At 74.7% G+C, this 55,841-nt stretch carries 49 protein-coding genes (2 of these 49 cut by a window edge); 17 read left to right on the top strand and 32 right to left on the bottom strand.

Features of this window, described 5'->3' with window-relative positions:
* On the bottom strand, window positions 1-639 hold the 5' portion of the coding sequence (locus tag ACFP3U_RS10500; RefSeq protein WP_380225062.1) for a hypothetical protein. It extends 129 nt beyond the left edge of the window; only the first 639 of its 768 coding nucleotides appear in the window; its start codon is at window positions 637-639; its stop codon lies beyond the left edge, outside the window.
* Window positions 636-1,544, bottom strand: coding sequence for an ABC transporter ATP-binding protein (locus ACFP3U_RS10495; protein ID WP_380225061.1), 909 nt, complete (start codon window positions 1,542-1,544; stop codon window positions 636-638). Before ACFP3U_RS10495 ends, ACFP3U_RS10500 begins: the two co-directional genes overlap by 4 nt.
* 163 nt (window positions 1,545-1,707) lie before the next feature.
* On the opposite strand from ACFP3U_RS10495, the gene ACFP3U_RS10490 reads away from it, so the two are divergent.
* On the top strand, window positions 1,708-2,958 hold the full coding sequence (locus tag ACFP3U_RS10490) for a sensor histidine kinase (protein ID WP_380225060.1): 1,251 nt from the start codon (window positions 1,708-1,710) through the stop codon (window positions 2,956-2,958).
* The gene (locus tag ACFP3U_RS10485; RefSeq protein ID WP_380225077.1) at window positions 2,958-3,620 is read left to right on the top strand and encodes a response regulator transcription factor; all 663 of its coding nucleotides are present in this window, start codon (window positions 2,958-2,960) and stop codon (window positions 3,618-3,620) included. Before ACFP3U_RS10490 ends, ACFP3U_RS10485 begins: the two co-directional genes overlap by 1 nt.
* 63 nt (window positions 3,621-3,683) lie before the next feature.
* Here the strand turns inward: ACFP3U_RS10485 and ACFP3U_RS10480 are convergent, their stop codons facing one another.
* From ACFP3U_RS10480 to modA, 3 genes are all read right to left on the bottom strand, one after another.
* Complete coding sequence (locus ACFP3U_RS10480) at window positions 3,684-4,781, bottom strand: ABC transporter ATP-binding protein (RefSeq protein WP_380225059.1); 1,098 nt, start codon at window positions 4,779-4,781, stop codon at window positions 3,684-3,686.
* Between the two features lie 55 nt (window positions 4,782-4,836).
* A complete protein-coding gene (locus tag ACFP3U_RS10475) occupies window positions 4,837-5,661 on the bottom strand; it encodes an ABC transporter permease (RefSeq protein ID WP_380225076.1) in 825 nt (274 codons plus the stop codon).
* 74 nt (window positions 5,662-5,735) lie between these two features.
* Entirely contained in the window at window positions 5,736-6,563 is an 828-nt protein-coding gene (gene modA, locus ACFP3U_RS10470) for a molybdate ABC transporter substrate-binding protein (protein WP_380225058.1), read from the bottom strand.
* 419 nt (window positions 6,564-6,982) lie between these two features.
* On the opposite strand from modA, the gene ACFP3U_RS10465 reads away from it, so the two are divergent.
* Window positions 6,983-8,464, top strand: coding sequence for a cytochrome P450 (locus tag ACFP3U_RS10465; RefSeq protein ID WP_380225057.1), 1,482 nt, complete (start codon window positions 6,983-6,985; stop codon window positions 8,462-8,464).
* A 305-nt stretch (window positions 8,465-8,769) separates the two neighbouring features.
* Here ACFP3U_RS10465 and ACFP3U_RS10460 read toward each other — a convergent pair whose 3' ends face one another.
* Window positions 8,770-9,159 carry a hypothetical protein gene (locus tag ACFP3U_RS10460; protein WP_380225056.1) on the bottom strand — a complete coding sequence of 130 codons (390 nt, stop codon included), beginning with the start codon at window positions 9,157-9,159 and terminating at the stop codon, window positions 8,770-8,772.
* Window positions 9,160-9,449: 290 nt separating this feature from the next.
* Between ACFP3U_RS10460 and ACFP3U_RS10455 the strand changes: the two genes are divergently transcribed.
* Together ACFP3U_RS10455 and ACFP3U_RS10450 are read left to right on the top strand one after the other, a co-directional pair.
* Window positions 9,450-10,094, top strand: a complete 645-nt coding sequence (locus ACFP3U_RS10455; RefSeq protein ID WP_380225055.1) for an RNA polymerase sigma factor — start codon at window positions 9,450-9,452, stop codon at window positions 10,092-10,094.
* A 45-nt stretch (window positions 10,095-10,139) separates the two neighbouring features.
* Complete coding sequence (locus ACFP3U_RS10450; RefSeq protein WP_380225054.1) at window positions 10,140-11,135, top strand: hypothetical protein; 996 nt, start codon at window positions 10,140-10,142, stop codon at window positions 11,133-11,135.
* A gap of 186 nt (window positions 11,136-11,321) precedes the next feature.
* Here ACFP3U_RS10450 and ACFP3U_RS10445 read toward each other — a convergent pair whose 3' ends face one another.
* Entirely contained in the window at window positions 11,322-12,740 is a 1,419-nt protein-coding gene (locus ACFP3U_RS10445) for a cation:dicarboxylate symporter family transporter (RefSeq protein WP_380225053.1), read from the bottom strand.
* 293 nt (window positions 12,741-13,033) lie between these two features.
* Between ACFP3U_RS10445 and ACFP3U_RS10440 the strand changes: the two genes are divergently transcribed.
* A complete protein-coding gene (locus ACFP3U_RS10440; protein ID WP_380225052.1) occupies window positions 13,034-14,731 on the top strand; it encodes a sensor histidine kinase in 1,698 nt (565 codons plus the stop codon).
* Window positions 14,728-15,495, top strand: coding sequence for a response regulator (locus tag ACFP3U_RS10435; RefSeq protein WP_380225051.1), 768 nt, complete (start codon window positions 14,728-14,730; stop codon window positions 15,493-15,495). Before ACFP3U_RS10440 ends, ACFP3U_RS10435 begins: the two co-directional genes overlap by 4 nt.
* A gap of 78 nt (window positions 15,496-15,573) precedes the next feature.
* Here ACFP3U_RS10435 and ACFP3U_RS10430 read toward each other — a convergent pair whose 3' ends face one another.
* Complete coding sequence (locus ACFP3U_RS10430; protein ID WP_380225050.1) at window positions 15,574-16,242, bottom strand: class I SAM-dependent methyltransferase; 669 nt, start codon at window positions 16,240-16,242, stop codon at window positions 15,574-15,576.
* A 171-nt stretch (window positions 16,243-16,413) separates the two neighbouring features.
* On the opposite strand from ACFP3U_RS10430, the gene ACFP3U_RS10425 reads away from it, so the two are divergent.
* Window positions 16,414-17,883, top strand: coding sequence for a diaminobutyrate--2-oxoglutarate transaminase family protein (locus ACFP3U_RS10425; RefSeq protein WP_380225049.1), 1,470 nt, complete (start codon window positions 16,414-16,416; stop codon window positions 17,881-17,883).
* Window positions 17,880-19,406 (top strand): pyridoxal phosphate-dependent decarboxylase family protein, encoded by a 1,527-nt coding sequence (locus ACFP3U_RS10420; RefSeq protein WP_380225048.1) that lies wholly within the window; start codon window positions 17,880-17,882, stop codon window positions 19,404-19,406. The genes ACFP3U_RS10425 and ACFP3U_RS10420 overlap by 4 nt, the downstream gene beginning before the upstream one ends.
* 28 nt (window positions 19,407-19,434) lie before the next feature.
* On the opposite strand, the gene ACFP3U_RS10415 is transcribed toward ACFP3U_RS10420, so the two are convergent.
* The 11 genes from ACFP3U_RS10415 to ACFP3U_RS10365 all read right to left on the bottom strand — a co-directional run bounded on the left by ACFP3U_RS10415 (window position 19,435) and on the right by ACFP3U_RS10365 (window position 32,990).
* The gene (locus tag ACFP3U_RS10415) at window positions 19,435-20,142 is read right to left on the bottom strand and encodes a signal protein (RefSeq protein WP_380225047.1); all 708 of its coding nucleotides are present in this window, start codon (window positions 20,140-20,142) and stop codon (window positions 19,435-19,437) included.
* Between the two features lie 52 nt (window positions 20,143-20,194).
* Entirely contained in the window at window positions 20,195-20,995 is an 801-nt protein-coding gene (locus ACFP3U_RS10410) for an inositol monophosphatase family protein (RefSeq protein ID WP_380225075.1), read from the bottom strand.
* Window positions 20,996-21,205: 210 nt separating this feature from the next.
* Window positions 21,206-22,480 carry a type III PLP-dependent enzyme gene (locus ACFP3U_RS10405; protein WP_380225046.1) on the bottom strand — a complete coding sequence of 425 codons (1,275 nt, stop codon included), beginning with the start codon at window positions 22,478-22,480 and terminating at the stop codon, window positions 21,206-21,208.
* Window positions 22,477-24,225 (bottom strand): IucA/IucC family protein, encoded by a 1,749-nt coding sequence (locus tag ACFP3U_RS10400; protein ID WP_380225045.1) that lies wholly within the window; start codon window positions 24,223-24,225, stop codon window positions 22,477-22,479. The genes ACFP3U_RS10405 and ACFP3U_RS10400 overlap by 4 nt, the downstream gene beginning before the upstream one ends.
* A complete protein-coding gene (locus tag ACFP3U_RS10395; protein ID WP_380225044.1) occupies window positions 24,222-25,508 on the bottom strand; it encodes an MFS transporter in 1,287 nt (428 codons plus the stop codon). The genes ACFP3U_RS10400 and ACFP3U_RS10395 overlap by 4 nt, the downstream gene beginning before the upstream one ends.
* Entirely contained in the window at window positions 25,505-27,340 is a 1,836-nt protein-coding gene (locus ACFP3U_RS10390) for an IucA/IucC family protein (protein WP_380225043.1), read from the bottom strand. The genes ACFP3U_RS10395 and ACFP3U_RS10390 overlap by 4 nt, the downstream gene beginning before the upstream one ends.
* Entirely contained in the window at window positions 27,337-28,569 is a 1,233-nt protein-coding gene (locus ACFP3U_RS10385; protein WP_380225042.1) for an ATP-grasp domain-containing protein, read from the bottom strand. Before ACFP3U_RS10385 ends, ACFP3U_RS10390 begins: the two co-directional genes overlap by 4 nt.
* Before the next feature lie 236 nt (window positions 28,570-28,805).
* Window positions 28,806-29,825, bottom strand: a complete 1,020-nt coding sequence (locus ACFP3U_RS10380) for an ABC transporter substrate-binding protein (protein WP_380225041.1) — start codon at window positions 29,823-29,825, stop codon at window positions 28,806-28,808.
* Window positions 29,826-29,953: 128 nt separating this feature from the next.
* Window positions 29,954-30,820: an ABC transporter ATP-binding protein gene (locus tag ACFP3U_RS10375; RefSeq protein ID WP_380225040.1), complete on the bottom strand. Its 867-nt coding sequence runs from the start codon at window positions 30,818-30,820 to the stop codon at window positions 29,954-29,956.
* Complete coding sequence (locus ACFP3U_RS10370; RefSeq protein ID WP_380225039.1) at window positions 30,820-31,959, bottom strand: FecCD family ABC transporter permease; 1,140 nt, start codon at window positions 31,957-31,959, stop codon at window positions 30,820-30,822. Before ACFP3U_RS10370 ends, ACFP3U_RS10375 begins: the two co-directional genes overlap by 1 nt.
* Window positions 31,956-32,990: a FecCD family ABC transporter permease gene (locus tag ACFP3U_RS10365; RefSeq protein WP_380225038.1), complete on the bottom strand. Its 1,035-nt coding sequence runs from the start codon at window positions 32,988-32,990 to the stop codon at window positions 31,956-31,958. Before ACFP3U_RS10365 ends, ACFP3U_RS10370 begins: the two co-directional genes overlap by 4 nt.
* 157 nt (window positions 32,991-33,147) lie before the next feature.
* Here ACFP3U_RS10365 and ACFP3U_RS10360 point away from each other — a divergent pair, with 157 nt between their 5' ends.
* Entirely contained in the window at window positions 33,148-34,038 is an 891-nt protein-coding gene (locus tag ACFP3U_RS10360; protein ID WP_380225037.1) for a (2Fe-2S)-binding protein, read from the top strand.
* A 73-nt stretch (window positions 34,039-34,111) separates the two neighbouring features.
* Entirely contained in the window at window positions 34,112-34,513 is a 402-nt protein-coding gene (locus ACFP3U_RS10355) for a VOC family protein (protein ID WP_380225036.1), read from the top strand.
* Window positions 34,514-34,699: 186 nt separating this feature from the next.
* Here ACFP3U_RS10355 and ACFP3U_RS10350 read toward each other — a convergent pair whose 3' ends face one another.
* The gene (locus tag ACFP3U_RS10350) at window positions 34,700-35,407 is read right to left on the bottom strand and encodes a bleomycin resistance protein (protein ID WP_380225035.1); all 708 of its coding nucleotides are present in this window, start codon (window positions 35,405-35,407) and stop codon (window positions 34,700-34,702) included.
* A gap of 196 nt (window positions 35,408-35,603) precedes the next feature.
* Window positions 35,604-37,850, bottom strand: coding sequence for a serine/threonine-protein kinase (locus ACFP3U_RS10345; protein ID WP_380225034.1), 2,247 nt, complete (start codon window positions 37,848-37,850; stop codon window positions 35,604-35,606).
* A 214-nt stretch (window positions 37,851-38,064) separates the two neighbouring features.
* Here ACFP3U_RS10345 and ACFP3U_RS10340 point away from each other — a divergent pair, with 214 nt between their 5' ends.
* The gene (locus tag ACFP3U_RS10340; RefSeq protein ID WP_380225033.1) at window positions 38,065-40,047 is read left to right on the top strand and encodes an SMI1/KNR4 family protein; all 1,983 of its coding nucleotides are present in this window, start codon (window positions 38,065-38,067) and stop codon (window positions 40,045-40,047) included.
* Here ACFP3U_RS10340 and ACFP3U_RS10335 read toward each other — a convergent pair.
* The 7 genes from ACFP3U_RS10335 to ACFP3U_RS10305 form a co-directional block, all read right to left on the bottom strand.
* Window positions 40,026-40,634 (bottom strand): GNAT family N-acetyltransferase, encoded by a 609-nt coding sequence (locus ACFP3U_RS10335; RefSeq protein WP_380225032.1) that lies wholly within the window; start codon window positions 40,632-40,634, stop codon window positions 40,026-40,028. The genes ACFP3U_RS10340 and ACFP3U_RS10335 overlap by 22 nt on opposite strands.
* 117 nt (window positions 40,635-40,751) lie before the next feature.
* Window positions 40,752-41,243, bottom strand: coding sequence for a hypothetical protein (locus tag ACFP3U_RS10330; protein ID WP_380225031.1), 492 nt, complete (start codon window positions 41,241-41,243; stop codon window positions 40,752-40,754).
* Window positions 41,240-41,629 carry a hypothetical protein gene (locus ACFP3U_RS10325; RefSeq protein ID WP_380225030.1) on the bottom strand — a complete coding sequence of 130 codons (390 nt, stop codon included), beginning with the start codon at window positions 41,627-41,629 and terminating at the stop codon, window positions 41,240-41,242. The genes ACFP3U_RS10330 and ACFP3U_RS10325 overlap by 4 nt, the downstream gene beginning before the upstream one ends.
* The gene (locus ACFP3U_RS10320; protein ID WP_380225029.1) at window positions 41,626-43,185 is read right to left on the bottom strand and encodes a hypothetical protein; all 1,560 of its coding nucleotides are present in this window, start codon (window positions 43,183-43,185) and stop codon (window positions 41,626-41,628) included. The genes ACFP3U_RS10325 and ACFP3U_RS10320 overlap by 4 nt, the downstream gene beginning before the upstream one ends.
* A complete protein-coding gene (locus ACFP3U_RS10315) occupies window positions 43,182-43,562 on the bottom strand; it encodes a type VII secretion target (protein WP_380225028.1) in 381 nt (126 codons plus the stop codon). Before ACFP3U_RS10315 ends, ACFP3U_RS10320 begins: the two co-directional genes overlap by 4 nt.
* A gap of 259 nt (window positions 43,563-43,821) precedes the next feature.
* A complete protein-coding gene (locus tag ACFP3U_RS10310; RefSeq protein ID WP_380225027.1) occupies window positions 43,822-44,850 on the bottom strand; it encodes an ABC transporter substrate-binding protein in 1,029 nt (342 codons plus the stop codon).
* A 172-nt stretch (window positions 44,851-45,022) separates the two neighbouring features.
* Entirely contained in the window at window positions 45,023-45,811 is a 789-nt protein-coding gene (locus tag ACFP3U_RS10305) for a MerR family transcriptional regulator (protein ID WP_380225026.1), read from the bottom strand.
* 166 nt (window positions 45,812-45,977) lie between these two features.
* Between ACFP3U_RS10305 and ACFP3U_RS10300 the strand changes: the two genes are divergently transcribed.
* The 3 genes from ACFP3U_RS10300 to ACFP3U_RS10290 are packed head-to-tail and all read left to right on the top strand — an operon-like array spanning window position 45,978 to window position 49,521.
* Entirely contained in the window at window positions 45,978-47,660 is a 1,683-nt protein-coding gene (locus ACFP3U_RS10300; protein ID WP_380225025.1) for a flavin-containing monooxygenase, read from the top strand.
* Window positions 47,657-48,631 (top strand): alpha/beta fold hydrolase, encoded by a 975-nt coding sequence (locus tag ACFP3U_RS10295; RefSeq protein WP_380225024.1) that lies wholly within the window; start codon window positions 47,657-47,659, stop codon window positions 48,629-48,631. The genes ACFP3U_RS10300 and ACFP3U_RS10295 overlap by 4 nt, the downstream gene beginning before the upstream one ends.
* Window positions 48,628-49,521, top strand: a complete 894-nt coding sequence (locus ACFP3U_RS10290; RefSeq protein WP_380225023.1) for an SDR family oxidoreductase — start codon at window positions 48,628-48,630, stop codon at window positions 49,519-49,521. The genes ACFP3U_RS10295 and ACFP3U_RS10290 overlap by 4 nt, the downstream gene beginning before the upstream one ends.
* A 133-nt stretch (window positions 49,522-49,654) precedes the next feature.
* On the opposite strand, the gene ACFP3U_RS10285 is transcribed toward ACFP3U_RS10290, so the two are convergent.
* From ACFP3U_RS10285 to ACFP3U_RS10270, 4 genes are all read right to left on the bottom strand, one after another.
* The gene (locus ACFP3U_RS10285) at window positions 49,655-50,758 is read right to left on the bottom strand and encodes a serine hydrolase domain-containing protein (RefSeq protein WP_380225022.1); all 1,104 of its coding nucleotides are present in this window, start codon (window positions 50,756-50,758) and stop codon (window positions 49,655-49,657) included.
* 7 nt (window positions 50,759-50,765) lie between these two features.
* A complete protein-coding gene (locus ACFP3U_RS10280) occupies window positions 50,766-51,704 on the bottom strand; it encodes a DUF6895 family protein (RefSeq protein WP_380225021.1) in 939 nt (312 codons plus the stop codon).
* A complete protein-coding gene (locus ACFP3U_RS10275; RefSeq protein ID WP_380225020.1) occupies window positions 51,701-52,567 on the bottom strand; it encodes a hypothetical protein in 867 nt (288 codons plus the stop codon). The genes ACFP3U_RS10280 and ACFP3U_RS10275 overlap by 4 nt, the downstream gene beginning before the upstream one ends.
* Window positions 52,568-52,692: 125 nt before the next feature.
* Entirely contained in the window at window positions 52,693-52,890 is a 198-nt protein-coding gene (locus ACFP3U_RS10270; RefSeq protein ID WP_380225018.1) for a hypothetical protein, read from the bottom strand.
* Window positions 52,891-53,065: 175 nt separating this feature from the next.
* On the opposite strand from ACFP3U_RS10270, the gene ACFP3U_RS10265 reads away from it, so the two are divergent.
* Both ACFP3U_RS10265 and ACFP3U_RS10260 read left to right on the top strand, forming a co-directional pair.
* Window positions 53,066-53,839, top strand: coding sequence for an SDR family NAD(P)-dependent oxidoreductase (locus ACFP3U_RS10265; RefSeq protein WP_380225017.1), 774 nt, complete (start codon window positions 53,066-53,068; stop codon window positions 53,837-53,839).
* Window positions 53,840-54,055: 216 nt separating this feature from the next.
* Window positions 54,056-55,841, top strand: partial view of an ABC transporter ATP-binding protein gene (locus ACFP3U_RS10260; protein WP_380225016.1) — the 5' portion only. The gene runs 29 nt beyond the window's last position; only the first 1,786 of its 1,815 coding nucleotides appear in the window; the start codon lies at window positions 54,056-54,058; its stop codon lies off the right edge, out of view.

The raw sequence follows: 55,841 nt of genomic DNA, 5'->3' as shown, positions 1-55,841 counted from the left end.
GAGGCCGGCCCGGTCGGGCAGGAACCGGCACAGCTCGCGCACGCCGGGGATCGCGGTCAGGACGGTGGTGCCGAGGAAGACCATCGGGGTGATCAGCCCGATCGCGGCGCTGAAGTTGCGCAGCATCGTCGTCAGTCCGAGGCAGAGCACCACCAGCAGCGGGTGGTAGAGCACGGCGGCCAGGAGGCTGCGGCCGAGTCCGGGGGTGGCGAGGTCCAGGCCGACCGTGGCGGCGACCGCCAGGGCGGAGCCGGTCGTCGAGACCAGGCCGAGCAGGAGGCCGATCCCGCCGCCGAGTGCGAGCTTGGCGCCGTAGAGGCGGCCGCGCCTCGGGACGGCGGTGAGCGAGAGGCCGATCATGCGGGTGTTGAACTCCTGCCCGATCAGCAGGACTCCGAGCGCGGCCACCGCGACATGGCCGAACAGTAGGCCGTAGTAGAGGCCTTCCGCCGGGTCCTCGCCCAGGGAGTGGTCGGCCTGCCCGTAGGCGGCGTTGACGGCTGCGGTGATGCCCACGGTCAGGGCGACGGCGACCAGGGGGGCGATCCACTGGGAGCGGAGGGTGGTGAACTTGACGCGTTCGGCGCGGAGTGCGGCGCTGAAGGCTTCGGCGGTGGGGGTCGCGGTCGCGGTGCTCATGCGGCCACCGCCCGGTACTCGACGCTGTCGGTGGTCATCCGCATGAACGCCTCCTCCAGGGAGTCCTGTTGGACGGCGATCTCGTACAGCACCACCCCGTCGGCGGACGCCAGGGCGGCGATCTCCTCGGCCGCCGTGCCGGTGACCTCCCAGGCGCCGTCCGCCGCCGGTTGTGCGTCGAGGCCCGAACGGCCCATCAACGCGGCCAACTTGGCGGGATCGACGGCGCGCACCCGGATTCTGGTCCGGCCGTGGCGGTCGATGAAGGCGGCGGTCGCCGAGTCCGCCAGCAGCCGGCCCCGGCCGATCACCACCAAGTGGTCGGCGGTCAGCGCCATCTCCGTCATCAGGTGCGAGGAGACCAGCACCGCGCGGCCCTCGGCGGCAAGTCCGCGCAGCAGGGCGCGGATCCAGCGGATGCCTTCCGGGTCGAGGCCGTTCACGGGCTCGTCGAGCATCAGCGCCGGCGGGTCGCCGAGCAGCGCCGCGGCGACCCCGAGGCGTTGCCGCATGCCGAGCGAGAAGCCGCGGATCCGCCGGCCGGCCGCGTCGGTCAGTCCGACCTGGTCGAGCACCTCGTCGACGCGGCGGTCCGGCAGGCCGTTGGCGGCGGCCAGCCAGCGCAGGTGGCCGCGCGCCGTGCGGCCGCCGTGCAGGGCGTGGGCGTCGAGCAGCGCGCCGACCCGCCGTAGCGGGCGGTCCAGTTCGGCGTACGGGCGGCCGTCGACCAGCGTGCGGCCGGCGGTCGGGCGGTCGAGGCCGAGGACAAGCCGCATGGTGGTGCTCTTCCCGGCGCCGTTGGGCCCGAGGAAGCCGGTCACCACCCCGGGGCGGACCTCGAAGTCGAGACCGTCCACCACCCGCACCCCGCCGTACTCCTTGGTGAGGCCCTCCACCTTGATCACGACCGTTCTCCCTCTCTCCCGTACTTCGATGCTTCAGTGCTTCGGTGCTGCGATGCCTCCATGGGACCGGATCCGGGCGGTCCGGCGGATCCCGCCCGGGAGGGGGCCGGCCTCCCTCCCCGGAGGGAGGCCGCGCACCCCGCTGACCTGGCAGGATGGCGCGATGCCCCGAATCCTCGCGCCCCTGCTGAGCGCCGCCACCTACGCGCGGTGGCTGCACCTGGTGCTCGGTCCGGTCTTCGCCGGTGTCGTGCTGATGGTCTATCCCGGGATCGAGGGACGGACCTCCGGCGAGGTGCTGGTGCGGGCGGTGCCGGTGGACGTCGCGCTGCTGGTGCTCCTCGCGCTGGTGCCCGCGGTGCGGCGGGCGGAGGGCATGCAGGCGCGGCTGATGCTCGCCCCCGACCGGGAGCGGGACATCGCCGCCGAACCCGCCCGCGGCTGGGCCGACCGGCGGCGGACGGCCGCCTGGCTGATCGGCCGGGTCGCCCTCGGGTCGGTCGTCGTCGGCGCCTCGATGCTGGTGCCGGCCGCCGTCCTCGACCTCGTCCGGGGGCCGGACGCGGTGGTGTTGGGGTTGCGGATCGGTGGCGGGGACGGCTTGCGGGGGTGGACGCCGTTGCTGGCGCCGGTGTTGCTGTTCGGGCTCGGCTGGCTGGTCGTCTGGGCCGGTCGGCTCCAACTAGCCATGGCGATCCGCCTGTTGGGACCTTCTCCGGCGCAGCGGTTGGCCGCCGCCGAACTGCGCGCCGAACGCCTGCTGGAGCGCAACCTGTTGGCGCGTGAGCTGCACGACTCGATCGGCCACGCCCTGACGGTGACGGTCCTTCAGGCGGGCGCCGCGCGCGCGGTCGGCGACCCGGCGTTCGTCGCCAAGGCGCTCGAAGTCATCGAGGAGACAGGGCGGTTGGCGATGGACGACCTGGAACGAACCCTCGCGCTGCTCCGCGACCCGGGGGAGTCGGGCGGCCCGGGCACCGGAAGTGGCGAGGACGCGCGGGAACGGCCGGGGATCGAGCAGTTGCCCGCCCTGTTCGACACCGCGCGGGCGGCCGGCAGCCCCGTCGAGGCCCGGGTCGACGTCCCGTCGGGCGGCCTCCCCGGCGTGCTCTCCCGCGAGGGCTACCGGATCGTCCAGGAAGGCGTCACCAACGCCCTCAAGTACGCGCCCGGCGAACCGATCAGCGTCCGGATCGCCGTCCGGGACGGCCGCCTGGACCTGCGCTGCGCCACCGCCCTCCACCCGCGCGGCGGCGGCGCGCCCGTCCGCCCGGGCGGCTCACCGGGCCGCGGTGGCAAGGGACTTCGCGGCATCCGCGAACGGGCCGTGCTGCTCGGCGGCGAGGCCACCGCGGGCCCCGACTCCGGCGAGTGGGTGCTGGCCGTCCGGGTCCCCCTACGCTTGGGCGCGTGATGATCGACATTCTGCTGGCCGACGACGAGGAACTCGTCCGGGCCGGCCTGCGGGCGGTGCTGGAGGCGCAGGGCGACCTCCGGGTGGTGGGGGAGGCGTCCGACGGCGCGGAGGCGCTCGTGCTGGCCCGCCGACTGCGTCCGCACGTGGTGCTGATGGACGTCCGGATGCCCGGTCTCGACGGCCTCGCCGCCACCCGCGAACTGGTCCGCGACGGGGCCGCGCCCGGCGGGTGGGCGCCGAAGATCGTGGTCGTCACCACCTTCGAGGTCGACGACTACGTCTACCAGGCCCTGCGCGCCGGTGCCGCCGGCTTCCTGCTCAAGCGCACCCGGCCCGCCGAGATCGCCCAGGCCGTGCGGCTGGTGGCGGCCGGCGAGTCGCTGCTCTTCCCCGCCCAGATCCGCCGGCTCGCCGCCGGTCAGGGCAACGCGGCGGCGCGCGGCACGATGGCCCGCGCCGCCCTGACCGACCGCGAGGCCGAGGTGCTGCGCCACGTGGCGCGCGGGCTGACCAACGGGGAGATCGCCGGGGAGCTCTTCCTCGGCGTGCAGACGGTGAAGACGCACGTCAGCAGCGTGCTGGCGAAGCTCGGCGCGCGGGACCGGACCCAGGCGGTCATCCTCGCGTACGAGTCGGGCTTCGTGGCGCCCACCGAGTAGCGACCGGGGGCGCCCACCGCGTGGAGGCCGACGGCGTCGGCCGAGCGAAGGCCGGCGTGGGGCTCAGGCCGGATAGGCGTGGGTCTGCGCGGCCTTGACCGCGGCCCAGACCGTCGCGCCCGGCGCCAGGCGCAGTTCGGCGGCCGCCGCCGGGGTGAGGTCGGCGGCCATCGGGACGGCGCCCGTCAGATCGGCCCGCACCTGGTCGCCGTGGAGGTCCAGGCCGGCGACCGTCAGCTCCCAGACGTTGCGCGCGCTCCCCTCCGGCCGCGCGGGGTGCAGGGTCACCGCGGACGGCGGGAAGGCGACGAAGGCCGGCCCGGCGAGGTGCTCGTCGGTGGTCAGCACGGCGCCGTCCGGGAGGGTCACCCGGTGGCCGTCCGCCGTGCCCCGGTACAGGTTCAGTCCGACCAGCCGGGCGATGTAGTCGGTGCGCGGGCGCCGCGCGATCTCCGCCGGGAGGCCGGACTGCACCTCGCGCCCGTCCTCGATCACCACCAGCCGGTCGGCCAGCACCATCGCGTCCAGCGGGTCGTGCGTCACCAGTACCGCGACCGCCTCGAACTCGGCCAGGTGGCGCCGCAGTTGGGCCCGGACGTCGAGCCTGGTACGGGCGTCCAGGGCGGCCAGCGGTTCGTCCAGGAGCAGCAGCCGCGGCCGGACGGCCAGCGCCCGGGCCAGTGCCACCCGCTGGGCCTGGCCGCCGGAGAGCCGGCCCGGGCGGGCGCCGGCGTGTTCGGCCAGGCCCATCCGCTCCAGCCAGCCGGCCGCCTCGGCGCGCGCCTCGCGCCTGGACCGGCCCCGGCAGCGCGGGCCGAAGGCGACGTTGTCGAGGGCGCTCAGGTGGGGGAAGAGCAGGTAGTCCTGGAAGACCACGCCGACCGGGCGCTCCTCGGCGGGGGTGTGCAGCCGCCGGGCCGGGTCCTCCAGGACCTCGCCGTCCAACCGCAGGTGGCCGGCGCCGAGCGGGAGCAGACCGGCCAGCGCGCGCAGGGCGGTGGACTTGCCGGCGCCGTTCGGGCCGAGCAGCGCGACCACCTCGCCGGGGGCGGCGGTGAGGGCGAGGTCCAGGGTGAACGCGGCCCGGTCGACCCGCAGCCGGGCGTCCAGACCGGTGCCGCCGGGAACGCCGTGGGAGCCGGAGGCGGGGTGGGAGGTCATCGGCGGGGCGCTCCGGGAACGGGGAGGGGGACGGGGACCGGGGCCGGGGGCGGCGTCACGGCGTGGACATCCAGCGTTCGCGCAGGCCGGCCAGGACCGCGATCGACACCACCAGCAGCACCAGCGACAGCGCGATCGCCGCCTCCGGATCCGACTCCATCGCGAGGTAGACGGCGAGCGGCATGGTCTGCGTGCGGCCCGGGAAGTTGCCCGCGAAGGTGATCGTCGCGCCGAACTCGCCGAGCGCCCGCGCCCAGGCCAGCACGGCGCCCGCGCCGATGCCGGGGGCGATCAGCGGCAGCGTGACCCGGCGGAAGGTGGTCAGCCGGGAGGCACCCAGCGTCGCGGCGGCCTCCTCGTAGCGCGGGTCGGCGGCGCGCAGCGCGCCCTCGACGCTGATCACCAGGAACGGCATCGCGACGAACGCCTCCGCGATCACCACACCGGTGGTGGTGAACGGCAGGGTGAGGCCGAAGGCGGAGTCCAGCCAGGAGCCGACGATGCCGCGCCGGCCGAGCACCAGCAGCAGCGCCACGCCGCCGACCACCGGCGGCAGGACCAGCGGCAGCGTGACCAGGGCCCGGATCAGCCGCCGGCCCGGCAGGTCGGTCCGGGCCAGCAACCAGGCCAGCGGCACGCCCAGCACCAGCGACACCGCCGTGGCCGCCGTCGCGCAGACGAGCGAGAGCCGCAGCGCCTCCCACACCTGGGGGCTGGTGAGCTGCTCCGAGAGGCTGGTCCAGGGCGCCCGGACCAGCAGCCCGACCAGCGGGAGGACGAGGAACGCCAGGCCGAGCAGGGCGGGGAGCAGTAGGGCGACCGGGAGCCGGTGCGCCCGCCGCCGACCGCGGCGGCGCGGCCGGCCGGCGGGCGCGGGCACGGGCGCGTCTGAGCCCTCGCCCGCGCCCGAACCGCTGCCGGGTCCGACGCCGCCGACGCGGTCGGTGCGACGGATCACGGCGCCTGGAAGCCCGCCGCGGTCAGCACCTGCTGCGCCTCGGACGACTGGATGTAGGCGACGAAGGCGGCGGCGCCGCCCTTGTTCGGCGCCTTGGCGAGGGCGGCGATCGGGTAGTCGTTCACGGCCTTGGCGGCCTCGGGGAAGTCCACGCCGTCGATCTTCGCAGCATCGGCCTTCACATCGGTGCGGTACACCAGCGAGGCGTCGACCTCGCCCAGTTCGACCTTGGTGAGCGCGCCCTTGACGTCCTGCTCCAGGGTGACCGGGGTGAGGTTGACGCCGGCGGCCTTGAGCGCGGTCAGCGCGGCGGCGCCGCAGGGCACCTCCTTGGCGCAGAGCGCGACCTTCACCCCGGGCGCGGCCAGGTCGGCGAGGCCGGCGAGGTGCTTGGGGTTGCCCTTGGGGACGGCGATGGTGAGCGTGTTGCGTACGAAGGTCCTCGGCTCGCCCGTGGCGCCGCCCGCGTCGGTGACGGTCTTCATGGTGGCCGGGCTGGCGGCGGCGAAGACGTCGGCCGGGGCGCCGGAGTTGATGCTGGTGGCGAGTGCGGAGCTGCCGCCGAAGTTGAAGGTGACCTTGGCGCCGGGGTTGGCGGCCTCGAACTTCTTGCCGAGGTCCGTGAAGGTCTCCTTGAGCGAGGCGGCCGCGAAGACGGTGATCGACCCGGAGGCCTTCGGGGCGGCGGACGCGCCTGTACCGGGGGCGGTGCTGTTGCCGCCGGTGCTCTTGCCGTCCGCGCCGCCGTCGCTGCCGCAGGCGGTGGCGCCGAGGGCGAGGACGAGGGTCGCGGCCGCGGCGGCGGTGAGTCTGCGGATGGTCATTCCGTGGCTTCCCCTCCTGGGCGCGCCGGGAGGGGCGCGGGGCTCATGCCGCAGGTGCGGCCGTTACGCCGATCATAGTGCCGCATATGCGGGCTGATAATCGTCTGTCTCATCGCACAGGCAAGGGGGGCCACAAGGCCCGGCCCGGCTGTCGGAAGACGCAAGCGCCCCCCGTTCCCGACCTGGAGAGCCAGCCAGCAGAGGGCCGACAGGGGGCGCGGGACGGTTCGCCGGGCGCCGGGTGGTACGCGTCGGTACCGACCCGTACGCCCCTTCTGCTCCAATTCGCCGTCAGTTACGTTGGGGCGGCACGAGGGACCCGACCGACGAGACGCGCAGTCGTCGAGGAGCAGGACGTCGAGGAGCAGGACGTCCGGCGAGGCGCGCGCGGCCGGCCAGGCGCACGACCGAGGAGGGGCATGTCGCTGACCGGCGCCACCACGAGCACCACCGGCACCGCCGCCACCATCACCCGGATACCCGGGCCGCCCGGACTCCCGCTGGTGGGCTCGCTGTTCGACCTGACCCGGCGGCCGCTGCGGACCTACCTCGACGCCCGGCGCGACTACGGCGACGTCGTCCGGTTCGTCGCCGGGCCGCCCGGGCTGCGCGCCGAGTTCTACGCGGTGTTCTCCCCGACGGGCGCCCACCAGGTCCTCGGCAGCGAGGCGGCCAACTTCCGCAAGGACAACAGCTTCTACGAGGAGCTGCGGAGCAGCCTCGGCAACGGCCTGTTGACCAGCCAGGACGGCGACTACACGCGCCAACGGCGGTTGATCCAGCCGCTGTTCACCCGGCGCCGGGTGGACGGTTACGCGGCAGCGGTCGGGTTGGAGTGCGCGGCGCTCGCCGACCGGTGGCGGGCGGCGCCCGGCGGCGTGGTGGACGTCGCGGAGGAGATGTCGCGGTTCGCGCTGCGCACGGTGTCCCGGATCCTGTTCGGGGCGGACGTGGAGGCGGCGGTGGAGGTGGTGCACCGCAGTTTCCCGGTGCTCGGCGAGTTCGTCCTCGAACGCGGCTTCGCGCCGGTCCGGGTGCCCCGGGCCTGGCCGACGCCCGCCAACCGGCGGGGCGCCGCCGCGCAGCGCGACCTCTACGCGGTGTGTGACCGGATCATCGCCGAGCGGGCGCTCCGGCGGCTCGCGGGGCCGGGGTCGCGGGTGGGACGGAGCGGGGAGGCCGTCGAGGGATCCGGCGCGGCCGGCACGGCGGACGCGGTCGGCCACGCCGGTCCGGACGACCTGCTGGAGTTGCTGACCCGGGCCCGGGGCGAGGACGGCGAACGGCTCGACCCGGCCGAACTGCGCGACCAGGTGCTGATCTTCCTGCTCGCCGGGCACGAGACCACGGCGACCTCGCTGGCCTTCGCGCTCTTCCTGCTGGCCAAGCACCCGGAACAGCGGCGCAGGGCGCGCGAGGAGGTGGACGCGGTGCTGGCCGGGCGGGAGCCGACCGCCGCCGACCTGGAGGCGCTGCCGTACCTCACCCGGGTGCTGAAGGAGGCGATGCGGCTCTACCCGGCCGCCTCGCAGATGGGGCGCAGCTCGGTGGCCGAGTCGGTGATCGACGGGTACGTCGTCCCGGCCGGCGCGCAGGTCATCCTCGCGCCGTGGGTCACCCACCGGCACCCGGACCACTGGGAGCAGCCGGACCGCTTCGACCCGGACCGCTTCCTGCCCGAGCGCGAGAAGGAGCGGCACCGCTACGCCTGGTACCCGTTCGGGGGCGGGCCGCGGGCCTGCATCGGCCAGCAGTTCTCGATGCTGGAGTCGGTGCTGGCGCTGGGCGCGCTGCTGCGGGACTTCGACTTCGAGGCGGTGGATCGCGGCGTACGGCTGGGCCAGGCCATCACGCTCCGGGTGCTGAGCCCGATGCGGGTCCGGCTGACGCCGCGCGGGTGACGCCCTCGCGCCGTGACGGCGTCCGCGTGCCCGATGCCATGCGCCGTCCCGGTGGCCCGGTCGGGGCACACGACCGGGCCATTCGAACACAGCACCCCGGTGCCGCGGGCGGATTCCGAGTTCTTCGCCGATGCCGCGCCGGCCCGTCGGTAGCGTCCTGGACACCCCGGGCCGGAAGCGCACGTACGGACGGCACAAGAAGCACCGTCGCTCCACCATCTCGGCCTCCGCGCGGAGTCCGCCCGGCCCGGGGCGTTCCCCTGCCCCGGGCCGGGCGGGTGCCGGGACGCGGCCCGGTCGGTCGGTCAGCCGCGGCTCTCGAAGCGGATCCGGGTCCAGGAGGAGTTCGGGCAGTTGCCCCACACCGCCCACGGCTCCGGCCGGGCGCCGATCCACAGGCCGGTGCTGGAGGTGCCGTTGGCGCAGTAGGTGATGGTGCGCAGCTCGCCGGAGGCGATCCGGCAGTTGCCCTCCCAGCGCCAGCCGTAGTCGGCGGTGATCGTGCACTTGTAGTCGGCGGTGATCGCGACGGGGGCCGTGCCGGGGCGCACGGTGGTGACGGTCGGTTCGGTCGACGTGGCGGTGGTGTCGGTCGTATCGGCGGTGGCCGGGAGGGCGGTGGCACCGAGCACGCCGAGGGCGGCGACGGCCACCGTGCCGAGCTTGGCGAAGGTTCGGGCGATGCAACCGGTCATGGCGTTGTCTCCTCGCTCGTGGGGCGGACCGGCCGCGGGGGCGGGATTCCCGATCTCCTTTGCGACGTACGGCCGGTGACCTAAAGCACACGAATGGATGCAGACGGTGGGACGACGAACTATGATGTGATGTGCGCCACAAAGCCGTGCGCCCGGCGGGGCCGGTATTCGTCAACTGGGCCTTGGGGGTGCCGATTTCCGAGGGGGACCGGATGGGAATCACGGCAGGTTGTCGGGGCGGGCCGGATCCGCGCCCCCGCCCCGGCGTCGAATCGGCGGAATTCGACCGGGTGTTCACGGAATTGCTGCCCCGGCTCCAGCGCGCGGCCGTACGACTGGTCGGGGATCCGTTCGGCGCGGGGGACGTCGTCCACGAGGCGTATCTGCGGATCGCCCGCCGGCCCGCCCGCTTCCTCGGCCATCCACGGCCCTACGCCTACGCGTTCACCGCGATGGTCAACGTGGTGCGGGACGAGTGGCGCCGCGACCGCCGCCGGCTGCTCCCGTGCGACGTGCCGGAGGACGCCGAGGCGGTCGGCGGGGTCGCGGCGGTCCGCGGCCGGGGCGGTGGGCGGGCCGATCCGTCGGACGGCGGGATGGCCGAGTTGCAGGCGCACTGGGAGGTGGTGCGGCTGCTGCGCTGCCTGACGGTGAAGCAGGCCCGGGTGCTGCTGCTGGTCGACCTCGACGGGTACAGCCTGGAGGAGGCCGCGAACCTCCTCGGCGTGCACCGCTCCACCCTGGCCGTCACCCGCCGCCGGGCGCTGGAACGGCTGCGGACCGTCCTCGAACGGGAGCGCGAGGCGGCCGCCGCGCCCGGGCGGGCCTGGGCGCCCCGGGCGCCGTCGCCCCGGAGCGGCACCTCCCCGCGCGGCGCGCCGGGGAGGCCCGGTGGTGCGCCGGGGGCGCCCACCGGGTCCGACGCACCGGTCTGACGGCAAGTCAGCTCAGGCCCGGTCTCGCCCCGTACGCTGCAAATCGTGATCACGTACGAGGAGCATCGGCTCCGCTCGCTGGCCGACGAGGGCCGTTGGATCGAACTGCTGGGCGCCTACCGGCAGGCCCGAGCCGCCGCCGTCGCGCTCGACCTGGCGGACGGCGGTGGAGCGGTCGCGGCGGCGCGGAGCCGGGCCGGTGTCGCCACCGCGCCGCTCGGCCACCTGATCGCGTACGCCGCGCCGCCCGAGGTGGCCGCACGGCTGTTCGACACGGACGGCGGCCCCGGCACCGCCGCCGGTGTGACCGACCACGACGCCGGGCCGCTCTGGGAGGTGCTGGCGACCCGGCACACCTGGCGCCGGCTCGCCCCGCTGCTCGGTCCGCCGGCGGTGCGGCGGCTGGTCGCGCAGACCCGGGTGCTGCTCGGCGAGGACCTCTCCTGGGGCGCCGAACCGGATCCGGAGGGGGTCCCGCTGCTGCTGGAGCCCTGGGAGTCGGTCGGGCGGGGCGAAGGCACGCCGGTCCGCGAGTACCTGCGCCAGGGCGGTTCGCGCAGCGCCCTGCTGACGCTGCCGACCAGCCGCGAGGGCCTGGCCCCGGTGGAGCTGCCCGAACCCGGTTCCCGGCTGCCCGGGCAGCGGGCCACCCGGGCGCTCGCCGAGCTGGCCGGGTGGGCGCGGACGGTCTGCGTCCGAGGGCCGGCGCCGGGGGCCGCCGCGCAGCTCGCGCCGGGGCCGCTGGTCACCGGCGGGTACCTGCCGTTCGCGCTCGCCTGGCCGGCCCTGGTGCAGGCGGGCGTCGCGGACCGGGCCCACGGCGCGGCCCACGGGCGGCTGGCGCTGTGGCGGGTGCTGGCGGCGATGACCGGGGCGGAGCGGCCGGAGTGGGCGGACCGGGCGGAGGTCGGCGCGCTGGTCGCCCGGATGCGCTGCTTCACCTGGGACGACCCGGCGGACCGGCTGCGGCACCTGCATCTCGCGCTGGAGGACCCGGCGACTGGCCTGAGCTGGGCGATCAGCGGGTCGGAAGAGGTCTGAGGGGGCTGTCAGGAGGCCGCGCAGGGCCGCGCAGGGCCGCGCAGGCCGTGTGCGGCCCGGTCCTGGCCAGGCCGGGCCGCACACGTGCGGAACCCCCGGTCCGGCGCCGCTTCCGGGGGGTGGTGCGGGGCGCCGGACCAGGGGAGTCGAGGTGGTGCGGGAGGGTGGTGCGGGAGGGGCTGCGGCTCAGGCAGCGGCCATGGTGCTGGCGGCGGCCACCGGGACCGGCGCCTGATCCGGCACCGCCGCCCCGGAGTCGCTGCCGGCCGCCGGAGCGCCGTGGGCGTCCGAGTCCAGCAGGGTCCGCTCGTCGAACGGCACCGCGCCCGCCAGCACCTGCTTGACCCGCTCGCGGTCGAGCTCGCCGGTCCACTGCCCGATCAGCACCGTGGCGACGGCGTTCCCGGCGAAGTTGGTCATCGCCCGGGCCTCGGACATGAACCGGTCGATGCCGACGATCAGGCCGACGCCGTCCACCAGCGCCGGCTTGTGCGACTGCAGGCCGGCCGCGAGGGTCGCGAGGCCGGCACCGGTGACGCCGGCCGCGCCCTTGCTGGCGATCACCATGAAGACCAGCAGCGACAGCTGCTCGCCCACCGACATCGGCTTGTCCATCGCCTCGGAGATGAAGATCGAGGCCATGGTGAGGTAGATCGCCGTGCCGTCCAGGTTGAAGCTGTAGCCGGTCGGGACGGTGATGCCGACCACCGGGCGGCTGACGCCCAGGTGCTCCATCTTGGCGATCAGCCGGGGCAGCGCGCTCTCCGAGGAGGAGGTGGAGAGGATCAGCAGGAACTCGCGGCCCAGGTAGCGCAGCAGGGCGAAGATGTTGACGCCCGCGACCAGGCGCAGCAGGGTGCCGAGCACCACGAGCACGAACAGCGCGCAGGTCACGTAGAAGCCGATCATGATGACGGCGAGACTCTTCAGCGCGGCCGTACCGGTGGCGCCGACCACGGCGGCCATCGCGCCGAAGGCGCCGACCGGCGCGACCCACATGATCATCGCCATGACCCGGAAGACCAGCCGCTGCACGTGCTCGATGCCGCGCAGCACGGGCGCGCCGGCCGTGCCCATCGCCTGCAGGGCGAAGCCGGCCAGCAGTGCGATCAGCAGGGTCTGCAGCACCTTGCCCTCGGTGAGGGCGGAGAGCATCGTGGTCGGGATCATCCCGAGCAGGAAGTCGGCGGTGGACTGCGCGCCGCCGGCGGCCGCCTGGGCGTGGCCGGACTTGGCGAGCGCGGCGGTCAGGTGGAGGCCGTCACCGGGCTCCAGCAGGTTGCCGACCAGCAGGCCGATGGCGAGGGCGACGGTCGACATGGTGAGGAAGTAGCCGAGGGCCAGTCCGCCGACCTTGCCGACCTTGGCGGCCTTGGTGACCGAGCCGATGCCGAGCACGATGGTGCAGAAGATGACCGGGCTGATCATCATCTTGATGAGGTTGACGAAGCCCGTGCCGATGGGCTTGAGCTCCACCGCGAAGCCCGGTGCGGCCAGGCCGACCACGACGCCCGCGACGACCGCCGCGATCACGGCGAGGTAGAGGACGTGGGTGCGGTCCTTCGGTCTGGCGCCCGCGCGCGCCGTTGCGCCGGTGATCGTCATCTGTCGGCTCCTTCGCCGTGCTGTGCCCGGTTTCGCCTGTGCCCGGCCTCGCCTGCGTCCGTGGGGAGCAGTCGATGGGTGGGTGCGCGGGCCTGCGGTCCTGGGGGCCCGGGTGGTGGGCCGCTCCGACTATGGGGTCCGGGAGTGACGCGGGTCACGTTTGCGTTCATAGAGTTCACCACCCGGACGGCGCACGGCGGTTCGCGCGGGCCGCGCCGCCCGGTCCCGCCCGGTCCGATCCGGTCCGGTCCGCGCCGTTCGCGCGGCCGGGGCGGTGGTGCACACTGGCAGGCATGTCCGCCCGTACCCTCCTCCCGCCCCGCCGACTGGTGCGCAGCCTGGCCGGGCAGCTCTTCGTCGTCCAGGTGGTCATCGTCGCCGCCGTGGTGGCGGGCGGGGCGGTGCTCGCATACCTGTTCACCGCCGATCGCGCGGAGAACGCGGCCCGCCGCCAGGTCACCGCCGTCGCCCGCGCCGTCGCCGACTCGCCGACCGTCCGCGCCGCCGCGACCGCGCCCGACCCCACGGCCGTGCTCCAGCCGTACGCCGAGCAGGTGCGGGTCGACACCGGCGTCTCCTTCGTCACCGTGATGGACACCGCGGGCGTCCGCTGGACACACCCGCTGCCCGAGCAGATCGGGCGGACCTTCCTCGGGCACATCGACTGGGCGCTCGCCGGCGAGACCCGCAGCGAGACCTACACCGGCACGCTCGGTCCGTCGGTGCGGGTGGTCACCCCGGTGCTGGACGATCGGCACCAGGTGGTCGCCCTGGTCAGCGCGGGCATCACCGTGCAGTCCATCTCGGCCCAGCTGCGCGGTCCGCTGCTCGCGCTCGTCGGGGTCGCGGGGGCCGCGCTGGCCCTCGGCGGGATCGGCACCTACCTCGCCAACGCCCGGCTGCGGCGGCACACCCACGGCATGGGACCGGCCGAGCTCAGCCACCTCTACGAGTACCACCAGGCCACCCTGCACGCCGTCCGCGAGGGGCTGGTGCTGCTCGACCGCGAGCACCGGGTGGTGCTCTGCAACGACGCGGCGCGCGAACTCCTCGGCCTGGACGGGCCGGTGGAGGGCCGCCCGGTCGACGGTCTCGGCCTGCCGGCCGCGCTGCTGGCCGTCGTCTGCGGAAACGATCCGGTCCGGGACGAGGTGCACCTGACCGCCGAGCGCGTGGTGGTGCTCAACACCTCCACCATCGGCACCGGCCTCGGCCGCGTCCTCACCCTCCGCGACCACACCGAACTCCAGGCGCTGAGCGGCGAACTGGACTCGGTGCGCGGATTCACCGAGGCGCTCGGCGCACAGGCGCACGAGGCCGCGAACCGGCTGCACGCCGTCGTCTCGCTGATCGAACTCGGCCGCCACCGCGAGGCGGTGGAGTTCGCCACCGCCGAACTCGCCCTCGCCCAGCGGCTCACCGACCGGGTGGTGGCCGCGGTCGGCGAACCCGTGCTGGCCGCGCTGCTGCTGGGCAAGGCCGCCCAGGCCGCCGAGCGCGGCGTGGAGTTGACGCTCACCCCGGACAGCTCGATCGACGACGGCGTCCTGCCGCCGCGGCTGAGCGCGCGCGACCTCATCACCGTCCTCGGCAACCTGATCGACAACGCGGTGGACGCCGCGATCGCGGGCGCCGCCGAGCACCCCGAGCCCCCCGAGGTCACCGTCACCGCCCGGATCGACGGCGACCACCTGCTGCTGCGGGTCGCCGACACCGGGGCCGGCATCGACCCGGCCGCGGTGGACGACGTGTTCCGGCGCGGCTGGAGCACCAAACAGGACGGCCACGAGCCGGGGGAGCCGGGGCTCGGGCACGTGCGCAGGCACGGGCGCGGACTCGGGCTGGCCCTGGTCGCGCAGGCCGCCCGGCGCAACGGCGGCACCGTCGAGGTCGGCCGCGACCGCGGCGCGGTGCTCACCGTCAGGCTGCCCCTCGACCGTCCAGAGCGCGACGGCGCGGGGCGGCGCGAGCGCCTGGCGGTGACCTCGTGAACGCCGCGCCCGACCGGCCGGAGATCTCCGTCCTGGTCGTCGAGGACGACCCGGTGGCCGCCGCCGCCCACACCCTCTACGTGCAACGCGAGCCGGGATTCCGGGCCGTCGGCACCGTGCACGGCTGCGCGGAGGCGCTGCGCTTCCTGGAGCGGGCCCGCGCCGCCGGGCGGCCCGTCGACCTGCTTCTGCTCGACCTCTACCTGCCCGACGGGCACGGCCTCCAGCTCTGCGGCACCCTGCGCGCGGCCGGGCACACCACCGACATCCTCGCCGTCACCTCCGCGCGCGACCTCGCGATGGTCCGCCAGGCCGTCTCCGCCGGCGTCGTCCAGTACCTGCTGAAGCCGTTCGCCGCCGCCGCGCTGCACGACCGGCTGGAGCGCTACGCCCGCTACCGGGACACCCTCGCGCGGACCGGGCCGGCCACCGGGCAGGACGAGGTCGACCAGGCGCTCGCGCTGCTGCGGGTGCCCGAACGCACCGCCCTGCCCAAGGGGTTGAGCGCGCCGACGCTGGACACGGTGGCCGGCGTGCTGCGCGCGGCCCGCACCGGCCTGTCGGCGGCTGCGGCCGGTACGGCGGCGGGCGTCTCGCGGATCACCGCGCGCCGCTACCTGGAGCACCTGGTGGACACCGGCCTCGCGGTGCGGGAGCCCCAGTACGGGACCGTCGGCCGGCCGGAGCTCTGCTACCGCTGGACGGGCGGGGGCGGGGGTGCCGGTGGTGGCGGCGGGCCGATCGGTGGGCGACGAACCGGGTGAGCGGGGCCTGGACCTGGTAGCTGTCGACGCCCTGGGTGAAGCTCCTGGCCGGGGCCGACCCCGGTCGGGGGCGTCGTGCTACTCGTCCGTCGTGCGCTCGGCGCGGGCCAGGTACTGCTCGTCGGTGTCCGTGTAGGAGACGAGGTGCCAGCCGGCGGCGGCGAGCAGGGGGCGGAGGTTGGGTTCGGCGCGCAGGTCGTCCGGGGTGAGGGCGCGGCCGTGGCGGGCGGCGAGGGCGGCGCGGCCGACGGGGTGGAACAGCGCGAGCCGGGCGCCGGGCCGGCTGACCCGGGCGAGTTCCCGCAGGGCGAGGGCCGGGTCGGGGAGGTGGGAGATCAGTCCGGCCGCGAAGACGGCATCCAACGCGGCGTCGGGGAGCGGGAGTCGGGCGCAGTCGGCGAGCAGCAGGGTGGCGTTGCCGGGGTGGCGGGCGGCGGCCTCGGCCAGCATCTCGGGGGTGACGTCGGCGCCGAACACCCGACCCGTCGGGCCGACCGCGGCGCGCAGCGGCGGCAGGGCCCGGCCGGTGCCGCAACCCGCGTCGAGCACCGAGTCGCCGGGGCGCAGGGCGAGTTCGGCGACCGCGGCGGCGTAGCGCGGGCCGTCGTCGGGGAACTTGGCGTCCCAGCCCGCGGCGCGGACACCGAAGAACTCCCGGGTGCGGGCGAGTTCGGCGGCGTGACTCGCGTGCGCGGCGTCGGCGGCGGTGTCGGGCTCGGGCGGGGTGCTCCGGGGCGAGGACGGCATGCGGTGAGGGTAGCGCGCCGACATCGGCCGGAGGCCGTGACCGTCGGCGGGTCCGCTCGTTGAAGGGGCGGGCCGGTTGTCACTCGCGCGGGTGGTTCCGGTGGCCCCGAGCGGATCCGGGCAGGTCGGCGAAGTAAGGTTAGGCTCACCTAATTTCCTTGGGAGTCCGCCTTGACGCTCGCCGCTGAGCCCGCCACCGGTCCGACCGTCCCCGTTCCCGCCCCCGGCGTCGGCACCGCCGCCGGTGCGTCGGCGACCGCCGTCCTGCGCCGCCAGCGCCTCCGCGAGTCCGCCGCCCGCACCTACGCGCGCTCGTTCCCCATCGTCCCCGTGCGCGCCAACGGCATGACCGTCGAGGGCGCCGACGGCCGCCGCTACCTCGACTGCCTCTCCGGCGCCGGCACCCTCGCGCTCGGCCACAACCACCCCGTGGTGCTGGCGGCGATCCGCCGCACGCTCGACAGCGGCGCCCCCCTCCACCTGCTCGACCTCGCGACCGCCGAGAAGGACGACTTCACCACCGCCCTCTTCGAGAGCCTGCCGCCCGCCTTCGCCGACGGCGCGCGCGTGCACTTCTGCGGACCCGCCGGGACCGACGCCGTCGAGGCCGCGCTCAAGCTGATGCAGACCGCCACCGGCCGCTCCGGCGCCCTCGCCTTCACCGGCGCCTATCACGGGATGACCGCCGGCTCCCTCGCGCTCACCGGCAACGTCGCCGTCAAGGAGCCGCTGCCCGGCGGCGGCGAAGTCGTCCGGCTGCCCTACCCGTACGGCTACCGCTGCCCGTTCGGGGTCGGCGGGGACGCGGGCGCCGAACTGTCCGCCACCTACGTCGAGCGGCTGCTCGACGACCCGTCCGGCGGCGTCGTCCCGCCCGCCGCGATGGTCCTGGAGGTCGTCCAGGGCGAGGGCGGCGTCGTCCCCGCGCCCGACGACTGGCTGCGCGCCATGCGACGGATCACCGCCGAGCGCGGCATCCCGCTGATCGTCGACGAGGTGCAGACCGGCGTGGGCCGCACCGGCGCGATGTGGGCGGTCGAGCACAGCGGGATCGTGCCGGACGCGATGGTGCTCTCCAAGGCGATCGGCGGCAGCCTGCCGCTCGCCGTCGTGGTCTACCGGGAGGAGTACGACGGTTGGCGGCCCGGCGCCCACACCGGCACCTTCCGCGGCAACACGCTGGCCATGGCCGCCGGCGCCGCCACCCTGCGGTACGTCGCCGCCAACGGACTGGCCGAGCGCGCGTCCGAGGTCGGCGGACGGATCGTCGAACGGCTGCGCGCGCTGGCCGGGGAACTCCCCGCGATCGGCGAGGTGCGCGGGCGCGGGCTGATGATCGGCGTGGAACTCGTCGACCCGGCCGCGGAACCGGACGCCTGCGGGGCGCGCCCGGCCGCGCCCGAACTCGCGGTCCGGGTGCGGGAGGCGTGCCTGGCGCGCGGGCTGATCGTCGAACTCGGCGGACGGCACGACGCCGTGCTGCGGCTGCTGCCTCCGCTCACCATGACGGACGAGCAGGCGGCCGCGGTGCTGGACCGGCTCGCGGACGCCGTCGCCGCGGCGTCGGCCGGTGTGGGGGCAGGTACGGGTACGGCGGCGGGCTCGGCGGGTGCGGGTACGGCGGGGGCGGGGGCGGCGTGAACGGGCCGGACGCCCCGCTCGACGCGCTCTCCGGCGGCGTCACCGGACCCGCCGCGCTCGGCCCGCTGCTCGCCACCGTCCTCGACGCGCTGGAGACCGGCGCCACCCGGCGCGGCGGCCCGCTGCCCACCGGCCACCCCGCCGACCTCGCCGCCCGGGTCACCGAGGCGCTGGCCACCGCCGCCGGCCCCGATGCCCTCGCCCGTCTCACCGAACTGCTCGCCCACGGCGCCGCCGACCCCGCCGACCCGTACTGCGCCGCCCACCTGCACTGCCCGCCGCTCGCCGTGGCCGCCGCCGCCGACCTCGCCGTCAGCGCCCTCAACCCCTCCCAGGACTCCTGGGACCAGGCCCCCGCGGCGACCGCGCTGGAGACCGCGCTGCTCGCCGAACTCGCCGCCCTCGTCGGCTACGACCCGGCCCACGCCGCCGGCGTCCTCACCTCCGGCGGCACCGAGTCCAACCTCATGGGCCTCATGCTCGCCCGCGACCAGAAACTCGACGGCATCGTCGAACTCGACGGCCTCCTCGGCCTGCCCGCCGGCGTCCGGCCCCGCATCTTCGCCTCCCGGGCCGCGCACTTCTCGGTCCAGCGGGCGGCCGCCCTGCTCGGCCTCGGCGAACGGGCCGTCGTCCCGGTCGACGTCGACCGCGACCTGCGGATGGACCCGGTGGCGCTCGAACGCGCCCTGGCCGGGGCGAGTTGGGCCGGACACACCCCCGTCGCCGTCGTCGCCACGGCCGGCACCACCGACACCGGTGCCGTCGACCCGCTGCCCGCCGTCGCCGACCTCGCCGCCCGCTACGACGCCTGGCTGCACGTCGACGCCGCGTACGGCGGCGGAGCCCTGCTCTCCGACCGGCTCGCCCCCCTGCTCGGCGGCATCGAACGGGCCGACTCCGTCTCGCTGGACTTCCACAAGCTCGGCTGGCAACCCGCCGCCGCCGGCGTCTTCCTGGTGCGCCGCGCCGAGACTTACGTCTCGCTCGCCCGCCGGGCCGTCTACCTCAACCCGGCCGACGACGAACGGGCCGGCTACCCCAGCCTGTTGGGCCTCTCGCTGCGCACCACCCGGCGGCCGGACGCCTTCAAGCTCGCCGTCACCCTGCGCACCCTCGGCCGCGCCGGGCTCGGCCGGCTCGTCGACGCCTGCCACGACCTCGCGCGGGCCGCCGCCGACACCGTCCGGGCCGCGCCGGACCTGGAGCTGTACGCCGAACCCGTCCTGACCGCCCTGCTGTTCCGCTACCGACCGGCGGACGCGGACGCCCCGCAGGCCCCCGCCGACCCGGCCGCGCTCGACCCGGCCGCGCTCGACCGGGTCAACGCCGAACTGCGCCGTGAACTGCTGCGCACCGGGCGGGCGGTGATCGGGCGGACCGAGCTGCCCGGCGAGGGCCCGGGCCGGGTCCGGCTGAAGCTGACACTGCTCAACCCGCACACCACCCCGGAGGAGGTCGCCGGCCTGCTCGGCGAGGTCGTCCGCGCGGGCCGGGAGGCGTGGCGGTGGGTCGGGCGGTAGACCTGCCGGTTTATGAGCTCGCGCCCGGTCAGGCGGCCGAGGTCGGGCTCGGTGTGGCCGCGTTCAGGTGGTAGTCGACCCCGCTGGCGAAGGCGGGCGAACCGGACTCGCCCCGGACCGTGAGTTCGTGCTTGCCCGGGGTGAGTGGGTCCAGCCGCACCCAGAGGCCGCAGGACCAGGTGTGGTGGGCCTGCGCGGCGGACTTGCCGAAGGCGCTGTCGGGGGCGGCGACGAGGTCGATCGGCGTCGCGTCGAGCGGCTCGGGTGTCAGCGAGGTGCCGTCCAGCGCGGCGCTGCCCTTGGCGGCGTCCATGAAGGCCAGGCAGTCGGAGGCCTCGCCGAAGATCGTCACCGCGGGGAACACCACCGGAACGCCGACGGGGACGGTGCACGAGCGCTGGACGACGTCGCCGCCGGTCATCCCGGCGAGGTACCAGATGCCCTCCCGCTGACCCTCGGCGCACCGGGCGCCGGTCATGTCGAGCATCGGGCTGCGTTCCTTGTCGATCGACGCCGCCCAGTTCCACCAGCCGTTCTGCACCTCGGCCGAGGTCAGCGTGCGCACCGCGCCCGCGGGGCTCGGCGAGGCCTCCGCCGTGCCCGAGGGGGACGCGGAGGCCGCCCCCGGTGCGCCGGACGGGCCGGCGGGGGCGGAGTCGTGGCCGGTCGTGGAGGTGCAGGCCGCGGTCAGGAGGAGCGCGCCGAGGAACAGCGCGGCCGGTCGCCGTGAATTCATGACCGGGAGTGTAGGAGCGGGCCCACCCGGCGCGCGCCCCGATTTTCCGGGCCTACCGGTGCGCGAACAGGGTCGCGCGGCAGCGCTCCCAGGTGGCCGGATCGGCGGCGACGAGCAGGCCGTCCTCGCCGCCCGGGGGATCGGGCTGGTACGGGGTGCCGTCGAGGCGGGCGGCGACGCCGCCGCACTCGGTCACCAGGAGGGAGCCGGGGGCGTGGTCCCAGGGGAGGGTCCGCCAGTAGAGGATGAAGTCGCTGGCGCCCTCGGCGATGTCGGGGTACTCGATGCCAGCGGCGTGGCGACCGCCGGTGACCTCGCCGAAGGCGCCGACGTTGCCCTCGATCAGGCGGCGGCGGGCCGGGTCCAGGAACCGGGTCTTCACCGAGCCGTGCCACCCGGCCGGATCGGTGCCGGCGGGCGTGCGGGTCAGCCGGTGGCCGTCCCGCCAGGCGCCGGCGCCGAGTTCGGCGGTGTAGGTGGTGGCGGTGACGGGCTGGCGGATCCAGGAGGCGACCGTCCGGCCGTCGCGCACCAGCGAGACCATCACCGCGTACTCGGGGCGGCCGGCGATGAAGTTCGCGGTGCCGTCGACGGGGTCGACGAGCCAGACGGCGGGTTCCGCGTGCAGCGCCCGGGCGAGGGCCGGGTCGGCGGCGACGGCCTCCTCGCCGACGACGGGGACGGGGAGCAGCTCGCGCAGGCGCCGCGCGATGATCAACTCGGCCTCGCGGTCGGCGATGGTGACCACCTCACCGGGGGCCTTCTCCATCACCTCGCCGGCGGCCAGCGCCCGGAACCGGGGCTCCACCACCTCGGCCGAGGCCTCGGCGATGATCTCCGCCACCTTCTCCATCAGCACGTGCCCGCTCCCTTCACCGGTACCACTTTCGCACGTCAGTGCGGGGTCGGCGTGCGGCGGGTGTGACGGATGGGGCGGGGGAGGAGTGGCGGAGGGGCGGCTGACAATTGACAGATGACAGATAACAGATAACAGATGACAGATTCTGAAATCTGTCATCTGTTATCTGTCATCTGAAATCTGTCAGCCGTCAGCCCTCACCTGTCAGCCCTCGACCGCCACCCCGTCCTCCGCCGGACCGTCCAGGTAGTGGAAACCGGGGCGGGGGTGCATCAGGAACTCGTGGTGCGAGATGTTCCAGGCGTATGCCCCGGCCATGTCGAAGACGACCCGGTCGCCCGCGCGGAGGCCGGCCGCCGCCGGGGCGGCGTGGGCGAGGACGTCCTTCGGGGTGCAGAGCTGGCCTGCCAGGGTGGCCCGGCCGGTGGTCACGGCGGGCCGCTCCCACGGGTGGGGCCAGCCGTCGACCGGCAGCGTGCTGAACGGCTGGCTGTGGCCCCGGGTCGCCGGGGTGCGCAGGTGGTGGGTGCCGCCGCGGACGACCGCGAAGTCCTCGCCGTGGCTGCGCTTCACGTCCAGCACCTCGGTCGCGTACCAGCCGCAGTACGCGGTGAGGGCCCGCCCCGGCTCGATCCGCAGGATCAGGCCCGGGTGGCGGTCCAGCAGCTTCCCGAGTCCCTCGCCGAACGCCGTCCAGTCGAACCGGGCGCCCGGGTCGGCGTAGTCGACGGCCATGCCGCCGCCCACGTTGACCTCGTCCAGGGCGAACGCGTGCCGCTCCGCCAGCCGGGCGGACCAGCCGACGATCTGCTCCACCAGCGCCAGCTGCTCGGCCGCCGCCAGCCCGCTCGCCAGATGGGCGTGCACGCCGCGCAGCCGCAGCCGGCGCCGGACCGGGGCCAGCGGCCCGACCGGCTCGGTGAGCAGGCGGACCGCGGCCTCGGCGCGGTCCGGGTCGAGCCCGAACGGCGTCGGACGCCCGCCCATCGCCAACGCGACGGAGTCCAACGCGCCCGCGCCGACCGGCAGGTTGACCCGCAGCAGCACGTCCACCACGGCGTCCGGCCGGTCGGCCAGCACGGCGGCGAGCCGGTACAGCTCCTGCTCGCTCTCGACGTGCCACCGGTGCACGCCCGCGTCGACGGCGGCGGCGATCTCGGCGGGCGTCTTGCCCGGCCCGCCGAAGGCCAGCGGCGCACCCGGGACGGCCGCCCGGACGTGCGCCAACTCCCCGCCGCTGGACACCTCGTAGCCGTGCACGGCGTCGCGCAGCGCGGCCAGCACCGGTGCCTCGGGGTTGGCCTTGGCCGCGTAGTACAGCTCGACGCGTTCTGGCAGGGCGGCCCGGACGGCCGCGGCGTGCGCCCGCAGCGCCGGCAGGTCGTAGACGTAGGCGGGGAGTTGCTCCGGCTCCAGGCCCGCGACGTGGCTGCGGACGGCTTCGGTGGCGGTCATCTTGGCGGTCGTCTTGGCGGTCATCGGGTCCTTCCGGCGGCAACGGGCGGGGCCTGGACGGCGTGCGGCACGCGGGCGGTGGTGGCGGAGGCGTCGGTGAGGGCGGCCTCGGCCAGCACGGAGCGGGCCAGCGGGGAGGCCAGCCGGACGTACCCGGCGGCTCGGTCGGCCTTGCGCTCCCAGCGGGTGAGCAGGTTGGCCTTGGCGGGCAGCGGCACCCCGGCGAGCAGCGCGCGCAGCCGGGGCGGGCACCCGTGCGCGGCCGCGTACTCCTCCAGGACGCGGTGGACCGCCTCCCAGAGCGCGCCCTCCGCCGACGGGTGGAGGTCGGCGACGGCGGCGAGCAGTTCGGCGACGTGGTTGACGAGCAGGCAGTAGACCACCCGGTCCCAGCCCCGCTCGGCGTCGTAGGCCATCGGCCCCGCCACCTCGGGCGGCAGCGCGGCGAGCAGGTCGGCGTGCCGCTCCGGGACCAGCTTCGTCCCCTCCAGGTCGCGGAAGAGCACCTGGGCGGGGCGGCCGGACGCGTCCACGCCGATCAGGACGTTCTGCAGGTGCGGTTCGAGCACCACGCCGTGGTCGAAGTAGGCGGCCAGCACCGGCGGGAGCAGCAGCCGCAGGTAGGCCGTCCACCAGTCGAGTGCCCGGACCGGGTCGGTCGGGTCGGACAGCAGTCGGGAGATGTGCGCCGAGCTGGTCGGGTACTCGTCGGCGACGGCGGCGGCCAGCAGCGGGGTGACGCCGGGGCGCAGCGCGTCCCCGAGGCCCTCGCGGACGATCAGGCCGAAGCCCTCGTAGAGCGCGCGGTCGGGGCGTCCGTCGGCGCCGGGGAGGGCGAGCGTGCGGAACGCCGGCTCGCGGAGCACGGCGGCGTCCGGGAACCGTTCGGCGAGGTCGGCCAGCACCGGGGCGAGCAGCCGGGTGAGGGTGACCGCGCCGGTCAGCTCGTAGGCGGCGTTCTTGCGCAGGCAGTTGGTGATCCGCACATTGAGGCTGAACTTGAGGAACGCGCCCGCGCCGTACAGCGTCCGCACCGAGGCGGTGGCCGCGAACGGGGTGCCGGCGGGGCCGAGGTCGATGATGTCGCCGCGCTCGACGGCCCCGCGCAACAGCGGGTGGTCGCCGATGAGTTCGTACTGCCACGGGTGGGCGGGCAGCAGCCGGTAGCCGTCCGGGACGTCGGCCAGTCCGTCGAGCAGGGCGGTCGCGGCCGGGTCGGCGGAGGACTCGGCGATCAGCTCCTGCCGGACGGCGAGGTGGCGCAGCGGGAACTCGGCGCGGGCCTCGGGCGCGTAGTCGCGCCAGTCGCCGCGTTCGGCGGAGCGGGACTTGGGCGCGGGGTGGAACCGGTGCCCGAACAGCAGGGCCTGCTCGGACTCCAGGTAGCGGTTCGGGCCGGGCTCGGGGCGGTCGGCCAGCGCGGCCGCGACGGCGGTGTGGGTGGAGGCGAGCTGGTCGAGGAACTCCTCGTTGACCGTGCCGGTGCGCAGCTCCAGTTCGCCCTGGACGTGCCGGGCGAGCTCGCGCCAGTCCAACTCCTGCCATCCGTCGGCGTGTTCCTGCTCGACCGGTCCGGTGAACCGGTGCGCGCCGATCAGCGAGGTGCGGCGCAGGGCGACCCGGAGCAGGACGCCGCGGCGGGGCAGGCGGATCAGCAGGCGGCCGTCGGTGACGGCGGTCTGGTGTTCGGGTGCGGACACCTCGCGCAGCAGGCAGTTGAGCAGGGTATGCACCACGGCATGGTCGGTGGTGGGCAGTTGGTGCGTCATGAGCGACTCCAACGCTGGCGGGAGTGGGAGGAGAGTGCGGTGGCCGCGGCGGCGGCCAGGAGTGCGGCGGCGGTGCCGACCAGCACGGGGGCGGCGGCGCCGAACCAGCCGTTGACCAGCGCCGCGACAGCGCCGGCGGCCACGGCGCCGCCCTTGGAGACGAATTCGAGCGTGCCGAACATCCGCCCGGGCGCCCGGCCGCGGCAGGCCTCGGCGGCCAGCACCGAGAGGCAGACCAGGCCGAGGGTGAGTCCGGCGCCGAGCAGCAGCCGGACGGCGACGAAGACCGGCAGCGAGTACGCCACGGCGTGCCCGGCCAGGCCGAGCGCGACGAAGCCGAAGCCGAGCGCGATGCCGGTGTGCGGGCGGTGCAGGAACGCGGTGTGCGTGCGGGCGGCGAAGGCCAGGTAGCACAGGTGCGGCAGCGCGAACAGCACACCGGTGGTGGTGCCGGAGACCCCCGGGAGGCGTTCCTCGGCCAGGGATATCAGGTAGGGGAACGAGAGGATGGTGGCGAAGACGAACGCGAACTCGAAGGCGTAGAGGACGCGCAGGGGTGCCCGGGGCGGCTCCTCGGAGGCCGTGGCCGTGGTCGAGTCGCTGAGATCCTCGTGAACGCCATCGCCGTCCCCGTCGCCGCCGCCGGACTTCACGGCGTCGGATCCGGCGGCCTCCGATCGGCCCGGCTCCGGCAGCAGCGAGAGGAACGCCGCCGCGGTGAGCGGCAGTACGGCCATCAGCAGATACTGCCGGTGCGGGTCGATCCACGGCGACAGCGCGCCGACCAGGATCGGCGCCGCCACCAGCGCGGCCCGCGCGCTGCCCTGCATCAGGGTGAGCGCCCGGGAGAGTCGGGCGCCGTCGAGGGCGGCGGCGAGGTAGCCGTTGGTGGCGGCGAAGGTGCCGCCGAGGAAGCCCTGGAGGACCAGCGCGAGGGTGAACGCGGGCAGCGAGTCGGCGGCTCCGGCCAGCAGGAACGAGACGGCGAGGCCGAGTTGGGCGCGCAGCAGCAGCCGCTTGCGGCCGAACCGGTCGGCGAGCCGCCCCCACAGCGGGGCGCCGAGGGCGCTGAACACGGTGGGCACGATGTACAGGACACCCGCCCACTGGCCGTTGCGGTCGCCGAGCCCGGGCAGGATCGTCGTCAGGTACGGCGGCAGGCCTAGGGCCGCGAAGGAGGCGACGAAGTAGCAGGCGGCGACGGCGTGCACCTGGCGCCTGCCGAGCCCGTCCGGCTGGACGGTGTCGCGCTCGGACCGTCGGGGCAGCGCGTCGACCGTCACAGTTCGGTCCCCCGGATCGCGGTGGAACGCGCCTGCGGGAGCAGGTAGTTGGGGCCGTCGGTGTAGTGCTTGTTGATGTCGGCGGCGCCCGAGCGCTGCTTGCTGAGCAGGGTGCCGGCGGTGACCATGGCCTTGACCGGGAGCCGCTCGGCGTCCAGCAGCGCGGCGCGTATCGGTTCGGCGGCCGGGCCGGTCCGTTCGACGGCCTCGGTGAGCCGCTTGCGCAGCAGGGCGAGCAGGTCGTCGAGGTCGGCCCGGCCGTGGGCGGCGAGGCCGAACGCGAGCGAGCCGGTGCACAGGTGGCCGGTGATGGTGGTGAACAGGTCGGTGAGCGGCCGGTCGTCCTCGCCGAAGATCCGGGCGTCGTCGAACTCCTCGCGCTTCGGGGCGAGTTCGCCGAGGGAGGCGGTGAGGCGGCCGGTGTGGACGCGCGGGCCGTCGTCGTCCTTGTAGAGCAGGCGCAGGCCGCCGTCCTCGTCGAGGACGAGCGAGGTGTTCTGCTGGTGGGACTCCAGGGCGATGCCGTGGCCGAACAGCGTGGTCTGCCAGTCGAGGAGCAGCTCCAGCAGGGCGTCGTAGAGGGCGACCGGGTCGCCGCCGTGGAAGCGGTCGGCGAGCCGGTCGACGACCAGGCGTCCGCCGTCCTCGGCGGGAGCGGAGGCCGACGCCGAAGCGGGGTCGGAAACGGCGGACGGGGCGGGCGCGAGCAGCGCCGCGAGCGGGACGGTCACGGACCGCTCCAGCCCGTCCGGGTACCGGCGCAGCAGCACGGCCAGCAGCTCGTGCCCGGCGTGCGCCCAGGTCTGCTCGTCGGCGTGCAGGATCCGCCCGGCGAACCGCGGTTCGCGCGTCAGCACGGCCTCGACCAGCCGCTGTCCGGCGGCGCCGTCGAGCAGCGTGCCGGGCTTGATGGTGCGGCGGTTGAGCCGGCCGAGGGTGGCGGTGGCGAGCGGGAGCTTGAGGTGGTGGACCGGGTCCTCGACGACCGCGACGGTCCGCATCGACAGGGTGGGGACGACGGTCAGGTAGGGGCGTTCGGCGAGCACGGCGCGGTCGGCCAGGCCGGCGGCGCGCAGCGCCTCGTCCAGGGCCGGGCCGACGGTCAGCGGGTGGACCGGCAGGGTCTCCCAGGCGTCGTCGCCGCCGGGCAGGTCGAGGCCGAGCCAGCTCGGGGTGGGCCACCAGCTCGGCAGCGGCCGGTCGCCGTGCCGGGTGAGCGCTCCGGCCGGCAGGGCGAGCCAGCGCAGTTCGAAGGCCGGGTGGAACTCCGGTGCGTGGGCCCGCAGTTGGGTCTCGTCGAGGCCGGACCGGCCGCGCGCCGTCGGGTAGACCGGGTGGTCGAGGTAGGCGGCCAGGGTGTCGTGGCCGAGGGAGGCCGCCGGGCCGGTCCAGTGGGCCGGGTCGGCGCCGTACAGGTCGGTGAGCGCGGTGTGCACCTCCTCGCGCACGCGCTCGTGCAGCTCCATGGTGGCGAGGGTCTGGCGGCACTCCTCGGCGAACGCCGCCCAGCCGGGCCGGTCCTCGTCCTCGGCGCGTGCGGCGAGCGCCGTCAGGACGGCGTCCAGGCTCTCGATCCGGCGGCCGTCCAGCTCGACGAGCGGCAGGCGCGCGGCGTACTCGCTCTGGAAGCCCTCGGCGGCGACGGGGACGGCGATCCCGTCCTCGGCGACGACGAGCCAGGCGCCGTCGGGCCGGTGCTCGACCGTGCTGCGGGTGCGCAGTCCGAGGACGTCCTCGCGGACCAGGGTGGAGAGGACGCGGAGGGCGAGCGCGCCGGCGGGGGTGGTGGCGGTGCCGGTGGCGGTGGTGGCGGTGGCGGCGGTGGCGCTCACGGGGTGATCTCCCAGCGGTTGGCGGCCACGAACCGGGCCACGGCGGCGTCGACGGCGGCCTGCTCGGGCCCGATCGCCCAGATCACGCCCAGGTAGTCCCGGTTGGTGCGGTAGTGGTCGTGCCGTTCGCCGACGGGGCGCAGCGGCCGGTAGGCGAGCCGGACGCCGTCGCGGTCCTCGTCGTACGGTCCGGGCGCGGCGGTGAGGGTGCCGGCCCGGTCGGCGCAGACCACCTCGTTGCGGGCGCGCAGGCCGCTGGCGGCGCAGCGTTCGGCGAGGTCGGGGGGGAGTTCGCGCCCGAGGTGGGCGGCGAGGATGTGCTCGAACAGCGGGATGCCGAGGATCTCGGCGAGCATGAGGTCGCACTGGTCGCCGATGGCACGGTAGTTGACCTCGATGATCCGGGCGCGGCCGTCCGGCTGGACGACGAACTCGGTGTGGCAGGCGCCGAGTCCGACCCCGAGCGCGTCCAACTGGGCGAGCACCTGCCCGACCACGGCCGGCGGGTGCGCGGGGACGAACTCCAGCACCTCCTCGATGAAGTCCGGCGGCGGGGAGAGCCTGGTCCGGAACCCGCCGAGGACGTGCCGGCGGCGGCCGTCGCCCAGGGTCTCCAGCGTGCACAGCTGCCCGTCCAGGAACTCCTCGACGACGAGCGCGGCGCCGGGGCGCCGGGCCTGGATCTCCTTGGCGCGCCGGACGAGTTCCTCGATGTCGGCGACCAGCGTGACGTCCTCGCTGGCGACGCCCTCGCGCGGCTTGACCACGACCGGGAAGGGCAGGTCCGACGCGGCCAGCACGGACGGGTCCTGGTCCGGGGCGAGTTCGACCGAGCGGACGGCGTCGAGGCCGGCGGCGGTCAGGTGGCGGCGGAGCTGGCCCTTGTTCTTGGCCCGCAGGGCGGCCTTCCAGTCCTTGCCGGGCAGGCCGAAGTACTCGGCGGCGAGCGCGGTCTGGGTCTGGAGGTGGTCGCTGTTGCTGAAGACGGCGAACGGCGCGTCGGCGCCGCCGGAGGCCCGGAGCCGGGAGATCAGCCCGACCACCTCGCGGAAGTCCTGCACCTCGCACTCGACCACCTCGGGCGCGAACTCCAGTTCGGCGTAGGCGCGTTGGTGGGCCTCGACGTGGTCGGTGAGGACGGTGACGGCGAGCCCGAGGCGGGCGGCGGCCGGGAGGAACCCCTCGGTCACCGAGTCGGTCGGGTTGAGGGCGAGAAGGTAGAGGCGCATGGCAGGGCGGGTCCTCTCCGGGTGGGCGGGCGAGGGCAGGGGCCGCGAGGGCGTGCGGGGGGCGAACGTGACGGGGACGAACGTGATGGGGACGAACGGCGGTTGCGCGGACGGGCCGTGGGGAGCGGGGAGAAGCAGCGGGGGAGGCGGAGCGGGAGAGGGGCGGAGGGGCGGGGGCGGAGGGGCGGGCTCCGCGGGCCCGCCCCTCACCGTCTCCGTCCGGCGCGCGACGGGGCCTACTTGGGCGCGTCGACGCCCGCGGCCTTGGCGATGTCCACCAGCATGGCGTCGGCGGCCTGGACGCCGATGCCCGACATCCAGGTCTCGTCCGGCACGTTGAACACCTTGTTGTTCTTGACGGCGTTCAGGCCCTTCCAGACCGGCGTGTCCTGGACCTCGCTCTCCTTGGTCTTGGACGGGTCGTCGGCGACGGTGACGAAGACCAGGTCGGCGTCGGCCTGGTTGATCTGCTCGGCGCTGACCTCGAGGATGTTCTGGTCCACGTCCTGGGAGGCCGGGCGGGCCAGGCCGACGTCCTTCAGCACGACGCCGCTGAAGGAGGACTTGGCGTAGAGGCGGGTCGGGCCGGCCACGAACCGGACCACCGAGGCGGTCGGCATGGTGCCGCCGTTCTTCGCCTTGATCTCCTCGCCGAGCTTGGCGGCGCGGGCCTCGTAGTCGGCGATCGCCTTCTTGGCCTCGGCCTCCTTGCCGAGCGCCTGCGCGTAGAGGGCGAGGTTGGCCTTCCACGGGAAGCCGGTGGTCTCGGCGAGCACGGTCGGGGCGATCGCGTTGAGCTTGTCGTAGACCTTGGCGTGCCGGACCTTCGACGACAGGATCAAGTCGGGCTTCAGGGAGGCGATCAGCTCCAGGTTCGGCTCGTTCATCGGGCCGACGTCCTTGGTGTCCTTGATCTTGTCCTTGAGGTAGTTCGGGAACCCGCCCTCGGTCTTCATGTGCGGGGAGACCGCGCCGACCGGCGTGATGCCGAGCAGGGTGACGTCGTCCAGCTCGCCGCTGTCCAGGACCACCACGCGCTTGGGCTGGGCCTTGATCTCGGCCGTGCCCGCCGCGTGGGTGACGCTGCGGGGGAAGACGGCGGTCGAACCGGCGGCCGAGGCGGTGTCCCCGGCCGGCTTGGCGGCGTCGGTGGCCTTGCTGTCGCCGTTGCTGCCGCAGGCGGCGAGCAGGGTGGTGGAGAGGGCGACGGCCAGGACGGCGACGGGGAGTCTGCGGGCGCGGACGGAGCGGTTCATGCGGGGGTTCCTTGTCTCTGGTTCGGGGCAGGGCGGGGTACCGGCGCGACCCGCGACGGGCGGGCGGCCGGAAGCGTGGGGGAGCGGAGCTCGGGGAGGGCGGGCCGGCCTCCGGGACCGGCCGGGTCTCAGCGGTCCGTGGCGGCCCGTCTCGACCGGGCCCTGGGGACGACCAGCGGTGTGCCGGTCTCCGGGTCCGGGACGACCTGGCAGGGCACCTGGAAGACGCTCTCCACCAGTTCGGCGGTGAGGACGTCGGCCGGCGCGCCGGCGGCCGCGAGCCGGCCGTCCTTGAGGACGATCAGGTGGTCGGCGTACCGGGCGGCCTGGCCGAGGTCGTGCAGCACCATGACGACCGTCCGCCCGGCCTCCGCGTGCAGGTCGGCGACCAGGTCGAGGACGTCCAACTGGTGGCGCAGGTCCAGGAAGGTGGTCGGCTCGTCGAGCAGCAGCAGATCGGTGTCCTGGGCGAGCGCCAGCGCGATCCAGGCGCGCTGGCGCTGGCCGCCGGAGAGCCGGTCGACCTGCTGGTCGCGCAGCTCGGCCATGCCGGTGCGGGTCAGCGCCTCGTCGACGGCGGCCTGGTCGGCCTTGGACCACGGGGTGAGCATCCGCTGGTGCGGGAACCGGCCCAGCCGGACCAGCGCCTCGACGGTGACCGCCTCGGGCGTGACCGGCTGCTGGGGCAGCAGGCCCATCCGCTTGGCGAGCGCCCGGGCCGGCATCCGGTGGATGTCGGAGCCGTCCAGGGTGACGCTGCCGGCGGCCGGGTCGAGCAGGCGGACGAGGCCGCGCAGCAGGGTGGACTTGCCGCAGGCGTTGGGGCCGACGATGGCGGTGACGGCGTTGCCGGGCAGTTCGAGGTCGAGGCCGTCCACGACGGTCCGGTTGCCGTACCGCAGGCGGAGGCCGTGGGCGGCGAGGCGGTTCGTCCCCCCGTCGGCCGGGGCCGCGGTCGCCGAGGAGGCCGCGGTGGTGGTCACGTCGAGGGTCATCAGCTGCTCCTCTGGGGAAGCCGGCCCTGGCGGATCATCAGCACCAGGAGCCAGGGCGCGCCGAGCGTGGCGGTGACGGCACCGACCGGCAGGCCGTGGACGGGGATCACGTGGAGCACGAGGAGGTCGGAGGCGAGCAGCAGCAGGGCGCCGGTGAGCGCCGTGAGGCCGAGCGTGCCGAGGGTGGGCGGCCCGGCGAGCAGCCGGACCAGGTGCGGCACGGCGAGCGCGACGAACGCGACCGGCCCGGTGAGCGCCGCGGCGAGCGAGGCCAGGGCGATGCTGAGCAGGAGCAGCAGGACGCGGTCGCGCTGCGGGTTGAGCCCCAGACCGCCGGCCGAGTCGTCGCCGAGGTCGAGGACGGCCACCCGCCGCTGGCTGGCCACCACGGCGACGGCGGTCAGCGCGATGGCGGAACCGCCGATCCAGACCTCGGTCCAGGTGCGGCCGTAGAGCGAGCCGGTGGTCCACTGCATCGCGGAGGAGGCCAGCTCGGCCGGGAACCGCACGATCATCAGATTGACGGCGGCGGCGAGGCCCTGCTGGACGGCGAGCCCGACCAGCACCAGCCGGGTGACGGCCATCCGGGAGCGCCAGGCGAAGCCGCCGAGCAGCAGCGCGGCCAGCAGGCCGCCGCCCAGCGCGGCGAGCGGGATGAGCTCCTGCGAGGCGCCGGTGGCGAGCATCAGGACCGCGCCGAAGGACGCGCCGCCGGTGACGCCGATGGTGTCGGGCGAGGCGAGCGGGTTGCGGAAGAGCCGCTGGAGCATCGAGCCGGCCACCGCCAGCCCGGCGCCGGCGATCAGCGCGGAGACCACGCGCGGGGCGCGGAACTCCTGGACCACCAGCACGTTGCCGGAGTCGCCGGAGCCGACCAGCGCGCTCAGCGCCTCCCAGATCGTCATCCTGACCTGGCCGGTGCCGAGCGCGACCCCGGTGAGCAGGACGAGCAGCGCCGCGGCGACGACCGACCAGGCGGCCGTCCGGGTGCGGCGGCGGGCGGCGGAGGTGCCCGCGGCCGGGGCGCCGGGGACTCCGGCGGGGGAGGCGCCGCCAGGGGCCTCGTCGGAAGCCTTCTCGGGGCCCCTGAGGGCCTTGAGGGCCTTTCCGGGGCCGTTGCCGAGGGTCGGGGCGCTCATCGGGCCACCTTCCGGGCCAGCACGGCGAGCAGCGGCGCGCCGAGGAACGCCGTCACGATGCCGACCTCCAGCTCCGAGGGGCGGACCACCACCCGGCCGAGCACGTCGGCGGCGAGCAGCAGCACCGGACCGGCGATCAGGCAGCCGGGCAGCAGCATCCGGTGGTCGTTGCCGAGGAACGGGCGGACCAGGTGCGGGGCGGCCAGACCGATGAACGCGATCGGCCCGGCGACGGCCACGGCGGACCCGGCGAGCAGGACGACGGCCAGGCCGCCGACCACCCGGATGCGGGCGACCGGCACGCCGAGCGACTGGGCGGTCTCGTCGCCGAGCGCGAGCGCGTTGAGCGAGGGCCCGACGGCGAACGAGGCGATCAGACCGGCCACCAGGAACGGCAGCACGGGCGTGAGCGTGTCCAGGTGCCGCCCGGCGATCGACCCGGCCAGCCAGAACCGAGCCTCGTCCAGGGTGCGGTGACTGGCCAGCATCAGCGCGGAGGTCCACGAGGTGAGCACCACCGTGAGCACGGTGCCGCCGAGCGCCAGCCGGACCGGGTCGAGGTCCCCGCCGCGGCGCGACATCGCGTACGCGGCGACGGCGGCGACCGCCGCGCCGGCGAAGGCGAACCACACGTACTGGAGCGGGCGGGTCAGGTCGAGGGTGTAGATCGCGGCGACCACGGCGAAGCTCGCGCCGGCGTTGATGCCGAGGGTGATCGGCGAGGCCAGCGGGTTGCGGGTGACGCCCTGGGCGACCGCCCCGGCGACGCCGAGCGCGGCTCCGACGGCGAGGCCGATCAGCGTCCGCGGCACCCGAAGGCCGGTCACGACGTCGGCGTCGCCGCCGTGCTCGCTCCCGGTCAGGGCGCCGACGACGGTCTCGAACGGGATCGTGCGGGAGCCGACCGCGAGGCTCAGCACGGCGCACAGCGCCAGGAGGCCGAGCCCGGCGGCCAGCACCAGGGGAAGCCTGGCCGCTGAGCGGACTCTCGGGGCCGGGGTCGTGGGTGCCGGCGGATCGGTGGTGAACACGTGGCCAGATATTAGGTTAGGCATGCCTAATTCCGTCAAGTCCTGGACGGATTGGTCCGTACCGGGTGTGTCGGAAGGCGATCCGCCGGGGGTGGCGAGAATCGGCCGGTGAGTGCCTATAAGGTGAGGCTCACCTAACGCGATCTCGGGAGTGCCGATGATCTTCTCGGGTTCGTCCCTGCCCGCCGCCGCGCCCGTCGCGGCGCCTGTCGCAGTGCCCGCCGCAGTGCCCGTCGCGCCGTGCCCCGCGAGCCCGCTGGACGCCGACTACCGGCAGTTGCTGGACCTCTGCCCGGTGCTCCGGGTGCGACTGCTCGCGGACGACGAACCCGCCCCGGACCGCGCGCTGGGCTGGTACTCCGCAACCGAACTGGCGACCGACCCGGCCGCGCTGGCCGAGGCGCTGGCCGGCGAGGCCGCGCGGATCGCCCCCGCCGCCGCCGAGCACGGCACCGCCCCGCGCCCGCACGTCGCCGCCTCGCGGCTGCTGCACCACTACCTCTGGTCGGTCTGCGTGCTGATCGCCGGACCCTGGCGACTGGGGGGCCGCGTCCCGTCGATCGATGGCGCGAATCTGTGGGTGCACGCCGCCACGGGCGATTTCGCTTTGCGGCCGGGCGCCCACGTCGCTCTCCCGGGCGAGGACGAACTCCGCGCCGAGCTGCGCGCTGCCGTCGTCGCCCAGGTCGAACCGCTGCTCGCCGCCTTCGCCGCCCCCACCCGGCGCGGCACCCGGGCGCTGTGGGGCATGGTCACCGACGACCTCGCCTCGGCGATCTGGTACCTCGGCAAGCAGCTCGACGAGCGTGCGGGGGAGGGCGGGGCCGCCGAGGAGGACGCCGCCGTCGCCGCCGCCACGGCGCTCCTTCCGGGGCGCACCGACCCGCTCCTCGGCGCTGCGGACTTCCGCGTGCTGTGCGGCGGGGACGGCCGCGCGCACCACACCCGGACGCGGCTCGGCTGCTGCCTGTACTACGCGATCGAGCCCGGCCGGGCCTGCGTCACCTGCCCCCGCACCGGTGACGAGGAGCGGCTGCGGCGGCTCTGACGGGTTGGCGGGCCTGACGGGCTGACGGCCCTGGCGGGCTGACGGGCTGACGGGCTGGGTAGGCTCGGTGGTTGTGATCGATTCCACTCTCCACGTCCGGATCGCGCGCCCCTCCCGTGACCTGGCGGCGGCCGAGCGCTTCTACGTCGGCGGCCTCGGCCTCGCCGTCCTGTGGCGCACTACCGAACACGTCCCCGGGGAGCACGACCTCCTCATGGTCGGCCCGTCCGGCGGCGGCTGGCACTTCGAACTCACCCACGACCCCGAGCGGCCGATCGAGCCGCGACCCACCGTCGACGACCTCTTCGTGGTCTACCTCGGAGCGCCTGTGGACGAGGCGCTGGTGCGGCGGCTGGAGGACGCCGGCGGCGCGCGGGTGGCCTCCCACAACCCGTACTGGGACGAGTACGGCGTCACCGTGGTTGACCCGGACGGCTACCGCCTGGTGCTGTGCGCCCGCGCCTGGGCGGCCTGAGCGGCGGGGCGGGGTCCGGACGGCGGCTGACAAATGACAGCTGACAGATAACAGATGACAGATAACAGATTTTGAAATCTGTCAGCTGTCATCCGTCAATCGTCAATCGTCAGCCGCCGGCGCGGCCGTACGTCGGGCGGTGCGGGTCGGTCCACCTGGCGTCCCCGCCGCCCGCCCGACTGGCCGTCAGACCAGGAGGTCGGCCAGGCGCTTCAGCTCGTCCCGGACCGACTCGCGCTCCTCGGTGGTGAGTTCCGCGGCGACGGCATCCGCCCGCCGGGTGTAGGCCTCGGCGCTCACACCGTCCGCCAGACGGTGTGCCAGGTCGGCGCGCAGGGCCAGGATGCGGAACAGCAGCACCGGGGTGGGCGGTCCGTCCGGAGACTCCAGCGCGCGGTCCAGTACCCGGGCGGCCGCGGCCGGATCCTCCTTCGAGTCGGCGAACAGCGCGGCGTGGTGCAGCGCCTTCGCGAACGGCTCCTCGGGAGAAGGGCGGTGGCGCTGGTCGGCGCGGATCGGCTGGCAGATCCGCACGCAGTTGCCGCCCGGATCGGTCATCAGGAACTGCCGCACACCGTGCGAGGTGTCGCCGACCGGCCCCAGCCGGGGCAGACCCCGGGTCGGCACCCGCCCGTAGGCGGATCGCAGACCGTCCTGGAACGCGGCGTGCAGCGCGTCCACATCGTCGGTGCGAACCAGGCAGGTGCTGTAGGAGGCGCCCGGGTCGTACTGCTTCATGCCGAAGAAGTGCAGCTGGATACCGCCGCGTTGAACGACGGCGTAGGGGTTGGGACTTTTCTGATGGAGAGTCACCTCGAAGCCGAGCGCGGTGTAGAACTCGAGCACCGGTGCGAGGGACTGGCAGGGCAGGATCGGAACCGTCGATTCGACCATGCTCGCTGACTTTACCCCTCGTTGACCCTGAAACGGACGCTTCCGCTCAGATGTCGGCCCTCGGTGCGCCCCGCCCGCACGCGAGGGGCGGGCGCGCCTGGGCCGGCCGGGATGCCGGTCATCGGATTCCGCTCAACCGGGCGCCCCCGTAGGGGGTTTCGCCATCACACTCACGTGGGCCGAACGCCCGGCGGGGTCAGCCCAGGTCCCGCAGCGAGGTGCGGACGCGTTCGGCGAGGGGCGCGGGCAGGCCGCCGTACTTTCCTGTGGCTGCCGCCCGTTGCCCCTCCGGGCCCGTCGCGTACGCGAGGAAGGAGCGGAGCGCGGGGAGCGTCTCCGGCTTGTTGCCCCGGTCGCACACCACGGCCGAGCCGAGTTGGACGATCGGGTACGCGCCCGCGACCGGCGGGGCCGAGTAGACGTCCAGGGTCAGGTCGGCACCCGTGCCCACGACCTTGGCCGATTCCAGCGCCTTGCCCGCGGACTCCGGCGTGGGCACGACCGGCGTGCCCCCCGCGCCGGTCGCCAGGCGGACGACCGAGGCCCCCTGGGCGGTGGAGGTCGCGGGGAGGAAGGCGATCGAACCGTTGGCCGAGGCGACCGCCGCGGCGAGGTCCTTCGTGGCCGTGGGCTGTCCGGCGGCGCCCTTCGGCCAACTCCGGTCCGGCTGGAACGGCCAGGCGTCCTTCGCGGAGGCCGTGAGGTACTGGGTGAGGGCGAGCGTGGTGGCCGAGTCGGAGGTCGGCGCGAACGGCGTGATGGGCGCCGCCGGGAGGACCGCACCCGGGTTGAGCGCGCCGATCTGCGGGTCGTTCCAGACGGTGATCCGGCCCCGGAAGATCCCGGCGACCGTCGCCGCGTCGAGGACCAGCGTGTCCAGACCCGCGACCTTGTAGACCACGGTGACGGGCAGCGCGCTCAGCGGCAGTTGGACGGCCTTGCCGCCCGTGCAGCGGCCGGCCGAGGCGGTGACCTGTTCGGGCGTCAGACCGGTGTCGGTGACGGCGAAGTCGAGATCCCCGGCCAGGAAACCCTGGTAGCCGGCGCCGACGCTTATGGAGTCGTACGTGACGTCGGCGCCCGGGCAGGACTTGGTGTAGTCGGTGGACCAGAGCTTCATCGCGTTGCCCTGCGAGGTGCCGCCGCCGGAGCGCAGCGGCACGGCGGGTGCGCAGGCGAAGGCGGTGGCCGGAGCACCGGGCGAGGGCGGCGTCGACGCCGGGGCGGCGGCGGGACCGGTGGCGGCGGTGGACGCCGCGGCCGACGAGCCCGCCGTCGCACCGGGCTTCCCGTGGTCGGGGTCGTCCTGGTTGAGCACCAGCGTCAGGACGAGGGCGGTCGTCGCGGCGACCGCCGTGGCGCCGAGCGCCACGGCGGGCCACCGGCGGCGCTGCCGTGGCCCGGCAGGGGCGGTGGGCGGCTGGGGCTCGGGCCAGGACTGCGGCTGCGGAGGCGGGAACGAAGGCGCGGTCGGTGTCGCCGGTGCCGCTGCCGTCGGTGTCGCGACCGGGACGGGCGGCGGGCCCGGCTCGGGCACCACTACCGGGCCCGTCACCAGACCTGTGACCGGACCCGGCGCCGAGCCGGTCACCGTCCCCGGCGCGTCGACCACCGTGCGCGGCGCCGTCGCCGCCAGGCCCGGTCCGTCGGCGCTCGCGAAGCCGGCCAACAGCTGCTCCACCGTGGGCCGTTGCGTCGCCTCCTTGGCCAGGCAGCCGGTGACGAGCTGCACCAGCTCGGCGGGCAGCCCGGTCAGGTCGGGCGCCTCGTACACCACCCGGAAGCCGATCGTGTGCACCGTGTCGCCGTCGAACGGGCCGTGCCCGGTGGCGGCGTACACCAGGACCGAGCCGAGCGCGAACACGTCGGTCGCCGGCCCGACCGTGCCGCGCCGGAACTGTTCGGGCGCCATGAACGGCGGCGTGCCGACGACCACCCCGGTGCTGGTGAGCGGGGCCGCGTCGAGCGCGCGGGCGATCCCGAAGTCGATGACGCGCGGGCCGTCCTCGGCGAGCAGGACGTTGCCCGGCTTGAGGTCCCGGTGGACCAGCCCGGCGCGGTGGATGTCGCGCAGCGCCTCGACCAGGCCCGCCGCCAACTGCCGGACCTGCGCGGCGGGCAGCGGACCCTGGCTCGCGACCCGCTGGGCGAGCGACGGTCCGGGGATGAAGAGCGTGGCCAGCCAGGGCGTCCCGGCCTCGGCGTCGGCGTCCAGGACGGGCGCGGTGAACGCGCCGCTGACCCGGCGGGCGGCGGCGAGCTCCTGCCGGAACCGCAGCCGGAAGTCCCCGCCGGCGGCCAGTTCGGGGCGGATGACCTTGACGGCGACCTGCCGCCCGGACACCGAGCGGGCCCGGTAGACGACCCCCATCCCGCCCTCGCCCAGCCTGCCCTCCAGGCGGTACCCGCCGATCTCGCGCGGATCCTCGTCCAGCAGCGCCACGTACCCAGCTCCCCCTCGGTCATGAACCGTCGGCCCGAACGGCCCGGCGGACCAACCGGCCCAGCCTAGAGGAGACATCGTGTCCGGGCAGGTGACCCGGGCCCAGGCGCTCCGCTGCCCCTCCGCCGTCCCTTCGTCACCCGTCCGCCGTTGAAGATCTGACGAACCCACGGGAGCGTCGGAGTTGTCGGTGCTGCGTGCAAGGATCACCGCCATGACGGAGCAGACGTTCGACTGGCGTTCCTTCCTCGTCCGCTGGAGCGAGGACTGGGCCGGCGCGTGCACCGATCCGGCGGAGCTGCGTGAGGACGACGTGGCGGCGTGGCGGGCGCGCTGGCTGGGGTTCGACGCGGCCCCGCCGGCGCGGATCGCGGCGGCGGAGGCCGAGCTGGGGTGCGTGCTGCCGCCGTCGTACCGGGAGTTCCTCGCGGTCAGTGACGGCTGGCGGCAGGCGGGCGGATTCGTGTACCGGCTGGCGGGGACGGACGGGGCCCGGTGGCACCGGGACGCCTGGGGGGTCGCCGAGTACTTCGACGAGGGCGAGCCGGCGGGGATGTGGGAGCGGGCCCTGCAACTCGACGTCGAGTCCGACCTCACGCTCGTCCTGCTCGACCCGGGGGACGTGGACGAGGACGGCGAGTGGGCGGTGTACTGCTACGCCTCGTGGCGCGCCGCCCCGCCCGAACGGTACGCGTCCTTCCGGGCGTTCATGGTGGCGATGCACCAGGAGTTCCACAGCCTGGCCGTGAGCCGGCACGGCGCGGAGTTCGCCAACGCCACCACCCGCGAGCAGGACGCCCGGGTCGATGCCGCCCGGCTGGACGCCCTGGCCGGAGCGTACGAGCGGGCGGAGGAGGTGCTGGCCGAGGCCGTCGCCTTCAGCCGGCCGCGTGCTCGCGGCCTGCTCGACCAGGTGCGGCCGTTCGGCTCGGCGCGGCCCGGTCCGACCTTCGGGGAGCTGCCGCGCGACCCCCTCTTCCTCACCGAGGTGGTGCCGGTGCTCGCGGCCCAGCACGTCCGGTCCGGGCGGGACGCGGCGATGTGGGGCCACCGGGTGGGGCCGGAGCCCGGCGACCTGCGGACGGCGGCCGACGAGGTGCTCCGGCAGGTCCGTGAGGGCGGGTACCGCTACGCCGCGTCCGGCCCCTTCGGGGCGGCCGTCGACCGGGCGCGCGAGCAGGCGCGCTGGGGCGGGACGGGCGCCGCCTGGCGGACGCTGCGCGCCGCGTTCCCGCAGTGGACGCCGCTGGGGCCGGACCACCTCGCGCCCGTCGGGCTGCTCGCGGATCCGCTGCTCGGGCCGCTGGTCTCCCCGGAGCGCTGGCGTGACCTGTTGGCCGTACCGCGCGGCGACGCCGCGCTGCGGGCACCGGCTGGCGTGGCGGAGCCGGTCGCGGACGCCGACGAGGCGCCGGGGGAGGGGCCGGGGGAGGGTGACGGGCTCGCCTGGCTGGTCGCCGTCCCGAGGAGCGCCGGCGGCTTCGGGGCCTACCGCTTCGTGCTGGTGGAGGGGGTGGCGCCGGCCGGGCTGCCGGCCGTCCTCGGCGGGGAGGGGGCGGTGCTCGACCCGCCGACGAGCCGGTGGGAGGTCGATGCGGTCCGGTCCCGGCCGGGCTCCCCGTCCCGATCCCAGTCCCGCTCCCCGGAGCAGGGCTTCGGGGCACTGCGCGTCGTCTCCTCCGAGGACCCGCGGCCGGCGCTGGTCGGTCACGCGGGTGCCGACGGCGGGGCCGGGTGGAGCTTCGCCTTCGACCCGCAGGCGCCCTCCTGGCCCGCGGAGCACCTCCCCGCGCCGGCCGTGGCCGCCTCGGGCCGGACGGGCGGCCGTGCGCTCGCGGTCTTCGCCGTGCCCCAGCAGGACTTCTTCCACCTCTCCGTGGCGGAGGGCGGCGCGGAGAGGTACGGCTTCACCGTGCGCGGGTCCGAGATCACCCGCAGCGGCCCGGAGCCAGTCCCGTGCGCCCTCGACCCGGACCGGTACTTCGGCCCGGACGCCTCCGACGGCGGGTCGGGCGGGCTGTTGACCGCGCTCGGCACCGAGTTCGGGGTGGGCCTGCCCCGGTTCGCGCTCACCGAGGGGCGGCTGCACTCCTTCGCGGACCCGTCCTGGACGCCGCCCCGGCTGCCGGGCGAGGGCTACCTGACGATCTCCTTCGGGTTGTTGGAGGAGGCCGATCAGTCGCCGGGGACGTCGTGAGCACGGGTGGCATGGGGAACGCCGTCGGCCGCGAGCCGGCGGCGTCGCGCCTCCCACTCCCGGCGGAGCAGGCCGAACAGCAGACGGTCGTAGCGGGTGCCGGCGAGCAGCACCGCGTCCCGGCGGCACCCCTCCTCCTGGAAGCCGAGCCGGGTGAACGCGCGGGCGGCACGGGTGTTGCCGCTCCAGGTGTCCAGCTCCAGCCGGTGCAGCGGGAACGCGCCGAAGAGGTGGTCCACCAGCAGGCCGAGCGCCTCCGAGCCGTAGCCGTGGTCCCAGAACTCCCGCTCGCCGATGAAGATCCCGACCTCGGCGACCCCTTCGTACGGATCGAGGTCCCGGTAGTCGACCATGCCGATCGGGCGGCCGCCGGCCAGCTCCTCGACGGTGAGGACGGCGCTCTCGCGCGGGTCGAGGCGCAGGATCCGACCGAAGCGGTCCGCCAGCGCCTCGACGGTGGTCGGGCCGAAGCGCGGGTCGCCGGCGGCTGCCAGCCGGATGACTTCCGGGTCGTTGCGCCACCGGAGCTGGTGCTCCGCGTCCTCCGCGCGCAGGGCGCGCAGCCGTACTGCCTTACCTTCGATCATGATCGGATAGTAGGCCCGGGGTCCTGTCGCGGACACCCGGATTCCGGACCGGCCGACCGACCGACGGCGGGCGCCGGTGCCGCCGCCCGCCGCCGTCGCCCGCTCGTCCGCCCGCCGTCAGCCGACGGTGACCCGGACGTCCTTGCTGGCCAGCACCTTGCAGGTGGCCGGGTTCTGCACGTCCTTGCAGGTCGCGAAGTCGACATAGCGCCAGGTGAGCGTGGTGCTGCCGGCGGCGGTGGCGGTCCAGCTCTGCCGGACGGTGTGGCCGCAGCCGGCGGTCTTCGGCGGGCAGGTGCTCTGCTTGGCGTCGTCGTCCCGGTGCAACAGGGTGGTGTCGCCGCCGTCGGCGAGCCGCCAGCCGTGCGGCAGCGGTGCGACCCGCACGTCCATGCCCACCGACCGGCCGACCGCGAGGTGGACGTCGCTCGGCTCGAACGCGGGCTGCTTGCCGCCCCCCACCGCCTCGGCCTCCGCGTCGGCGGGCAGGGCCAGCAGCGCGGCGGAGGGCGTGTCGGGCGTGTCGGCGCCGCTCGACGAACAGCCCGTCAAACCCACCAGCACGGTGGTGACGGCGACCGCGACGGTGAGGACCGTCCGGCCCCTCACGCCGAGCCCCCCGCGCGGGCGTCGCGACGCAGTTCGAGCAGCGCCGCGACCTCGGCCAGCCAGCGCGCGAACAGGTGCTCGCGCGCCACGTCCGAGCCGGTCGCCGCCGCGGCCTGCAACCAGGTGCGGACGAGCGTCGCGCCGGCCTCGCCGATCACCGGCTCGGGCAGGGCGAGGGCGGCCTCGAACCCGCCCGTCCGCACGTGCCGGGCCAGGAAGCCCAGCGGGTACGGGCCGATGCCCGCCGCCTCGGCGCGGTGCGCGGCGGCGATGGCCGCCTCGGTGAACAGCGCCTGGCGCGGGCCGCCGGCCAGCAGCAGGCCGCGGGTGACGGCGGCGGGCACGTCGAGGTCCGCCAGCTCGGCGTCCGACCGAACGGTGGTCATTTCGGCAGCTCCAGGGCGGTCGACTTGTTGAGCGGGTGTTCGCCGGGGGTGAGCCCGCCGAGCTGACTGTTGACGAACTGCTCCTCCGTCACCCAGGAGGTGAAGCCCCACGGGTTGTAGATCTGGAGCCGGTCCCCGTCCCGCCCGATGATCATCATCTGGTGGCCGGAGTCCTCGTTGCGGACGGTGATCGGCACCGGCAGGCCCTCGTCGACCGACTTCTCGATCCGGGTCAGCGCCTTGCGCCGGTCCTCGTCGTTCTCCAGGTCGACGTGCTCGTAGTCGGCGCCGGTCGCCCTGCCGAGGTCCTTGTCGGCGAGGTAGGTCTGGGCCTTGGCGCCCAGCCCGGCGTCCACCTTCGGGTAGACCTGCTTGTTGCCGTCGACCCGCTGGCCGTCCTTGTACTCGCCGAGGTAGGTCTCCTGGAGGCGCTGCTCGAAGTTCTGCGGCGAGTCGGCGCCGGGCACGTCGGGCGTGCCGCCGGTGGTCAGCTGGAACATCAGCAGCGGGTCCAGCTTGGCCTGCGCGATGACGGTGGAGGCCGCGACGCAGTCACTCACATTGCGCTGCGAGTAGACGCCGTACCCGTCGATGTTCACCTGCTGGCCCTGGTAGGTGACGTCGATGTTGTCGGAGGACTCGCGCTGGGTGTCCTCGGTGGAGGTCGCCGGGACGAGGTGCTGGGCGAGCCAGGTCGGATCGTCGCCGTGCGGGTGGATCTGCGCGTCGAACCGCTGGATGTCCGCCACCGAGTGCCCGGCCGCCAGCGCCTTCCACAGGTAGGCCGACTCCTCGGGGGACTTGGCGCCGGAGAGCAGCGCGCGGAACGCCGCCTGGTCGCTGCCGGTCATCACCCCGAGCACCTGGTTCGCCCGGTCGAGCTGGTTGGGGGTGAGGATGTAGTCGCCGTCCTCGCCCGCGCCGGGGTTCTTCTCGGTGGCCAGCACCACCGCCGCCAGCGGGTCGATCGAGCCGTTGCCGGCCCGCGCCGCGCGCGCCTTGGAAGCCAGCTGGTTGAGCCGGCTGGCGGTGCTGGTGCCGCAGCTCTCGGCGCGGCGCGCGGCCGCGAGCCGTACGCCGACGCCGGCCAGGGCCGCCGCCCGGGCACCCTGGTCGAAGCCGGCCGGGTCGTGCCGGGCCAGTTCGCCGGCGTCGTGCAGCTGCTGCCGGCCCTGCGCGTCGGTGGACTTCGCCCACTGCAGGTCGTTGGCCCAGGCGTCGAGCAGCTTGGCGGCCTCGGCGAGGGTGTCCTTCGAGGTGGTGGTCTCCGCCGACATCGCGTGCACCGCCTGGGTCGCGTGCTCGGCGACCGACCCCGTCCACACCGCGGGCAGCTGGTTGGTCGCCACACCGGACAGGTCGGTGGTGGCCTTGGCGAAGGAGACCGCCGCCTTGGCGTAGTCCTGCGCCCGCGCCCGGACCGCCGCCGGGTCGCCGACCGGCTCCGGGACGGCGAGCGCCTCCTCTATGCCCTGCAACAGGTGCAGGTTGGGCAGCATGAAGGTGAACTGCTCGATGGAGTGCTGCGCGTGCTCCAGATCCTTGACCTTGCTCACCGGCCGCCGCCCGCGGGCACCAGGCCGGAGGCGATGGCGTGCTCGGTGTTGCGGTAGTTCGCCGTGGTGGTCGCCATCTTCTGCGACAGCTCGTCCAGCGCGCGCTGGGTCACGCCGATCTCCTTCGACCATGCGCTGTCGAAGGAGGACCAGGCCCGGTCCACACCGAACTCGCCGAAGGCGGTCGACGCGTAGCAGACCGAGCCCGCGTACGCCGCCTTCGCCTCGGCGATGTCGGTCGCCGTCCGGCCCAGCTGCTCGGAGACGCCGTTCAGGCCGCCCACGTTGACGTGGTATCCGTTCGAGCCGGCCGACCCGCCCGGGCCGGTGCCGCCGACGGTGCCTCCGGCGGCACCGGGCACTGTTCCGTCGCTCATGTTCGTCGATCCCCCCGTGCTGTGGGCCGTGCGCCGGCCCGGGTCCGTCGGCACCGCGCTGTGGTCGGCGCGGCGCCGAGCGGAGAGCCTAGTACCTGCGGTCGGCCGGGGAGCGACCGCGTGCGGGGTCCCGGCCCGGGCGCGCGAATTCTTCACTCGGAGTGCGCGCGGGCTCCGCTTCGGGGCGCCTGCCCTTGGGACGCTCTTGGGGTTCGGCGTTCGCGGGCTGCTGTCCGTGCCTGGCCCGGGTGAGCGTGGATCAGCCCACCAGGTCGTGGCGGATCTGGTCGAGGATCAGGCCTGCGCCGGTGTAGCCGATGCCGAGCATCCAGAGGTTGTCGTCGACTTGGTACACCTTGCCGTTGCGGACGGCGTCGAGCTTGTTCCACAGCGTGCCGCCGACGATCTTCGCGTGGTCGGACTTCGCCGCGTCGCCGTAGACCGAGTAGAAGATGACGTCGGCCGCGGCCTGGTCGACCTGCTCGGGGCTGATCTCCAGCGCGAAGCCGGACTTGTTCTGGTTGGCGGGGCGGCCGACCCCGAGGTCGGTGAGGATCGAGCCGACGAAGGTGTCGTTGAGGTACAGGCGGGTGGGCGCGCCGGCGAGGAAGCGGGCCATCTCGACCTTGAGCGCCGCCGCCTTCTCCGGCCCGCCGAGCGCGGCGACCAGCTCGGCGGCCTTCGCCCGGTACGCCTGCTCGGCGGCGGCCGCCTCCGCCCGGCGCCCGAGTGCCTCGGCGTGCAGCCGGACGTTCTCCTTCCAGGCGGGCCCGGTGGTCCGGCTCAGCACGGTCGGCGCGATCTTGGACAGCTCGTCGTAGCGCTTGTCGTCGCGGACCTGGTTGCTGAGGATGACGTCGGGGCGGAGTTCGGCGATCGCCTCCAGCTGGGGCGAGCCGATGACGCCCACGGCTTTGATCCCGGCGAGGCGTTCGGCGGGGAGGTACGCGGAGAACGGCGCCCCGGCGGCGACGGTGGTCGCGCCGACCGGGGTGATGCCCAGGGTGACGGCGGAGTCGAGGGCGTCGGTGTCCAGGACGACGACCCGGCGGGCCCGCGCGGGGACGGTGCTCTCGCCTCCCGCGTGCCGCACCACGCGGGAGGCGCCCGACGATCCGTCGGTGGCGTCCGACCCGCTGGCCTTCGCCTTGCCGTCGGACCCGCAGGCGGTCAGCGCGAGTCCGGAGGCCAGCCCGGCGGTCAGGGCGAACAGCCTGCGGCGGGTCAGGGGGAGGGCGGCGGGGAGGGGGAGACCGGGGTGGCGGGGGTGGACGGGGGCGTCGGGCATCGGGCGACTCCGTTCCGGCAGCAGACGGCGAGGCGGCTCATCCCTGCCCGGTGGCACGGATCCTTACGCCCGCGCGCGGAAGCACGGGCCGGCGGCCGGGGGGCTGACAGATAACAGATGAAAGATTTCAATATCCGTCAGTTGTCAGTTGTCAGCCCGAGGTTGTCGGACGTCAGTCGTTCTCCCGGTGCTCCAGGCGCTGCCGGAGCAGTTCGTCGTACTCGGCGCGCACCCGGCGGTCCATGGCCAGCGCGAACTGGGCGTCCGTGACCGTGCGGGCGAGCGGGCGGATCCGGAGGATCCGGTCGGTCAGCCGGGCCGCCTCGCCGGGTGGCAGGGGGTTGTCGGCCGCCAGTGCGCCGAGCACGTGCTCGCGCACCAGGGCGGTGAAGATCTCGGCGATCGCCGTCACGTGCTCCTGGGTCCGCCGGCTCGCCTCCAGGACGGCCGAGAGGGGTACGCCCTCCGCGACCAGAGCCGTCGTGGAGTCCATCAGCCGGCGGCTGACGTGCGTGATCCCGTCCTCCTCGACCGTGATGAAGCCCTGGTCGATGGACTCGGCGGTGTTCTCCTCGGTGAGCTGGTCGCCGAAGGCCGCCTTCAGTTCGTCCCAGTCGAGGTGGACGGCGGTCTCGTCGGACCAGGGCGCGACGAGCGCCGCCTCCAGGCCGATCAGCTCGGCGACGTCCCGCCCGCTCTCGCCGGCGCCGATCAGTTCGGCGATCCCGCCGAGGGTGTGGCCGCGTTCCAGCAGCTCGGCGATCATCCGCAGCCGGGCCAGGTGGGCCTCGCCGTACCAGGCGATCCGCCCCTCCTTGCGGGGTGGCTGGAGCAGCTTCCGCTCCCGGTAGAAGCGCAGGGTGCGGGTGGTGATCCCGGCCGCTTCGGCCAGTTCCGCCACCCGGAACTCGCGTTGCCCGTCCTCGCCAGCAGCTTCGACCTTGTCCACGGCGCTCAGCATAGGACCGCGGTTCGCCCGATCGGGTCGGTCAGCCTTCTTCCATCAAGTGTCAGCAAGGGCTAACCTGCCAACCGTGCCAGTGATTGCTGGCACGGTTGGCGAGCCGCGCCGCGCCGAGCAGCGGCGACGTGCGCCCCACGGTCCCCCACCCTCAGGAGGACGCCGCATGGCATCCAGCACCAAGCGCCCCCGCCCCCGAGCCTCCGACGCGTCCGCCCCGAGCCAGGCGGCATCCGACCAGGCGAGTCCCGGCGGGACGGCCCCCGGCGAGACGGCCTCCGGCGAGACGGCCCTCGGTGGCGTGGCGACCGGTGGCGCGGCGACCGAGCCGGCGGTCCCGCACGTCCGGGTCGCCGTCATCGGCTCGGGCTTCGGCGGCCTCGGCGCCGGCATCCGGCTGCGCCGCGCCGGCATCACCGACTTCGTCGTGCTGGAGCGCGCCGACTCGGTCGGCGGCACCTGGCGCGACAACAGCTACCCCGGCTGCGCCTGCGACGTCCCCTCGCACCTCTACTCCTTCTCCTTCGCCCCCAACCCCGACTGGCCGCGCAGCTTCTCCGGCCAGCCGGACATCCGCGCCTACCTGGAGAAGGTCGCCGACGTCTTCGGTCTCCGCCCCCACCTGCGCTTCAACACCGAAGTGACCGAGGCCCGTTGGGACGTCGAGCGGACCCACTGGCGGATCACCACCACGGCCGGCCGCTGGACCGCGGACGCCATCGTCGCCGCCGCCGGACCGCTCGCCGACCCGCAGATCCCCGACCTGCCCGGCCTGGACACCTTCCCCGGCAAGGTGTTCCACTCCTCCCGCTGGGACCACGACTACCCACTCGCGGGCAAGCGCGTCGCGATGGTCGGCACCGGCGCCTCCGCCGCCCAGATCATCCCGGCGATTCAGCCGCAGGTCGGCAAACTGACGGTCTTTCAGCGAACCCCGGCCTGGGTCCTGCCGCGTCGCGACCGGACGATCACCGAACTGGAGAAGCGGCTGCACGACCGCTTCCCGCTGACCGCCAAGGTCCGCCGCGGCACCCTGTTCGCGCTGCGCGAGCTACAGGTGGACGCCTTCGTCCGGCGGCCCGGCCTGCTCAAGATGGTCCAGCGGCTCGCCGAACGGCACATCGCCGACGGTGTCGCCGACCCGGCCCTGCGCGCCCGGCTCACACCCGACTACCGGATCGGCTGCAAGCGCATCCTGCTCAGCAACACCTACTATCCGGCGCTCGCCGCCGCCAACACCGAGGTGGTCGGCGGAGGACTGCGGGAGGTGCGCGGCTCGACCCTGGTCGCCGCCGACGGCAGCGAGCACGAGGCGGACGCGATCGTCTTCGGCACCGGCTTCCACGTCACCGACATGCCCATGGGATCCAGGGTGTTCGGGGCCAACGGCACGAGCTTCGCCGAGGAGTGGAAGGAGGGCATGGAGGCGCTGCGCGGGTCCACCGTGCACGGCTTCCCCAACTTCTTCTTCGTCATCGGCCCCAACACCGGACTCGGCAACAGCTCGATGATCCTGATGATCGAGTCCCAGCTCAACTACATGATCGACGCGCTGACCAGGCTCGACGAGATCGGCGCGACCGCCATGCAGCCCACCGCCCGGGCGCAGCGCCGCTGGAACCTCGAACTCCAGCACCGGATGGACCGCACCGTCTGGACCACCGGCGGCTGCCGCAGCTGGTACCTGGACAGGAGCGGCAAGAACACCGTGCTCTGGCCCGGTTCGACCACCTCGTTCCGCCGCGCCACCCGCAAGGTCGACCTCACCGAGTACGAGTTGATCCTTCGTCAGAACAGCAGCGCCGCGCCGTCCTTGAACACCGCCGAGGCCGAGGAGGCCAGGGTATGAGCCGCCCGCCGATCCCCGCCGACTGCCTCCAGCCCGCCCCCGCCGAGGAGTTGGCCGTCCACTCGGCCGACGGTACACGGCTGCACGTCGAGGTCCACGGACAGCCGGGGGCGCCGACCGTCGTCCTCGCGCACGGCTGGACCTGCTCGACCCACTTCTGGGCGCCGGTGATCCACCGGCTCGCCGACCGGTACCGGGTGGTGGTGTACGACCAGCGCGGCCACGGCCGGAGCGAGATTCCGCCGAGCCGGGCCCGTTACTCCACCCGGGCGCTGGCCGAGGACCTCTCCGCGGTGGTCACCCGGGTGGTCCCGGAGGGCGGGCGGGCCGTGCTGGCCGGCCACAGCATGGGCGGCATGACCGTGATGGCCGGTGCCGCCCGACCCGAGGTCGCCGAGCGCACGGCGGCCGCCGTGCTGATCTCCACCGGAGCGGCCGAACTCATCGGCGAGGTGCGGGTCGTCCCGGACGCCGTGCGCTCCCCGAAGCTGCGCCGCTTCCTGCACCGGCAGATCCTGCGGTCCCGGCTGCCGCTCGGACCGGTCGGGCCGGTCAGCCGGGCCGGGCTCAAGTACGCGATCATGGGCCCGAGTTCGCCCGCCGAGCGCACCGAGGTGGCCGTCCGGATGGTGCACGCCTGCCCGACCGGCGTCCGCGCCAACTGGGCCCGGGTGCTGGACGGGTTGGACGTCCGGCCGGGGCTGGCCCGCCTCACCGCGCCGACGGCCGTCGTGGTCGGCGCCGAGGACCGGCTCACCCCGCCGGCGCTCGCGCACCGCATGGTCGCGGTGCTCGCCGACCCGCAGGGGCTGCTCCTGCTGCCCGGGGTCGGCCACATGGCGCCGATCGAGCGGCCGGCCGAGATAGCCGCCGAGATCGATCGGATGGCCACCACCCACCTCTCGGGTCCGCGCGCCGTCGCGGCCGAGGCCCCCGCCACTGCCGACTCCGAGAGGACCGCCGTCGCATGACCACCACCCCGCCGCTCTCCGCCCAGGTCGCCGTCGTCACCGGAGCCGCGCGCGGCGTCGGCGCCGCCCTGGCCCGCAACCTCGCCCGGCGCGGCGCTAAGGTGGCGCTGGTCGGCCTGGAGCCGGAGGAACTGAAGGCCGTCGCCGCGCAGTGCGGCCCGGACGCCACCATGTGGGAGGCCGACGTCACCGACGTCGAGGCGCTCACCGGGCTCGCCGAGCGGATCAAGGCGCACTACGGCCGGATCGACGCCGTCGTCGCCAATGCGGGCATCGCCCTCGGCGGCCCGCTGCTGGACAGCGACCACCGGGCGTTCAGCCGGGTGATCGAGGTCAACCTGCTCGGCAGTGTGGCCACGGCGCGGGCCTTCCTGCCGGCCCTCACCGAGAGTCGCGGGTACCTCCTGCAGATCGCCTCGCTGGCCGCGCTCACCCCGGCGCCGCTGATGAGCGCGTACTGCGCGAGCAAGGCCGGGGTCGAGGCGTTCGCCCACGCGATCCGCGCCGAGGTCGCGCACCAGGGCGTGAAGGTCGGTGTCGGGTACCTGAGTTGGACCGACACCGACATGGTGCGCGGTGCCGACGAGGACACCGTGCTCAAGCAGATGCGGTCCCGCCTGCCGTGGCCGGCGAACAAGACCTACCCGCTGGAGCCGGCGGTGGACCGTCTGGTCGCCGGCATCGCCCGGCGCTCCGCCCATGTCTACGCCCAGGCGTGGTCGCGCGGTATGCAGCCGGTTCGCTGGGTCCTGCCGTCGCTGATCGCCACGGTCGGCTCCCGCGACGTGGCCAAGCTCGCGCCCCAGCTCGCCGCCACCGCGGCCACCCGCCTCCGCCCGGTCGGCCCCGGCGGCGCCGCCGACACCGCCGCGCGGTCCGAGCACCACTGACGGGCGACCGGGGGCGGACGGCGGGTGACAGCTGACAACTGACAGATATCAGATGACAGATAACAGCTGACAGATTTTGAAATCTGTCAGCTGTTATCTGTCAGTCGTACCCCCAGCGTCTGCCCCCCGCGCCCTACCGCCGCTCCCCGTCCGCCCGGGCGAGCTGCTTGAAGGTGTCGTAGGCGGTCTGCGTGAAGGAGGACGTGACCGTCGGCCCGGTGTTGGTGAGGGCGGCGACGGCGGTGGCGGTCTGCGGGCAGAAGCCGACGAGGGCGGTGAACCCGCGGGTGCCGCCGGAGTGGAAGAAGAGGTCACGGCCGTCCGCCGTGCGGCGGTGGTTCCAGACCAGGCAGACCTGGTCGCCCGAGCGAGGCAGCCGCAACCGCGGGCGCTGCACGTCCCGGAGCGCGGCCCCGAGCGGGCCGTCGCCCGGTGGTTCCAGATGGGCACGGAGGAAGCGCAGCAGATCCGCGCTCCCGGCCCGGACGGCGCCCGCCCCCGGAAGGCCGGGGATCCGCCAGGGCGGAAGCGGCTGCCCGCCGCGGTAACCGGTCGCGCGGTGCGGCGCGTCGGGGGAGCAGGTGACGGTGCGCAGCCCGAGCGGCCGGCCGACCCGTTCGGCGAGCAGGTCGGCGTACCCGGGACTGCCGCCCGCCTCGGCGAGCAGTCGACCGAGCAGGCCCACGCCGAAGTTGGAGTACCGGTACCGCTCACCGGGCGGGTGGCGCACGGTGGTTCCGGCGAGTCCCGCCCGGACCCGCCGTTCGTCGTAGCCGGCGTACGGGTTGGTGAACCAGGCGGGGACGGCGCTCGTCAGCAGGCCCGGAGGCAGCCGTGGCAGGCCGGAGGTGTGGGTGGCCAGGTGGATCAGCCGGATCGGGCCGTCGCGCCGGACGTCTGCGGGGCGCCAGTCGGCGGGGAGGTGCCGCTGCACCGGGTCGTCCAGGGAGACATCACCGCGGGCCGCCAGCTCGGCCAGCAGCAGCGCGGTGAACGTCTTGCTGATGGAGCCGAGTTCGTGGACGGTGTCGGGTGTGCAGGGCTCGCCGTCGCGGGCGGTCCGGCCGTGGCAGTGGACGGCGGCCCGGTCGCCGACCGCCACCGCGAGGGTGACGGCGGTGGCGTCCGGCCCGGCGGCCCGGACGAGTCCGGCGAGCGACTCCCGGCCGGGACCATCGGTGCCGAGGCCGACCGGTACCGCCACCGCTCTCCCCGTCCGCGCCGCCGTCGTGCTCATCGCGCGCTCACGCCGGGACCGCCGCGCCGCCGAGCGCGCGCGAGAGCGTGACCGTGCCCGCGACGACCGCGACGACGGCCGTGTGCTCGTGGTCGCGGAACGCCTGCTCGGGGTCGTCCGAGACCGGTTCCGCGCTCTCCCGGGGGATCAGGCCGTCCTCACGCTGGATCGCGGCGAGCGCCTCCCAGCCCTGCGCCCCGGTGACGGGCTCCCCGATGCACGAGTCGACCACGAGGAGTTCGCCGACGAGGTCCCACTGGCCGACCTCCAGCCAGGTGTCGACCCAGACCGGCAGCCAGTTGCGGACGTAGTCGCGCATCGGCTCGGGCATGTGCTCGGGCCGGGCGCCCCAGTCGGTGAGATGGAAGACGGCGTGGGTGATGTGGTAGCCGGTCAGCCAGTCGATCGCCCAGGGTTCGGGGGTGGCGCCGAGCCAGGTCCGGGCGGTCAGGGCGGGCCAGTCGTCGGGCTGGTTGCGCAGTCCGATCACCCGGCGCGCGTTGGCGAGGGCGAGTCGCCGGTTGGGCATCATCTCGATGGCCTGGATCCCGCGCACCTTCGCGAGCGACTCCAGCAGCTCCTCCAGCGGGGCGTGCCGGTATCCGGCGCGCGCGAAGTGGACGTACGTCTCCAGTGGGTCCGTCATCACCGGATAGCGCAGCAGCCGCTCGTACAGGAGGTTGCCCTCCTGCAGCTGGGACCAGCCGAAGTCCAGGAGTTCGCGGGCGATTCGGGCGTCGTGCGGGCCGGTGACGCCGTCGCGCAGGACGAGCGACGCGGCCAGCGCGGACTCGGCGAGCGGTTTGTAGGCGTTGTTCGGGTCGGCCAGGTCGATGGTGACGTCGTCGGGGAGCCGGCCGAAGCCGCGTTCGTGGCAGGAGTGCAGCCACCCCATCGCCCGTGATCCCAACTGCTGGGCGCTGGCGAGGATCTGATGGTCAGTCATCTCGATCCTCCGGTGAGCAGCCGTTCCGCGACGGCGAGTTCGAGCGCGGTGCGGGCGCTGCCGTCGCCGACGGCCCGGATCCGGTCCAGCATGGGCTCGACCTCCAGTGGCAGTTCCCGGCCGTCGGCGGCGAGCCAGGCCAGCCACCGGGTCAGGCGCGCGGCGACGCGCTGGTCGCAGCGCAGCACGGAGCGGACGGCGCCGCGGGCCAGGTCGAGGCTGTGCTCGCGGGCGGCGTCGTGGACGGGGCCGTCGAGGCCGGGCAGGGCGAGGGCGGACAGCTGGGCCATCCGCACCGACCAGGCCTGCCAGGCGTGCGGTTCGGGCCGCGGGGCGTGGCCGGGCTGCGGGGCGTGGTGGTCCGGTCCGTCGTCCGGCCCGGGGAGCAGTGCGTCGGCGGCCGGTCCGAGGGCCCGGGCGAGCAGCGTCGCGGTGGCCCAGTCCCGCCACGCGGTGACCAGGGCGGCGCCGGCGGCACGGTCGGCGTCGGCACCGGCGTTGGCGTCAGCACCGGCACCGGTACCGGAACCCGCGGCGTGCCCGGGTGCCGGGAACGCGGAGGGCGGGAAGGCCCGGTGGGCCTCGGCCAGCAGCAGGACGGCCTGCTCGTCGGCCCCGGCCCCGGCCCCGGTCCAGGCCCCGGCCCCGGTCCAGGTCCCACTCAGCGCCTGCGGTGCGAGCACGTCCGGCCCGAGCACCCGGGCGGCGGCGAGCAGCGGACGCGGCACGGGGCCGGTGTCGGGGAAGGTGGGCGCGGGCGCGACCGCACCCTCGACTCCCCGGAGGGCGTCGAGGGTGCGGCCCGCCAGCCGCTCCACCGCTGCGGCGTATTCGTCGCGGAGCGAGAGATCGGCGGTTGGCATGGTTGCGTGCTTCTCCTTGAAGGGGGATTAGCGGTGTCACGGGGCCGAGGCGCGGCGGGACTCCGTGCGTCGCCCCGTGCCGTCGGTTCCGACTGCGGTCGGTGTCCGACTACCGACGGCCTCGGCTACCGCGTCCGCTCCTTCGGCGGCTTCGGGGAGAGCAGCAGCGCGCCTGCCAGCAGCAGCAGCGAAGCGGCTTCCGGACGGTACGTGGGCGCGTCGCTGACAGCCGCCTCGTCCTCCGTCATCAACGTGCCGAGTGCGTCGATCTCGGCCTGGGTGGCGAGCGTCGCCCGCGTGGTTCGGGTGGTCTGAGCAAGCATCGGGTGCCTCCTCATCGAAGTTCCATCGCCAGGCCCGGCGATGCCCCCTCGACCGACGATACGAGCACGAACCGTCCGGCGCCAGCGCAGTACGCTCCGTGACGGTCGTCACGAAGAGGCACCGTGCTGCCGCGCAGCGCTGTCGCGGGTACCCGGGAGTAGGTACGGTCGCTGCATGACCACTGCCTTGATCACCGGCGCGACCGCCGGCATCGGAGCCGCCTTCGCCCGCCGGTTCGCCCGGAGCGGCTACCGGCTCGTCCTGGTGGCCCGGGACACCGAGCGGCTGGAGGGCTCCGCCGCGGACCTGCGGGGGAAGTTCGGCGTGGAGGTGGAGGTGCTCACCGCCGACCTCGCCACCGACAAGGGCATCGCGGACGTCGAGGCCCGGCTGTCCGACGACGACCACCCGGTGGACCTGCTGGTGAACAACGCCGGCTTCGGCAACCGGGGTGCGTTCTCCACCGTGCCGCTGCAGGACGAGCTGGACATGCTGAAGGTGCACATCGAGGCGGTGCTGAGGCTGACCACGGCCGCCCTGCCGGGGATGCGCGAGCGCGGGCGCGGCGCGGTCGTCAACGTCGCCTCGGTGGCGGCCTTTCTGCCGCGCGGCACCTACGGCGCGAGCAAGGCCTGGGTGGTGAGCTTCACTCAGGGCGTCATGCGGGACCTCGGCGGTTCGGGGGTGCGGCTGATGGCGCTCTGCCCGGGCTTCACGCGCACCGAGTTCCACGAGCGGGCCGGTATGGGGACGGAGAACATTCCGGCCTGGGGCTGGCTGTCGGCCGATCGGGTGGTCGAGGAGGCCATGCGGGACCTCGCCCGCGGGCGTTCGGTGTCGGTGCCGAGCAAGCGGTACAAGGTGGCGGTCGCGATCGCCCGGGTGCTGCCGTCCGGCAAGCTCGGCGGCGTCTCCTCCAAGGCGGCCCGGACGTACCGCACCACCTGACGGCTGCGGTCCAGGCGTCCGGTCGGGCGGACAAGCGGACAAGCGGACAAGCGCTCGGGCGGCCCGATCCAGCACAGCGGAGGCGGTCTCACTATTAGCTTTGCTAACTATGAGCCTCTCTCGTTATGCTGGCGGCCGCCCGACCGCCCACCCGCCGTCGGCGCGCGCCCCCGTGCGCCGCGCCCACGCCGGCCGTCCGAGGGAGGCTGCCCGACCGTGCGCCCCGAAGGCATCCAGTGGACCCCGCCCGCCCAGGCCGAGAACGACCCGCGCCCGCCGACCCAGTGGCGCCGGATACTCGCGTTGTTCCGCCCCTACTCCGGCCGCCTCACCGTCGTCGGCCTGCTGGTGGCCGCCTCCGCCGTGGTCTCGGTGACCACGCCGTTCCTGCTCCGCGCCGTGCTGGACACCGCGATCCCGCAGAGCCGTACCGGACTGCTGACCGTCCTGGTGCTCGGCATGGTCGCCACCGCCGTGGTCAACAGCGTCTTCAGCGTGCTGCAGACGCTGATCTCGACCACCGTCGGCCAGCGGGTCATGCACGACCTGCGCACCGCCGTCTACAGCCACCTCCAGCGGATGTCGCTGGCCTTCTTCACCCGCACCCGCACCGGCGAGGTGCAGTCCCGGATCGCCAACGACATCGGTGGCATGCAGTCCACGGTGACCTCCACCGCCACCTCGCTGGTCTCCAACTTCACCGCCGTGGTCGCCTCGGTGGTCGCCATGGTGGCGCTGGACTGGCGGCTCACCGTCGTCTCGCTGCTGCTCCTGCCGCTGTTCGTCTGGATCAGCCGCCGGGTCGGCAACGAGCGCAAGAAGATCACCGGTGAACGCCAGAAGCAGCTCGCCGCGATGAGCTCGGCGGTGCAGGAGTCGCTCTCGGTCAGCGGCATCCTGCTCGGCCGCACCATGGGCCGCTCGGACTCGCTCTCCCGCGAGTTCACCGGCCAGTCCGACCGGCTGGCCGATCTGGAGGTGCGCGCCTCGATGGCCGGCCGGTGGCGGATGAACACCATCCAGATCGTGATGGCCGCCATGCCCGCGGTGATCTACTGGGCGGCCGGGATGACGGCGGCCGGCGGTGCGCCGATCGTCTCGGTCGGCACCCTGGTCGCCTTCGTCTCGCTCCAGCAGGGCCTGTTCCGCCCGACCGTCAGCCTGCTCTCCACCGGCGTCCAGGTGCAGACCTCGCTCGCGCTGTTCCAGCGGATCTTCGAGTACCTCGACCTGACCGTGGAGATCGACGAGCCCGAGCACCCCGTCACGCTGGGGGAGATCCGCGGCGAGGTCCGCTTCGAGGGCGTCGACTTCCGCTACGACCCGGGGCAGGAGCGGCCCACCCTCGGCGGGGTCGACCTGCGGATCCCGGCCGGCGGTTCGCTCGCGGTGGTCGGCGCGACCGGCTCCGGCAAGACCACGCTCAGCTACCTCGTGCCCCGGCTCTACGACGTCACCGGCGGCCGGGTCACCATCGACGGCGTCGACGTCCGCGAGCTGTCCTTCGACACGCTGGCCCGCGCGGTGGGCGTGGTCTCCCAGGAGACCTACCTCTTCCACGCCTCGGTCGCCGACAACCTGCGCTTCGCCAAGCCGGACGCCACCGAGGAGGAACTCGTCGCCGCGGCCCGGGCCGCGCGGATCCACGACACCGTCGCCGCGCTGCCGGACGGCTACGACACCCTGGTCGGCGAGCGCGGCTACCGCTTCTCGGGAGGGGAGAAGCAGCGCCTCGCGCTGGCCCGCACCATCCTGCGCAACCCGCCGGTGCTGATCCTCGACGAGGCCACCAGCGCCCTGGACAACAGCACCGAACGCGCCGTCCAGGAGGCCATCGACACCCTCGCGGAGGGCCGCACCACCATCACCGTCGCGCACCGGCTCTCCACCGTGCGGGCGGCCGACCAGATCGCCGTCCTGGAGCGCGGCGAGGTCGCCGAACTCGGCACCCACGAGCAGCTGCTGGCGGCGGACGGCCGCTACGCCGCGCTGCTCCGCCGGG

The sequence above is a fragment of the Kitasatospora misakiensis genome (assembly GCF_042656005.1).
Classification (GTDB): Bacteria; Actinomycetota; Actinomycetes; order Streptomycetales; family Streptomycetaceae; genus Kitasatospora; species Kitasatospora misakiensis.
This window is presented reverse-complemented; position numbering and strand designations above follow the sequence as displayed.

Excerpts from the sequence above, each read along its gene's own strand:
- ACFP3U_RS10270 (WP_380225018.1), bottom strand. The coding sequence starts at position 52,890 with ATGCTTGCTCAGACCACCCGAACCACGCGGGCGACGCTCGCCACCCAG.
- ACFP3U_RS10400 (WP_380225045.1), bottom strand. The coding sequence starts at position 24,225 with ATGACGCACCAACTGCCCACCACCGACCATGCCGTGGTGCATACCCTG.
- ACFP3U_RS10300 (WP_380225025.1), top strand. The coding sequence starts at position 45,978 with ATGGCATCCAGCACCAAGCGCCCCCGCCCCCGAGCCTCCGACGCGTCC.
- ACFP3U_RS10360 (WP_380225037.1), top strand. The coding sequence starts at position 33,148 with ATGATCTTCTCGGGTTCGTCCCTGCCCGCCGCCGCGCCCGTCGCGGCG.
- modA (WP_380225058.1), bottom strand. The coding sequence starts at position 6,563 with ATGACCATCCGCAGACTCACCGCCGCCGCGGCCGCGACCCTCGTCCTC.
- ACFP3U_RS10440 (WP_380225052.1), top strand. The coding sequence starts at position 13,034 with ATGTCCGCCCGTACCCTCCTCCCGCCCCGCCGACTGGTGCGCAGCCTG.
- ACFP3U_RS10335 (WP_380225032.1), bottom strand. The coding sequence starts at position 40,634 with ATGATCGAAGGTAAGGCAGTACGGCTGCGCGCCCTGCGCGCGGAGGAC.
- ACFP3U_RS10380 (WP_380225041.1), bottom strand. The coding sequence starts at position 29,825 with ATGAACCGCTCCGTCCGCGCCCGCAGACTCCCCGTCGCCGTCCTGGCC.
- ACFP3U_RS10460 (WP_380225056.1), bottom strand. The coding sequence starts at position 9,159 with ATGACCGGTTGCATCGCCCGAACCTTCGCCAAGCTCGGCACGGTGGCC.
- ACFP3U_RS10445 (WP_380225053.1), bottom strand. The coding sequence starts at position 12,740 with ATGACGATCACCGGCGCAACGGCGCGCGCGGGCGCCAGACCGAAGGAC.
- ACFP3U_RS10465 (WP_380225057.1), top strand. The coding sequence starts at position 6,983 with ATGTCGCTGACCGGCGCCACCACGAGCACCACCGGCACCGCCGCCACC.
- ACFP3U_RS10370 (WP_380225039.1), bottom strand. The coding sequence starts at position 31,959 with ATGAGCGCCCCGACCCTCGGCAACGGCCCCGGAAAGGCCCTCAAGGCC.
- ACFP3U_RS10480 (WP_380225059.1), bottom strand. The coding sequence starts at position 4,781 with ATGACCTCCCACCCCGCCTCCGGCTCCCACGGCGTTCCCGGCGGCACC.
- ACFP3U_RS10405 (WP_380225046.1), bottom strand. The coding sequence starts at position 22,480 with ATGACCGCCAAGACGACCGCCAAGATGACCGCCACCGAAGCCGTCCGC.
- ACFP3U_RS10315 (WP_380225028.1), bottom strand. The coding sequence starts at position 43,562 with ATGAGCGACGGAACAGTGCCCGGTGCCGCCGGAGGCACCGTCGGCGGC.
- ACFP3U_RS10385 (WP_380225042.1), bottom strand. The coding sequence starts at position 28,569 with ATGCGCCTCTACCTTCTCGCCCTCAACCCGACCGACTCGGTGACCGAG.
- ACFP3U_RS10375 (WP_380225040.1), bottom strand. The coding sequence starts at position 30,820 with ATGACCCTCGACGTGACCACCACCGCGGCCTCCTCGGCGACCGCGGCC.
- ACFP3U_RS10490 (WP_380225060.1), top strand. The coding sequence starts at position 1,708 with ATGCCCCGAATCCTCGCGCCCCTGCTGAGCGCCGCCACCTACGCGCGG.
- ACFP3U_RS10265 (WP_380225017.1), top strand. The coding sequence starts at position 53,066 with ATGACCACTGCCTTGATCACCGGCGCGACCGCCGGCATCGGAGCCGCC.
- ACFP3U_RS10290 (WP_380225023.1), top strand. The coding sequence starts at position 48,628 with ATGACCACCACCCCGCCGCTCTCCGCCCAGGTCGCCGTCGTCACCGGA.
- ACFP3U_RS10410 (WP_380225075.1), bottom strand. The coding sequence starts at position 20,995 with ATGGAGAAGGTGGCGGAGATCATCGCCGAGGCCTCGGCCGAGGTGGTG.
- ACFP3U_RS10305 (WP_380225026.1), bottom strand. The coding sequence starts at position 45,811 with ATGCTGAGCGCCGTGGACAAGGTCGAAGCTGCTGGCGAGGACGGGCAA.
- ACFP3U_RS10325 (WP_380225030.1), bottom strand. The coding sequence starts at position 41,629 with ATGACCACCGTTCGGTCGGACGCCGAGCTGGCGGACCTCGACGTGCCC.
- ACFP3U_RS10430 (WP_380225050.1), bottom strand. The coding sequence starts at position 16,242 with ATGCCGTCCTCGCCCCGGAGCACCCCGCCCGAGCCCGACACCGCCGCC.
- ACFP3U_RS10350 (WP_380225035.1), bottom strand. The coding sequence starts at position 35,407 with ATGGTCGAATCGACGGTTCCGATCCTGCCCTGCCAGTCCCTCGCACCG.
- ACFP3U_RS10295 (WP_380225024.1), top strand. The coding sequence starts at position 47,657 with ATGAGCCGCCCGCCGATCCCCGCCGACTGCCTCCAGCCCGCCCCCGCC.
- ACFP3U_RS10280 (WP_380225021.1), bottom strand. The coding sequence starts at position 51,704 with ATGACTGACCATCAGATCCTCGCCAGCGCCCAGCAGTTGGGATCACGG.
- ACFP3U_RS10340 (WP_380225033.1), top strand. The coding sequence starts at position 38,065 with ATGACGGAGCAGACGTTCGACTGGCGTTCCTTCCTCGTCCGCTGGAGC.
- ACFP3U_RS10285 (WP_380225022.1), bottom strand. The coding sequence starts at position 50,758 with ATGAGCACGACGGCGGCGCGGACGGGGAGAGCGGTGGCGGTACCGGTC.
- ACFP3U_RS10485 (WP_380225077.1), top strand. The coding sequence starts at position 2,958 with ATGATCGACATTCTGCTGGCCGACGACGAGGAACTCGTCCGGGCCGGC.
- ACFP3U_RS10310 (WP_380225027.1), bottom strand. The coding sequence starts at position 44,850 with ATGCCCGACGCCCCCGTCCACCCCCGCCACCCCGGTCTCCCCCTCCCC.
- ACFP3U_RS10415 (WP_380225047.1), bottom strand. The coding sequence starts at position 20,142 with ATGAATTCACGGCGACCGGCCGCGCTGTTCCTCGGCGCGCTCCTCCTG.
- ACFP3U_RS10275 (WP_380225020.1), bottom strand. The coding sequence starts at position 52,567 with ATGCCAACCGCCGATCTCTCGCTCCGCGACGAATACGCCGCAGCGGTG.